General features: G+C 51.2%; 58 protein-coding genes and 1 tRNA gene (2 of these 59 only partly in view). 30 read left to right on the plus strand and 29 right to left on the minus strand.

The features are described from left to right. On the plus strand, positions 1 to 264 hold the 3' portion of the coding sequence (locus tag MUG06_RS11945) for a helix-turn-helix transcriptional regulator (protein WP_243078730.1). It extends 39 nt beyond the left edge of the window; only the last 264 of its 303 coding nucleotides appear in the window; its start codon lies off the left edge, out of view; the stop codon is at positions 262 to 264. Between the two features lie 75 nt (positions 265 to 339). On the opposite strand, the gene murA is transcribed toward MUG06_RS11945, so the two are convergent. From murA to mlaF, 7 genes are all read right to left on the minus strand, one after another. Continuing rightward, positions 340 to 1599 (minus strand): UDP-N-acetylglucosamine 1-carboxyvinyltransferase, encoded by a 1260-nt coding sequence (murA, locus tag MUG06_RS11950; protein ID WP_215847810.1) that lies wholly within the window; start codon positions 1597 to 1599, stop codon positions 340 to 342. A gap of 67 nt (positions 1600 to 1666) precedes the next feature. Continuing rightward, positions 1667 to 1924 (minus strand): BolA family iron metabolism protein IbaG, encoded by a 258-nt coding sequence (ibaG, locus tag MUG06_RS11955; protein ID WP_215847811.1) that lies wholly within the window; start codon positions 1922 to 1924, stop codon positions 1667 to 1669. Positions 1925 to 2037: 113 nt separating this feature from the next. Then, positions 2038 to 2343 (minus strand): lipid asymmetry maintenance protein MlaB, encoded by a 306-nt coding sequence (gene mlaB / locus MUG06_RS11960; RefSeq protein WP_215847812.1) that lies wholly within the window; start codon positions 2341 to 2343, stop codon positions 2038 to 2040. 2 nt (positions 2344 to 2345) lie between these two features. Then, a complete protein-coding gene (gene mlaC / locus MUG06_RS11965; protein ID WP_215847813.1) occupies positions 2346 to 2975 on the minus strand; it encodes a phospholipid-binding protein MlaC in 630 nt (209 codons plus the stop codon). 17 nt (positions 2976 to 2992) lie between these two features. Further along, positions 2993 to 3535, minus strand: a complete 543-nt coding sequence (gene mlaD / locus MUG06_RS11970; protein ID WP_215847814.1) for an outer membrane lipid asymmetry maintenance protein MlaD — start codon at positions 3533 to 3535, stop codon at positions 2993 to 2995. Positions 3536 to 3539: 4 nt separating this feature from the next. Next, positions 3540 to 4322, minus strand: a complete 783-nt coding sequence (gene mlaE / locus MUG06_RS11975; RefSeq protein ID WP_215847815.1) for a lipid asymmetry maintenance ABC transporter permease subunit MlaE — start codon at positions 4320 to 4322, stop codon at positions 3540 to 3542. A gap of 4 nt (positions 4323 to 4326) precedes the next feature. Then, entirely contained in the window at positions 4327 to 5142 is an 816-nt protein-coding gene (mlaF, locus tag MUG06_RS11980; RefSeq protein WP_243078731.1) for a phospholipid ABC transporter ATP-binding protein MlaF, read from the minus strand. 226 nt (positions 5143 to 5368) lie between these two features. Between mlaF and MUG06_RS11985 the strand changes: the two genes are divergently transcribed. The 11 genes from MUG06_RS11985 to npr all read left to right on the plus strand — a co-directional run bounded on the left by MUG06_RS11985 (position 5369) and on the right by npr (position 13353). Beyond that, positions 5369 to 6349 carry a calcium/sodium antiporter gene (locus MUG06_RS11985; protein ID WP_215847817.1) on the plus strand — a complete coding sequence of 327 codons (981 nt, stop codon included), beginning with the start codon at positions 5369 to 5371 and terminating at the stop codon, positions 6347 to 6349. A gap of 16 nt (positions 6350 to 6365) precedes the next feature. Further along, a complete protein-coding gene (gene kdsD, locus MUG06_RS11990; RefSeq protein ID WP_215847818.1) occupies positions 6366 to 7352 on the plus strand; it encodes an arabinose-5-phosphate isomerase KdsD in 987 nt (328 codons plus the stop codon). Positions 7353 to 7365: 13 nt separating this feature from the next. Further along, positions 7366 to 7932, plus strand: coding sequence for a 3-deoxy-manno-octulosonate-8-phosphatase KdsC (gene kdsC, locus MUG06_RS11995; protein WP_215847819.1), 567 nt, complete (start codon positions 7366 to 7368; stop codon positions 7930 to 7932). Beyond that, positions 7929 to 8504: an LPS export ABC transporter periplasmic protein LptC gene (lptC, locus tag MUG06_RS12000; RefSeq protein ID WP_215847820.1), complete on the plus strand. Its 576-nt coding sequence runs from the start codon at positions 7929 to 7931 to the stop codon at positions 8502 to 8504. Before kdsC ends, lptC begins: the two co-directional genes overlap by 4 nt. After that, positions 8473 to 9027, plus strand: a complete 555-nt coding sequence (lptA, locus tag MUG06_RS12005) for a lipopolysaccharide ABC transporter substrate-binding protein LptA (protein WP_243078732.1) — start codon at positions 8473 to 8475, stop codon at positions 9025 to 9027. The genes lptC and lptA overlap by 32 nt, the downstream gene beginning before the upstream one ends. A 5-nt stretch (positions 9028 to 9032) precedes the next feature. After that, the gene (gene lptB / locus MUG06_RS12010) at positions 9033 to 9758 is read left to right on the plus strand and encodes an LPS export ABC transporter ATP-binding protein (protein ID WP_243078733.1); all 726 of its coding nucleotides are present in this window, start codon (positions 9033 to 9035) and stop codon (positions 9756 to 9758) included. Positions 9759 to 9806: 48 nt separating this feature from the next. Next, positions 9807 to 11240, plus strand: a complete 1434-nt coding sequence (gene rpoN / locus MUG06_RS12015; protein WP_243078734.1) for an RNA polymerase factor sigma-54 — start codon at positions 9807 to 9809, stop codon at positions 11238 to 11240. Positions 11241 to 11261: 21 nt separating this feature from the next. Continuing rightward, entirely contained in the window at positions 11262 to 11549 is a 288-nt protein-coding gene (gene hpf, locus MUG06_RS12020) for a ribosome hibernation promoting factor (RefSeq protein ID WP_215847822.1), read from the plus strand. Between the two features lie 153 nt (positions 11550 to 11702). After that, complete coding sequence (ptsN, locus tag MUG06_RS12025; RefSeq protein WP_215848351.1) at positions 11703 to 12182, plus strand: PTS IIA-like nitrogen regulatory protein PtsN; 480 nt, start codon at positions 11703 to 11705, stop codon at positions 12180 to 12182. Between the two features lie 47 nt (positions 12183 to 12229). After that, positions 12230 to 13084 (plus strand): RNase adapter RapZ, encoded by an 855-nt coding sequence (gene rapZ / locus MUG06_RS12030; protein WP_010251920.1) that lies wholly within the window; start codon positions 12230 to 12232, stop codon positions 13082 to 13084. Then, entirely contained in the window at positions 13081 to 13353 is a 273-nt protein-coding gene (npr, locus tag MUG06_RS12035; protein ID WP_243078735.1) for a PTS phosphocarrier protein NPr, read from the plus strand. Before rapZ ends, npr begins: the two co-directional genes overlap by 4 nt. Here npr and mtgA read toward each other — a convergent pair whose 3' ends face one another. Together mtgA and arcB are read right to left on the minus strand one after the other, a co-directional pair. Continuing rightward, complete coding sequence (mtgA, locus tag MUG06_RS12040) at positions 13354 to 14073, minus strand: monofunctional biosynthetic peptidoglycan transglycosylase (RefSeq protein ID WP_243078736.1); 720 nt, start codon at positions 14071 to 14073, stop codon at positions 13354 to 13356. A gap of 869 nt (positions 14074 to 14942) precedes the next feature. Further along, complete coding sequence (gene arcB, locus MUG06_RS12045) at positions 14943 to 17294, minus strand: aerobic respiration two-component sensor histidine kinase ArcB (protein WP_243078737.1); 2352 nt, start codon at positions 17292 to 17294, stop codon at positions 14943 to 14945. A gap of 889 nt (positions 17295 to 18183) precedes the next feature. Here arcB and MUG06_RS12050 point away from each other — a divergent pair. Together MUG06_RS12050 and MUG06_RS12055 are read left to right on the plus strand one after the other, a co-directional pair. Beyond that, positions 18184 to 23715, plus strand: a complete 5532-nt coding sequence (locus MUG06_RS12050) for a glutamate synthase-related protein (RefSeq protein WP_243078738.1) — start codon at positions 18184 to 18186, stop codon at positions 23713 to 23715. A 183-nt stretch (positions 23716 to 23898) separates the two neighbouring features. Then, complete coding sequence (locus MUG06_RS12055; protein ID WP_243078739.1) at positions 23899 to 25656, plus strand: sulfite reductase subunit alpha; 1758 nt, start codon at positions 23899 to 23901, stop codon at positions 25654 to 25656. 131 nt (positions 25657 to 25787) lie between these two features. Here MUG06_RS12055 and sspB read toward each other — a convergent pair whose 3' ends face one another. From sspB to zapE, 5 genes are all read right to left on the minus strand, one after another. After that, positions 25788 to 26273 (minus strand): ClpXP protease specificity-enhancing factor, encoded by a 486-nt coding sequence (gene sspB / locus MUG06_RS12060; protein ID WP_243078740.1) that lies wholly within the window; start codon positions 26271 to 26273, stop codon positions 25788 to 25790. 3 nt (positions 26274 to 26276) lie between these two features. Beyond that, the gene (gene sspA / locus MUG06_RS12065) at positions 26277 to 26918 is read right to left on the minus strand and encodes a stringent starvation protein SspA (RefSeq protein ID WP_215847828.1); all 642 of its coding nucleotides are present in this window, start codon (positions 26916 to 26918) and stop codon (positions 26277 to 26279) included. 331 nt (positions 26919 to 27249) lie between these two features. Beyond that, positions 27250 to 27642, minus strand: a complete 393-nt coding sequence (rpsI, locus tag MUG06_RS12070) for a 30S ribosomal protein S9 (protein WP_215847829.1) — start codon at positions 27640 to 27642, stop codon at positions 27250 to 27252. A gap of 15 nt (positions 27643 to 27657) precedes the next feature. Further along, positions 27658 to 28086: a 50S ribosomal protein L13 gene (rplM, locus tag MUG06_RS12075; RefSeq protein WP_067427471.1), complete on the minus strand. Its 429-nt coding sequence runs from the start codon at positions 28084 to 28086 to the stop codon at positions 27658 to 27660. 228 nt (positions 28087 to 28314) lie between these two features. Next, positions 28315 to 29442, minus strand: coding sequence for a cell division protein ZapE (gene zapE, locus MUG06_RS12080; RefSeq protein ID WP_243078741.1), 1128 nt, complete (start codon positions 29440 to 29442; stop codon positions 28315 to 28317). 177 nt (positions 29443 to 29619) lie between these two features. Between zapE and zapG the strand changes: the two genes are divergently transcribed. The 3 genes from zapG to degS all read left to right on the plus strand — a co-directional run bounded on the left by zapG (position 29620) and on the right by degS (position 32712). Then, positions 29620 to 30021, plus strand: coding sequence for a Z-ring associated protein ZapG (gene zapG, locus MUG06_RS12085; RefSeq protein ID WP_215847830.1), 402 nt, complete (start codon positions 29620 to 29622; stop codon positions 30019 to 30021). A 112-nt stretch (positions 30022 to 30133) separates the two neighbouring features. Beyond that, a complete protein-coding gene (degQ, locus tag MUG06_RS12090; protein ID WP_215847831.1) occupies positions 30134 to 31507 on the plus strand; it encodes a serine endoprotease DegQ in 1374 nt (457 codons plus the stop codon). 143 nt (positions 31508 to 31650) lie between these two features. After that, positions 31651 to 32712 (plus strand): outer membrane-stress sensor serine endopeptidase DegS, encoded by a 1062-nt coding sequence (gene degS / locus MUG06_RS12095; RefSeq protein WP_215847832.1) that lies wholly within the window; start codon positions 31651 to 31653, stop codon positions 32710 to 32712. Positions 32713 to 32860: 148 nt separating this feature from the next. Here the strand turns inward: degS and epmA are convergent, their stop codons facing one another. Then, positions 32861 to 33838, minus strand: coding sequence for an elongation factor P--(R)-beta-lysine ligase (gene epmA, locus MUG06_RS12100; RefSeq protein ID WP_215847833.1), 978 nt, complete (start codon positions 33836 to 33838; stop codon positions 32861 to 32863). Positions 33839 to 33972: 134 nt separating this feature from the next. Between epmA and MUG06_RS12105 the strand changes: the two genes are divergently transcribed. Then, on the plus strand, positions 33973 to 34500 hold the full coding sequence (locus MUG06_RS12105) for a lipocalin family protein (RefSeq protein WP_215847834.1): 528 nt from the start codon (positions 33973 to 33975) through the stop codon (positions 34498 to 34500). 41 nt (positions 34501 to 34541) lie between these two features. On the opposite strand, the gene MUG06_RS12110 is transcribed toward MUG06_RS12105, so the two are convergent. The 3 genes from MUG06_RS12110 to efp form a co-directional block, all read right to left on the minus strand. After that, on the minus strand, positions 34542 to 34676 hold the full coding sequence (locus MUG06_RS12110) for an entericidin A/B family lipoprotein (protein ID WP_215847835.1): 135 nt from the start codon (positions 34674 to 34676) through the stop codon (positions 34542 to 34544). A 104-nt stretch (positions 34677 to 34780) separates the two neighbouring features. Continuing rightward, positions 34781 to 34912 (minus strand): entericidin A/B family lipoprotein, encoded by a 132-nt coding sequence (locus MUG06_RS12115; RefSeq protein WP_193405234.1) that lies wholly within the window; start codon positions 34910 to 34912, stop codon positions 34781 to 34783. Positions 34913 to 34966: 54 nt separating this feature from the next. Beyond that, positions 34967 to 35533 carry an elongation factor P gene (efp, locus tag MUG06_RS12120; protein ID WP_215847836.1) on the minus strand — a complete coding sequence of 189 codons (567 nt, stop codon included), beginning with the start codon at positions 35531 to 35533 and terminating at the stop codon, positions 34967 to 34969. Between the two features lie 43 nt (positions 35534 to 35576). Between efp and epmB the strand changes: the two genes are divergently transcribed. After that, positions 35577 to 36605, plus strand: coding sequence for an EF-P beta-lysylation protein EpmB (gene epmB, locus MUG06_RS12125; RefSeq protein ID WP_243078742.1), 1029 nt, complete (start codon positions 35577 to 35579; stop codon positions 36603 to 36605). A gap of 55 nt (positions 36606 to 36660) precedes the next feature. On the opposite strand, the gene MUG06_RS12130 is transcribed toward epmB, so the two are convergent. From MUG06_RS12130 to MUG06_RS12145, 4 genes are all read right to left on the minus strand, one after another. Further along, positions 36661 to 37014 carry a DUF4156 domain-containing protein gene (locus MUG06_RS12130; RefSeq protein WP_215847837.1) on the minus strand — a complete coding sequence of 118 codons (354 nt, stop codon included), beginning with the start codon at positions 37012 to 37014 and terminating at the stop codon, positions 36661 to 36663. A gap of 193 nt (positions 37015 to 37207) precedes the next feature. After that, positions 37208 to 38857 (minus strand): chaperonin GroEL, encoded by a 1650-nt coding sequence (gene groL / locus MUG06_RS12135; RefSeq protein ID WP_243078743.1) that lies wholly within the window; start codon positions 38855 to 38857, stop codon positions 37208 to 37210. A 49-nt stretch (positions 38858 to 38906) separates the two neighbouring features. Further along, on the minus strand, positions 38907 to 39200 hold the full coding sequence (locus MUG06_RS12140) for a co-chaperone GroES (RefSeq protein WP_052898812.1): 294 nt from the start codon (positions 39198 to 39200) through the stop codon (positions 38907 to 38909). A 245-nt stretch (positions 39201 to 39445) separates the two neighbouring features. Beyond that, positions 39446 to 39907 carry an FxsA family protein gene (locus MUG06_RS12145; protein WP_215848352.1) on the minus strand — a complete coding sequence of 154 codons (462 nt, stop codon included), beginning with the start codon at positions 39905 to 39907 and terminating at the stop codon, positions 39446 to 39448. A gap of 343 nt (positions 39908 to 40250) precedes the next feature. Between MUG06_RS12145 and aspA the strand changes: the two genes are divergently transcribed. The 6 genes from aspA (at position 40251) to MUG06_RS12175 (ending at position 45989) form a co-directional block, all read left to right on the plus strand. Further along, positions 40251 to 41687, plus strand: a complete 1437-nt coding sequence (gene aspA / locus MUG06_RS12150; RefSeq protein WP_243078744.1) for an aspartate ammonia-lyase — start codon at positions 40251 to 40253, stop codon at positions 41685 to 41687. 108 nt (positions 41688 to 41795) lie between these two features. Beyond that, on the plus strand, positions 41796 to 43097 hold the full coding sequence (locus tag MUG06_RS12155; protein ID WP_215847838.1) for an anaerobic C4-dicarboxylate transporter: 1302 nt from the start codon (positions 41796 to 41798) through the stop codon (positions 43095 to 43097). A 75-nt stretch (positions 43098 to 43172) separates the two neighbouring features. Beyond that, on the plus strand, positions 43173 to 43487 hold the full coding sequence (gene cutA, locus MUG06_RS12160) for a divalent cation tolerance protein CutA (RefSeq protein ID WP_215847839.1): 315 nt from the start codon (positions 43173 to 43175) through the stop codon (positions 43485 to 43487). Next, positions 43463 to 45163 (plus strand): protein-disulfide reductase DsbD, encoded by a 1701-nt coding sequence (locus MUG06_RS12165; protein WP_243078745.1) that lies wholly within the window; start codon positions 43463 to 43465, stop codon positions 45161 to 45163. Before cutA ends, MUG06_RS12165 begins: the two co-directional genes overlap by 25 nt. A gap of 64 nt (positions 45164 to 45227) precedes the next feature. After that, positions 45228 to 45806, plus strand: coding sequence for a transcriptional regulator (locus MUG06_RS12170; RefSeq protein WP_215847841.1), 579 nt, complete (start codon positions 45228 to 45230; stop codon positions 45804 to 45806). Between the two features lie 107 nt (positions 45807 to 45913). Next, positions 45914 to 45989 (plus strand) — tRNA-Phe (locus MUG06_RS12175). Between the two features lie 252 nt (positions 45990 to 46241). On the opposite strand, the gene MUG06_RS12180 is transcribed toward MUG06_RS12175, so the two are convergent. The 3 genes from MUG06_RS12180 to MUG06_RS12190 form a co-directional block, all read right to left on the minus strand. Next, entirely contained in the window at positions 46242 to 47411 is a 1170-nt protein-coding gene (locus MUG06_RS12180) for a Gfo/Idh/MocA family oxidoreductase (protein WP_243078746.1), read from the minus strand. A 10-nt stretch (positions 47412 to 47421) separates the two neighbouring features. Beyond that, positions 47422 to 48345 (minus strand): TIM barrel protein, encoded by a 924-nt coding sequence (locus tag MUG06_RS12185; RefSeq protein WP_243078747.1) that lies wholly within the window; start codon positions 48343 to 48345, stop codon positions 47422 to 47424. Between the two features lie 150 nt (positions 48346 to 48495). Further along, the gene (locus MUG06_RS12190; protein WP_243078748.1) at positions 48496 to 49524 is read right to left on the minus strand and encodes a LacI family DNA-binding transcriptional regulator; all 1029 of its coding nucleotides are present in this window, start codon (positions 49522 to 49524) and stop codon (positions 48496 to 48498) included. A 354-nt stretch (positions 49525 to 49878) separates the two neighbouring features. Between MUG06_RS12190 and MUG06_RS12195 the strand changes: the two genes are divergently transcribed. From MUG06_RS12195 to MUG06_RS12210, 4 genes are all read left to right on the plus strand, one after another. Further along, positions 49879 to 50913 carry a Gfo/Idh/MocA family oxidoreductase gene (locus MUG06_RS12195; RefSeq protein ID WP_243078749.1) on the plus strand — a complete coding sequence of 345 codons (1035 nt, stop codon included), beginning with the start codon at positions 49879 to 49881 and terminating at the stop codon, positions 50911 to 50913. Positions 50914 to 50951: 38 nt separating this feature from the next. Then, positions 50952 to 51833: a sugar phosphate isomerase/epimerase gene (locus MUG06_RS12200; protein WP_215847844.1), complete on the plus strand. Its 882-nt coding sequence runs from the start codon at positions 50952 to 50954 to the stop codon at positions 51831 to 51833. 335 nt (positions 51834 to 52168) lie between these two features. Then, a complete protein-coding gene (gene yghU / locus MUG06_RS12205; RefSeq protein ID WP_243078750.1) occupies positions 52169 to 53032 on the plus strand; it encodes a glutathione-dependent disulfide-bond oxidoreductase in 864 nt (287 codons plus the stop codon). Between the two features lie 11 nt (positions 53033 to 53043). Continuing rightward, positions 53044 to 53337, plus strand: coding sequence for a DUF1330 domain-containing protein (locus tag MUG06_RS12210; RefSeq protein WP_215847845.1), 294 nt, complete (start codon positions 53044 to 53046; stop codon positions 53335 to 53337). A gap of 51 nt (positions 53338 to 53388) precedes the next feature. On the opposite strand, the gene MUG06_RS12215 is transcribed toward MUG06_RS12210, so the two are convergent. The 3 genes from MUG06_RS12215 to MUG06_RS12225 form a co-directional block, all read right to left on the minus strand. Continuing rightward, complete coding sequence (locus MUG06_RS12215; RefSeq protein ID WP_243078751.1) at positions 53389 to 54483, minus strand: YncE family protein; 1095 nt, start codon at positions 54481 to 54483, stop codon at positions 53389 to 53391. A 331-nt stretch (positions 54484 to 54814) separates the two neighbouring features. Then, a complete protein-coding gene (locus tag MUG06_RS12220; protein WP_243078752.1) occupies positions 54815 to 55126 on the minus strand; it encodes a hypothetical protein in 312 nt (103 codons plus the stop codon). A gap of 154 nt (positions 55127 to 55280) precedes the next feature. Continuing rightward, positions 55281 to 56237 carry a LysR family transcriptional regulator gene (locus MUG06_RS12225; RefSeq protein ID WP_243078753.1) on the minus strand — a complete coding sequence of 319 codons (957 nt, stop codon included), beginning with the start codon at positions 56235 to 56237 and terminating at the stop codon, positions 55281 to 55283. Positions 56238 to 56322: 85 nt separating this feature from the next. On the opposite strand from MUG06_RS12225, the gene MUG06_RS12230 reads away from it, so the two are divergent. After that, a complete protein-coding gene (locus MUG06_RS12230) occupies positions 56323 to 57393 on the plus strand; it encodes a tartrate dehydrogenase (RefSeq protein ID WP_243078754.1) in 1071 nt (356 codons plus the stop codon). A 15-nt stretch (positions 57394 to 57408) separates the two neighbouring features. Here MUG06_RS12230 and MUG06_RS12235 read toward each other — a convergent pair whose 3' ends face one another. Continuing rightward, a protein-coding gene (locus tag MUG06_RS12235) for a glycoside hydrolase family 28 protein (protein ID WP_243078755.1) crosses the window boundary here: on the minus strand, positions 57409 to 57671 show its 3' end. It continues 1069 nt past the right edge of the window; 263 of the gene's 1332 nt are visible here — the last part of the coding sequence; its start codon lies off the right edge, out of view — the gene reads right to left on this strand; the stop codon is at positions 57409 to 57411.

Here is a 57671-nt window from a genome sequence, read left to right on the forward strand (position 1 = left end):
ATCGCGGCACTACGTAAACGTGGTACGACTTTAGCCGCGCTTTCCCGCGAAGCAGGGTTGAGTTCATCAACGTTGGCAAATGCGTTATCGCGCCCTTGGCCCAAAGGCGAATGGCTGATCGCGGATGCGATCAAGGTCCATCCAGCAGAAATTTGGCCAAGTCGCTATTACGATCCCATCACCCAATGTTTATTGGATCGGAAAAAACGTATCCGGCCCTTGGCCGATAGCGCAGCACTAAAAGCCGAATCGGACTCAGAATAGATTGTTGGGTAGTGCACAAAAAAAACCAGCCGCGGAAACCGAGGCTGGCTTGTTCAACCAAAGCTTTAGGCGTGCTTATTCGCCACTGACGCGCTCAATATCCGCACCCATCGCTTTCAGTTTGTCTTCAATGTGTTCGTAGCCGCGATCGATGTGATAAATACGATCAACAAACGTCGTGCCTTCAGCAATACATCCTGCCAGCACCAGGCTTGCAGAAGCACGCAAATCGGTGGCCATAACCTGCGCACCCGATAACGTCTCTACACCATGACAAATCGCCGTGTTGCTTTCTATCTCGGCATGACCGCCCATACGAATCAATTCTGGGATATGCATAAAGCGGTTTTCAAAAATGGTTTCGGTAATAACACCGGTACCTTCTGCAACCATGTTCAACAACGTGAACTGTGCCTGCATATCGGTTGGGAAACCTGGATGTGGCGCGGTACGCACGTTAACCGCTTTCGGACGGTTGCCATGCATATCGAGACTGATCCAGTCTTCACCGATTTCGATATCGGCACCAGCATCACGCAATTTTGCTAACACCGCATCCAGGGTGTCAGGTTTCGTGTTACGGCACAGTACTTTCCCGCCAGAGATGGCCGCTGCTACCAGGAACGTACCGGTTTCAATACGATCGGGCAGAACACGGTAAACACCGCCACCTAAGCGTTCAACACCTTCGATGGTAATTTTATCACTGCCCGCTCCGCTGATTTTTGCGCCCAGCGTGTTCAGGAAGTTCGCGGTATCGACGATTTCCGGCTCGCGAGCGGCATTTTCAATCACGGTGGTGCCGGTTGCCAATGTTGCAGCACTCATGATTGTCACGGTTGCGCCAACGCTGACTTTATCCATGACAATAAGCGCGCCTTTCAGGCGGCCATTCACGGAGGCTTTAACGTAGCCCTCTTCCAGCTTGATCTCTGCACCCAGTTGCTCAAGACCGGTAATGTGCAAATCAACCGGGCGCGCGCCAATTGCGCAGCCGCCTGGCAGTGAAACCTGTCCTTGACCAAAACGTGCAACCAGTGGGCCAAGCGCCCAGATAGAAGCACGCATGGTTTTAACCAAATCGTAAGGCGCACAGAAAATATCAACTGCACTGGCGTCGACGTGTACGGAACCGTTGCGCTCAACCTTTGCACCCAGCTGGGTCAGCAGCTTCATGGTGGTATCAATGTCCCGCAGCTTTGGCACATTTTGAATTTCAACCGGCTCTTCAGCCAACAACGCGGCAAACAGGATAGGCAGCGCGGCATTCTTCGCCCCAGAGATGGTTACTTCACCACTTAAGCGGGTGGGGCCTTGCACACGAAATTTGTCCATTAACACGGCTCTCAATTAACTAGCTAAAGATTGGGCTCGCCAGTGGCGAGCTCGCCACGCTGACGACTCAGAAACCGTTGAGTTTACGGTCACGTGCCCATTCAGCGGGAGTATAGGTTTTGATGGAGACAGCATGGATGCGATTATCCGCAATATATTCCATCAGCGGCGCGTAGACAGCCTGCTGTTTCTTTACGCGGCTAAGATCGCCAAACAGCTCGCCCACCGCGATAACCTGGAAGTGGCTGCCATCATTGCTCATCACATGGACTTCGTCCAAAGGCAGTGCTTGCATTAGCACAGCCTGAATTTCACTGTTTTCCATTGCTTTTAACTTCACTTGATAATAATAAGGATGACATCTTAGAGGAAAGCGCCTGACTCTTAAATACGCAAAAGCCCCTGTACAAAACAGGGGCTTAGCTTAACAGAAGGAAATCAGGCGTTTTTATCCGCAGAAACAATAATCTGCTGCAGATTGTAAAGGGTAATCAAAGATTGCAGTTTATCGCTGATCCCACTGAAACATGGCGTGATGCCTTGAGCGCGGGCAATTTCTCGTAGATGCACCAACAAAGCTAATCCTGCCGTATCTACGCGCTCCAGCGCGGCAACATTGATGGTTTGAACATCCTTGATCAATGTATCTCGCTGCTGCCACAGGGACAGCAACGTATCGCGATCAAGCTCGCCGCTGAGCAACAGCGTGCTGGCATCACGCTGCCAGCGAAGTGATTCGCCCATTGTTACTGTTTATCCAGCGTGATCGGCTGAGCAGCAGAACGCTTCAGTTGCGCCGTCAGACCGTCAATACCTTTGGTGCGCAGCAGATCGCTCCATTCATTTTGCTTAGTCGTAATCATGCTAACGCCTTCAGCAATCATATCGTAAGCCTGCCAGTTTCCTGTTTGGCTATTTTTACGCCACTGGAAATCCAGGCGAACCGGTGGGCGGCCATTAGGGTCAATTATCGACACACGGATCGCCACGATATTGGTATCGCCAATCGGCTGCTCTGGTTGAATTTGATAGGATTGGCCGTTATACAACGCCAGCGCCTGACCATAAGCCTGCGCCAGATAATCACCAAATGCACTGAAATAGGCTTCACGCTGCGCCGGAGTCGAATCACGATAGTAGCGACCCAGCACTAATGCGCCTGCATATTTAATCTGCACATACGGCAGAAGCTCCTGACGTACGATTTCACGTAAATAATTGGGGTCCTGCTTGATCTTCGGCTGCTCTACTTTCAAGCGCGTAAAGGTTTTCTGCGCCGCCTCATTCATCATTTTATAAGGATTGCTCTGATCGGCGGCATTCGCTGCTAACGGTGTTACCACCAACATGGCAATCATCAGTAAACGTTTAAACATCGTGTGTGACCTCTTTCTTAAGGTTGAACCGGTGCCGCAGCAGCATTGGTACTGCCCTGCGCATCCTTATTATCGTTATTGTCTTTATTATCGCCGCTCTTATACAGGAATTGACCGATCAGGTCCTCCAGCACCAGCGCCGACTTCGTATCGCGTAATGTATCGCCATCTTTCAGCATCGCCGAGCCCAGCTCGGGATCGTCAAACCCTAAATTCAACGACAGAAATTGCTCACCCAACAAGCCTTGCGTACGAATCGCCAGTGAACTGGTATCGGAGATTTTATCCGCGTACTGGTCGCTGATATCCATGGTGACACGCGGCAGCAGCGTTTTCGGTTCAAGAGAAATATCTGTAACGCGACCAATAACCACGCCACCCACTTTGACGGGTGAGCTGACTTTCAAGCCACCAATGTTGTCGAAGGTCGCGAACAGCTTCCATGTGGGATCGGTCCCCATAGATTTAAGATCTGCTACGCGCAGGCAGAGAAATAGCATGGCCAGTAACGCCATGATCATGAATACGCCAACCCAGATTTCGCTTTTTTTGCTTTGCATTGCATCAATTCCCAAACATCAGTGCTGTCAGCACAAAATCCAAACCGAGCACCGCCAGTGAAGCGTGCACTACGGTGCGCGTCGTCGCGCGACTGATTCCTTCAGAAGTCGGAATCGCATCATATCCATTAAATAAGGCAATCCAGGTTACCGTCACGGCAAACACGGCGCTTTTAATGATGCAGTTGACCACGTCGGTACGAAAGTCGACGGCGTTCTGCATCGCAGACCAGAAGAAACCCGGATCGATGCCTTTCCAGCTCACGCCAACCAAGGCACCACCCGCGATTCCCACCGCCGTAAAGATTAGCGCTAACAACGGCATACTGATAAAGCCGGCCCAGAAACGCGGTGAAACCACGCGACGTAACGGGTCTACCGCCATCATTTCCATGCTGGAGAGCTGTTCTGTGGCTTTCATTAACCCGATTTCAGCGGTCAATGCTGAACCCGCACGACCGGCAAAGAGCAACGCGGTAACCACCGGCCCCAGTTCACGCAGCAGCGACAAAGCCACCAGCATGCCGAGGCTGGTTTCTGCACCGTACGTAGTGAGCACCAGATATCCTTGCAGCCCAAGGACCATGCCGATGAATAAACCGGAAACCACGATAATGAGCAATGACAGGACGCCGACGCTATAAAGCTGCTTTATCAGCAGCGGCGCGTGTTTGCGAAACGCTGGCTTACCCACCAGTGCGTGAAACAGCATTAAGCCTGCGCGGCCAAAGCTGGCACAGGTTTCAATTCCCTGACGTCCAAATGACGCCAGTGCCTTCAATAACATCAGCTTAAATTCTCCCTGAGCCGGTTAAATCGGCAAGATAATCGCCGGCCGGAAAACGAAATGGGACAGGTCCATCCGCAATCCCATCAATAAACTGGCGCACGCGTGGGTCGGGATTTGCCCGCAGGTCCGGCGTGCTACCCTGTGCAATAATTTTTTGTCCTGCCACGATATAAGCGTAATCCGCAATACTTAACACTTCTGGCACATCATGCGACACGACGATGCAGGTCAGACCTAAGGCGTGATTCAATTCATCGATCAATTTAACCAGCACGCCCATAGTGATGGGATCCTGGCCGACAAAAGGTTCGTCAAACATGATTAATTCAGGTTCAAGCGCAATTGCACGCGCCAGGGCCACGCGACGTGCCATACCGCCGGAAAGCTCGGCGGGTTTCAGCTGGGCCGCGCCGCTCAAACCCACCGCTTCTAGCTTCATTAGCACCGTGCTGTGTAGCAGAGCCGGCGGCAATTGGGTATGTTCACGCAGCGGCCAGGCCACGTTTTCATAGACGGTAAGATCGGTGAACAACGCGCCAGACTGAAACAACATGCTCATTTTTTTACGCGCTTCGTACAATTTAGCGCGTGAAAGCGTGGGGATATTTTCGCCACGGAACCAGATTTCTCCGCCATCAGGCTGAAGCTGGCCGCCAATCAAGCGTAGCAACGTAGTTTTACCTATCCCCGATGGTCCCATTATCGCCGTCACTTTACCTTTCGGCACCGTGAGCGAAATGTCATCAAAGATTTTGCGATCTCCGCGCGAAAAACTCACGCCACGAACCTCTACCAGATTCGTTTGCTGCTGGATCATTCTTACCTCTTATGCAGATCGGGCGTAAACATGGGGTACGATGGTAGCCTGTTCAACCTTGTTGCACGATAGCTTTACAGAAACTTACCGCTAAGATTTAGCGAAAACGGGCATAAAATTTACTTTTGTCGTTTAGGCGGTCAAAATCAGCGCCTGTTTCAGCACACAGAATCTTAAATCAGTCGGACAAGGCGTGCCGACCCCGATTTACACGCAAGGATTTTTAATGTTCGTAGCTACCGCACTGCTGATTATCGGTCTGCTTTTACTGGCTTATGGTGCCGATCGTCTGGTGTTTAGCGCCTCGATTCTCTGCCGCTCATTTGGCATACCACCGTTGATTATAGGCATGACGGTGGTCGGCATGGGTACGTCGTTGCCAGAAATCATTCTCTCCTTCTCAGCGGCGCAGCATGGTCAAATGGATCTCGCTGTTGGCACCGCGCTGGGCTCGAACATTACTAATATATTGCTGATCTTGGGAGGAGCGGCTTTACTGCACCCGCTGACTGTCCATTCAAATCTGATTCGCCGCGAACTGCCGCTAATGCTGCTGGTCTCATTACTGAGCGGTATTATGCTGTTTGATAATCATCTTAGTCGACTTGATGGTCTGGGATTGATTGCCATTGCCGCCCTCTATTTGATCGTGGTGATCCGCATTGCTCGTAAAGCCGAACTTAATAACAATGACACGTTAACGCGTGAACAATTGGCTGAACTGCCACGCGAAGAGGGCAATAACACGGTAGCCTTTCTCTGGCTGGCCGTTGCGCTGATTATTTTACCGATGTCGACACGTATGGTGATCGATAACGCCACGGTATTTGCAGACTATTTTGGCGTCAGTGAACTCGTCATGGGCTTGACGATAATTGCAGTCGGCACCAGTTTGCCAGAGCTGGCCACTGTCATCGCGGGTGCGCTGAAAGGTGAAGATGATATCGCTATCGGTAATCTGATCGGTGCCAACATTTATAATATTGCCATTGTGCTGGGCCTGCCGGCACTGATGCATCCTGGCAGCGTAGATTATCACGCCTTCGCACGTGATTATTGGGTCATGCTCGGCGTAAGCGCCCTCTTTGCTCTGCTTTGCTTACTGCGCCGCCGCCGTATAGGCCGCACCGCAGGTACACTTTTACTCTGTGGGTTCATCGTCTGGGTTACGCTGCTGTGGTTACAGCCGGCGTTTATAGACGGATAAAAAGGACAGATTTGCCATGTCACATCAGCAATCGATCGGTGATTTTGATTTCCAGCAAGCAGGAAAAGCGGTGCTGCGCATTGAGCGTGAAGGACTGGAACAACTCGACCAATATATCAATGAGGATTTCGCGCGTGCTTGCGCCATGATTTTCGCCTGTAAAGGCAAAGTTGTGGTCATGGGAATGGGCAAATCGGGTCATATCGGTAAAAAGATGGCAGCAACGTTTGCCAGCACCGGCACCCCAGCATTTTTTGTTCATCCTGGCGAAGCCAGTCATGGCGATCTTGGCATGGTGAGCAGTAATGATGTTGTCATTGCCATTTCAAACAGCGGTGAGTCTAACGAAATTCTGGCGTTGATCCCGGTGATCAAGCGTCAAAAAATCAAACTCATTTGCATGACTAGCCGCGCTGAAAGCGCCATGGGACGCGTGGCTGATGTGCATTTATGTATTAAGGTGCCGCAGGAAGCTTGTCCGCTCGGCCTTGCGCCCACCACCAGTACTACCGCCACCCTGGTCATGGGTGATGCATTAGCCGTTGCGCTATTAGAAGCACGCGGTTTCACGCCTGAAGATTTCGCCCTTTCACACCCAGGCGGCGCGTTGGGTCGCAAACTGCTGCTGCACGTCAGTGATATTATGCACAGCGGTGATGAAATGCCGCATGTCACGCACGACGCTTCTCTGCGTGATGCGCTGCTGGAAATTACGCGTAAAAACCTCGGGTTAACCGTTATCGTTAACGATCTGATGAAAATTGAAGGCATCTTTACCGATGGTGATTTACGCCGCATCTTCGACATGGGCATCGATTTCCAGCGGGCAACCATTGCAGAAGTAATGACGCGCGGCGGCATTCGCGTTCGCCCCAATGTCCTGGCGGTGGATGCCTTGAATTTGATGCAAACCAAAAACATCACCGCGCTACTGGTGGCCGATGACGATCGTCTGCTCGGTGTGGTACATATGCATGACATGCTGCGCGCAGGCGTGGTCTGAACAGGAAAAGAGAATGCCGTTAGAAAGTGCCACCGTTGAAACGTGTTACGGACCGGTTAGTGCCGCGGTGATGGCGCGCGCCAGTAAGATTCGTTTGCTGATTTGTGATGTTGATGGCGTGATGTCAGATGGCGTCATTTACATGGGAAATAACGGTGAAGAGCTGAAGGCTTTCAATGTCCGCGACGGTTACGGCATTCGCTGCCTGCTGACCTCCGATGTAGAAGTGGCTATTATAACCGGCCGCAACGCTCGACTGATGGAAGATCGCTGCAAAACCCTCGGCATACGTCATCTTTATCAGGGCCAGTCGGATAAGCTTTTGGCCTATCGTGAACTTCTGGATAAACTGTCTCTTTCTGATGAACAGGTTGCCTACATCGGTGACGATCTCATCGACTGGCCGGTTATGGCCAAAGTAGGTCTGAGTGTTGCTGTTGCAGATGCACATCCTGTTTTACTACCACGCGCCAATTACGTGACGCGTATCGCCGGTGGACGCGGTGCGGTACGTGAATTATGCGATCTGATCTTAATGGCGCAAGATAAATTTGAGGATGCCAAAGGGCAATCGGTATGAGTAAAAGCAGGCGTTGGATAACGCTGATTCTGACTTTGATTGCACTGGTTCTTATCGGCTGGAATCTGACTAATCAGGACGACACTAGCGCGCCCGTTGCTAACGATCAGGCGCCAACTTACACCAGCGCAGACTCCAATACGGTGGTGTATAACCCGCAAGGTGCCCTGACGTACAAGCTGGTTTCAGACAAGGTGACCTACTTTTCAGTCGATGAGTTGAGCTGGTTCGATAATCCAGTGATGACCACTTACGATGAAAACAAAGTGCCAACCTGGTCGGTACGCGCAGATAAAGCAAAGCTGACCAAAGATCGTATGCTTTATCTGTATGGACATGTTGAGCTTACTACGCTGACGCAGGATTCTCAGCTTCAGCGTATCAAAACTGACAACGCTCAAGTGAACCTTGTCAGTCAGGACGTGACGTCTGACGACCAGGTAACGCTCTATGGCCGCAGCTTTAACTCTACCGGCATGAAAATGCGCGGTAATTTACGGACAAAAAACGCCGAGTTAATCGAAAAGGTCAAAACTTCTTATGAAATTCAAAATGAACAAAAACAGCCTTAAGTATTTACTGGCCAGCGTGCTGCTTGCGACCAGTGTTCCAGCGCTGGCCTTGACCGGTGACTCGGATAAACCCGTGAATATCGATTCGCAGAACCAGGCGCTGGATCTGCAAGGCAACGTGGCCACCTTTACCGGCAATGTTATCGTGACGCAAGGCTCGATCAAAATCACTGCGGACAAAGTGGTGGTTACGCGTCCTGGCGGCGACAGCAAGAAAACCATTGTTGATGCTTACGGTAACCCCGCCACTTTCTACCAAATGCAGGACAGCGGCAAACCGGTTCAGGGCCATGCCTCAAAATTGCATTACGAACTGGCCAACGATTTTGTTGAGTTGACTGGCAATGCGTACATCGAACAGCAAGACAGCAACATCAAAGGCGATCGCATAACGTATCTGGTTAAAGAACAAAAAATGCAGGCGTACAGTCAGGGTCAAAGTAAACGAGTGACCACCGTGCTGGTGCCATCGCAGTTGCAAGATAAGCAAGGTTCGTCCAACAGCGGAAAAAAGAGTAACTGATAGCTATGGCCACATTAATCGCAGAAAACCTGGCGAAGGCATATAAAGGCCGTCGCGTGGTAGAAGACGTTAGTCTGCAAGTGAAGTCCGGCGAGATTGTCGGCCTGCTGGGCCCCAATGGTGCGGGCAAGACCACGACTTTTTATATGGTCGTGGGCATTGTGCCGCGCGATGCGGGCCGCATTATCATTGATGATGAAGATATCAGTATCCTGCCGCTGCATGCGCGCGCGCGTCGTGGCATCGGGTATCTTCCTCAGGAAGCGTCCATTTTTCGCCGCCTGAGCGTGTTCGACAATCTCATGGCGGTGTTACAGATCCGTGATGATCTGACTGAAGAGCAACGTCAGGATCGTGCTAACGAGCTGATGGAAGAGTTCCACATCGAACACCTGCGCGACAGCATGGGGCAGGCATTGTCTGGGGGTGAACGTCGTCGCGTCGAAATTGCGCGTGCCCTGGCCGCAAATCCAAAATTTATTCTGTTAGATGAACCGTTTGCCGGTGTTGACCCCATCTCAGTTATCGACATCAAAAAGATCATTGAACACTTGCGTGATAGCGGCCTTGGCGTGCTAATCACCGACCACAACGTTCGTGAAACGCTGGCGGTATGTGAACGCGCCTATATCGTGAGCCAAGGTCACTTGATTGCCCACGGCACGCCTACAGAAATTCTTGCAGATGAGCAAGTTAAGCGGGTTTATTTGGGCGAAGAGTTCAGACTCTGATAAGGTGTCGCTAACACTGACGTTTGCTGAGGAAAATCAATCCTGTCTATGAAGCAAGGTTTACAACTCAGGCTCAGCCAACAGCTGGCGATGACACCACAGCTGCAACAGGCCATTCGTCTGCTGCAGCTTTCAACGCTTGAACTTCAGCAAGAGCTACAACTCGCGCTGGAAAGTAATCCGCTGCTTGAACAAACCGATCTGCACGACGAAGTTGATTCCCGCGAATATCAAGAAGCCGAAGCGCTGGATACACGTGAAGCGTTAGAGCAGAAAGATATGCCGGAAGAGCTGCCGCTTGATGCAACCTGGGACGAGATTTATACCGCAGGCACGCCTTCAGGCACCGGAACCGATTATCAAGATGATGAATTGCCTATTTATCAAGGCGAAACAACACAATCATTGCAAGATTATTTGATGTGGCAGGTGGGATTAACACCTTTTACCGATAACGATCGCGCGATTGCGACCTCCATTGTCGATGCCATCGATGATACCGGTTATCTTACCGTTTCGCTTGAAGAGATCCTCGACAGCATCGGCAATGAAGAGCTTGAGCTTGATGAGGTTGAGGCCGTATTAAAACGTATCCAACGTTTTGATCCCATCGGCGTTGGCGCTCGTGACTTGCGTGATTGCTTACTGGTGCAGCTTTCACAATATGCTCCTGATACGCTGATGCTGGCAGAGGCGCGACTGATCGTTAGCAACCACCTCGACTTATTGGCTAATCACGATTTCCGCAGTCTGATGCGCGTAACGCGTTTAAAAGAAGATGTGTTGAAAGAGGCCATGCAGCTGATCCAATCACTGGATCCGCGTCCTGGCCAATCGGTGAATACCGGCGAACCTGAGTATGTGATTCCCGACGTGCTGGTACGTAAAGTCGGCACACGCTGGACAGTGGATCTCAACGCTGACAGCGTGCCACGTTTAAAGATCAACCAGCAATATGCTGCGATGGGGGGTTCATCGCGCAACGACAGCGATAATCAATTTATTCGTAGTAATTTGCAGGAAGCAAAGTGGCTAATTAAAAGCCTGGAAAGCCGCAACGATACGTTGCTAAAAGTGACTCGTTGTATTGTTGAACAACAACACGCTTTTTTTGAACAAGGCGAAGAGTTTATGCGTCCAATGGTATTGGCAGATATTGCGCAAGCCGTTGAAATGCATGAATCGACAATTTCCCGCGTTACCACGCAAAAATATTTACATAGCCCGCGTGGCATCTTTGAATTGAAGTATTTTTTCTCCAGTCACGTGAATACCGAAGGTGGCGGCGAAGCATCGTCTACTGCGATTCGTGCATTGGTCAAAAAATTAATTTCGGCGGAAAATCCTACCAAGCCCTTGAGCGACAGTAAGCTCACCTCCATGTTATCTGAACAAGGGATCATGGTGGCGCGTCGAACCGTCGCTAAGTACCGCGAGTCTTTATCCATCCCGCCATCGAACCAGCGTAAACAGCTGGTTTGACAGAAATGAGAAGGAAGACCTATGCAGCTGAACCTCACTGGGCAACATGTCGAAATCACCGAACCTCTGCGTGAATTCGTTAACGGTAAGTTTGCCAAACTGGAACACTACTTTGATCGTATCAATCAGGTTTATATTATTCTGAAAGTCGAGAAGGTCAATCAAATTGCCGAGGCGACTTTACACGTCAGCGGTGGCGAACTGCACGCCACGTCGGAAGCGGAAGATATGTATGCGGCTATTGACGGTTTGATTGATAAACTCACCCGTCAACTGACCAAACACAAAGACAAACTGAAAAAACACTAACCTTCACGCTGGTTAAGCGCTTAACGCGCTAGAGCGCACAGGATGGGGCGGATTAACCGCCCCGTTTTGTCATCTAAGCCAGCGCCATCTGACGTCAACATAGCGGTTATATGCGAACGTGAGTGGCTAAGTGAACTCGCAAGTGAAACGATGATGAACAACGATCTGACACTGGAATTGAGCTCCGTACTTTCGCTGGACTGCACCCGCAGCAGCGTACATTGCCAGAGCAAAAAACGGGCGCTGGAAATTATCAGCGAACTGGCCGCCAAGCAGCTCAACCTGCCGCACCAAACGCTTTTCGAAGCAATTCTTACCCGTGAGCGCATGGGAAGCACCGGTATTGGCAATGGAATTGCAATTCCTCACGGCAAGCTGGATGAAGATACATTGCGCGCTGTAGGTGTGTTCATTAGTCTTGAACAGCCCATCGCCTTTGACGCGGTGGATAATCAGCCGGTCGATCTGTTGTTTGCCCTTCTGGTTCCCGCAGATCAATGCAAAACGCACTTGCATACTCTTTCACTGGTGGCGAAAAGACTGGCAGATAAAACCGTCTGTCGTCGCCTGCGAGCGGCGCAAAGTAATGAAGAGCTCTACGCGATTATTACAGAAGGCCAGTCAGAACAGTAAAGCGTCTTTACCGGCCCGGTGCCGGTTTTAAAACGGGAGAGAAGGTCATGGTGCTGATGATCGTTAGCGGTCGGTCAGGCTCAGGAAAATCAGTGGCGTTGCGCGCACTGGAAGACATGGGGTTTTACTGCGTCGATAATCTGCCGGTGGTCTTGCTGCCGGAGTTAGCAAACTCGTTGGCAGAACGCAACATCTCCGCTGCTGTCAGCATTGATGTGCGTAACATGCCAGAATCGCCGGAAATCTTCGAAACCGCTCTGAATAATCTGCCTGATACGTTTTCACCGCAGCTGCTGTTTCTCGACGCTGATCGTAATACGTTGATTCGCCGCTACAGCGATACGCGTCGTTTGCACCCTCTTTCCAGCAAAAACTTGTCGCTGGAAAGTGCCATTGACGAAGAGAGCGATCTGCTGGAGCCGCTACGCTCGCGTGCCGATTTAATTATCGATACGTCAGAAATGTCCGTGCATGAACTGGCTGAAATGCTGCGTACCCGTCTGCTGGGCAAGCGCGAACGCGAACTGACCATGGTATTTGAGTCGTTTGGCTTCAAGCATGGTATTCCGATAGATGCTGATTATGTCTTTGATGTTCGGTTCTTACCGAACCCGCATTGGGATCCCAAATTACGTCCGATGACCGGTCTTGACCGTCCGGTAGCGGCTTTTTTGGATCGCCACACTGAAGTGCACAACTTTATCTATCAGACGCGTAGCTATCTTGAATTGTGGCTACCGATGCTGGAAACCAACAACCGCAGTTACCTAACCGTAGCCATCGGTTGTACCGGGGGAAAACACCGTTCAGTTTATATTGCTGAACAGCTAGCAGATTATTTCCGCTCCCGCGGTAAAAATGTACAGTCTCGTCATCGTACGTTGGAAAAACGCAAATCATGACCGTCAAACAAACTGTAGAAATCAAAAATAAGCTAGGCATGCATGCGCGCCCGGCAATGAAGCTGTTTGAGTTGGTACAAAGTTTTGACGCAGAAGTACTATTACGCAATGAAGCGGGTACTGAAGCCGAAGCCAGTAGCGTTATTGCGTTACTGATGCTGGACTCTGCCAAAGGCGGCCATATCGAAATTGAAGCCAGCGGCCCGGAAGAAATTCAGGCGCTAGCTGCTGTCATTGAGCTGTTTGATGCGGGTTTTGACGAAGACTGATTAATCCAGCTTATTGCGTTGCAGGAATCCCTCGCCGCCCAGCTGGCGCATTTGCCGCATGATCCATTGCTGACGTTGCCGGATATAACCTGAAGGCGCATCGGCACGAAAACGAATAGGATTAGGCAGCACAGCAGCCAGCAGCGCGGCTTCCGACATACTGAGGCGGCTGGCAGGTTTATGAAAGAAACGCTGCGATGCCGCTTCAACGCCAAAGACTCCGTCCCCAAACTCAGCAATATTCAGGTAAACCGTCAGAATGCGGCGTTTGGTCCACACGGTTTCAATTCCCACGGTCAAACCGGCTTCCAGACCTTTACGCACCCAACTGCGTCCATCCCACAGAAACAGATTTTTGGCCGTTTGCTGTGACAGTGTAGATGCACCGCGCATTTTTTCATTGCTGTTATCCAACACAGACTCTATAGCTGCTACATCAAATCCCCAGTGCACCGGAAATTTTTGATCTTCTGATGCAATCACGGCTAATGCCATCCATGGTGAGATTTCGTCGTGCCCTACCCAATCCGAATGCGCCACATAATCGAACCGGCCATTTATCCAGGCGACCAATTGTCGCTCAACCATCACGGCGGAAAAAGGAACCGGCAAAAACGAAAAAAGCACAATGCCTGCTACCCAAATCCCTAACCATGCCAACAGCATGCGGACAACAATGTGCTTAATACGTTGTCCGAGGCTTCCTTTATACTTACTCATGCAATCTTCTCTTACTTGTTTTAGGCATTAATCAATTGCTGTAGAAATCACAGGCTTAAAATGGATTTATCAGGCAATAAAGCCAAACGATACGGGTTATTTTACAGACAGATTACGCAGTAAAATTGCAAATCAGCGTTAACAGATCCAGTTACTTCAAGCACTTCCAGCAAAAAGGAATCGGTTCCATTACCCTGCTTCAGTTAGACTTTTTTCAAAAAAACACTTAACAATTTGTGATATACGCCATCATAAATGTTTCACTACACTTAACTATCGCAAAATGATTAGTTCGTTACTCTTCATTGATTGATCGATAAATTCTAAAGAATGTGCAAATTCCGATCTTTAATCCTTTTACTTTAAACAAAAAAAATTAAAGTTTTCACCTAACGTTAGACGGAAATCAATTGGTAGAACCTTTAACTGGAAATTTCTCTTTAAGGTTTCCAAAACGTTTTGGATAACCCATGCCCGATGAAACATTTAGCTTTATTTTTTATAAACTTAACTAAGAAAATATCCCAATTTGCTGTGTGAGCGTTAAATTGCCGTTTGGCTTTTTCTTTTAAGCTTCTCAAGTGACGCAAAAGCGTGCAAAAAACCACACATCTGGTTAAAAATAAAGCAATGCATCGCAGAAATTAATTCCTTACTTGACTGTGTTGCCAAATTAATGTTTTCTGTATTTAAACGCTGCTCAACATCACACATTTTAATGAATCTTGTCACAAGTTAAGATGAATTTGCTAAGGTGATGACAGTGTTAACCAATACCACGCTGTTGCGCTCAAATACTCTAAGCATAGCAGCAGCGCCTTTTTCCCTGGTGTTGGCGCAGTATTCGCGCACCCCGGCCTCGGCTGGGGTCATTTTTTTCTAGCGATCTGCTTTTCTTTCTCAGCTACCCATTCGCGTAGCACCTGTACATCATGACGCCATTCATGTTTCAGCTCTTCAATCCACTCAGCCACGTTATCCCACCATGCAGGAAGCTCAGGGCTTTGAATCTGCTTCGCCAGCATCTGTAAATGCTGTAAACCCACCGAACCCGCCGCACCTTTAATTTTATGCCCTTCTTCAGCAATACCTTTCTGGTCGCGCGCCATCAAATTGGACTCTAAAATATCTACATATCCCGGCATCATTTTTTCGAACATGTCGAGGCTTTGCGTGATCAAGCTTGGGCCAACCAGCTCGATATATTGCTCAAGCATCGGCACATCAAGCAGCGTAAGCGTTGTCTCTTGCGCGGATTCGGTTTCTTCTTCATCAGTCTCGGCTTGATAATCCCAGAACTTTTTGATGATTGCCGTTAACGCGGGTACGGCCAACGGTTTGCTCAGCACATCATCCATACCGGCATCGAAATATTCTTTCTTGTCTTTGAGCACATTGGCGGTGAGCGCGACCAGCGGCGGCAGGTCGCTATTTTGATAACGCTGATGAATGGCGCGTGAAACGTCCAGGCCGGTCATGTCAGGTAGTTGGATATCCAGCAGGACTAAATCAAATTCCAGTGGATCAAACATGGCCAGCGCCTCGCCGCCCGTCATGGCTACTTCAACGCTACAGCCTAATTTCTCAAGGACCGAACGCGCGACAATTACGTTGAGCTCAATATCCTCAACCAGCAATACGTGTAACGCAGGCAGCGGCATGTTGTCATCAATGCCATCATCTTCCACCTCTTCAGCGACACGCGGCGCTTTGATCTTCACGGTAAAGCAAGAACCTTGGCCTGGTGCGCTGCTAACGGTGATATCCCCGCCCATTGCCTGTGCCAGCCGACGTGAAACGGCCAGACCAATACCGGTACCGGTTGCAGGTTTACCGCCATGCTGATCTTTCACCTGATAATACATCGCAAAAATCTTGTCCTGCTCTTCCTGGCGAATACCTAAGCCAGAATCCTGAACCTCAAAGCGCAACGTTTCATCCTGCTCGTAAGCAACGCGCACGACAATTTCACCTTGTTGGGTAAACTTCACGGCATTACCAATAAGGTTCCAAAGAATTTGGCGCAGACGCGTGCCATCAGTGGCGATTTTATGCGGTAAAGGCAACTGCGGCGCCATGACAAACTTCAGCCCCTTTGGCTGAGCCAGCAAGCCAGAAAGATTTTCTAAATCGGCAAGGAAACTGGTGAAGTCGATCGGCTGATTATCAAGTTGTACTTTGCGCCGCTCAATTTTGTCGACTTCAATAACATCGTTGAAGATATTGCCGAGCGTGATGGCGGAAACATGGATGGTTTTGAGGTATTTGAGCTGTTCTTGATTGAGATCGGTATCCAGCAAAATGCGGCTGAGACCGACAATGCCATTAAGCGGCGTGCGCAGCTCGTGGCTGATCGTAGAGATAAAGGTCGTCTTCTCCCGGCTGGCGTTCTCTAAAGCGTCCTGGTAGCGCTTACGCTCAGTTATATCGCGTCCAAAACCCATTAGCCCACTACGCTTACCCACGCGGTCATAATAAGGCACTTTTCGAATTTCAAAACAGGCCTTGCGACCATCAGGATATTGCAGCCATTGTTCGTAAGTCAGAGAAACATTATGACGGAAGACCTTCTCATCGGTTTCCAGCACTTTTGTCGCCGCATCGTCATCATAAATATCGCGTGGCGTCAGACCAATCAGCTGCTTCTCGCTTTTTCCGGTTAACAATTCCATTGCCCGATTACAGCCAGAAAATTGTTTATCAATATTGCGGTAAAAAACCAAATCGGGAGAGGCATCCAGGAAAGAACGCAGGAAGGAGGATTGTTGCTCAAGCTCAATTTGTGCCTGCTCACGTCGCGCCACTTCTTCACGCAGCTTATCCATGACCTGCTCGCGCGCCAGTTCAGCTTTTTTACGGTCAGCGATCTCTTGATTCAGCTGTGAAATGGTCTCTTTCATCTGCTGATTGAGTTCAAGATCGCGGGTACGCATCTCTTCCAGTTTATCAACCAGCCGTGCCAGTCGCTGCCGGGATTCTTCCAGTTGATCGACCACCACCGATAAGAAATAGACCGCCCAAGGTGTAATGAGCAGGCCAAAAAATACCGATCGCACCATGTCGATACTTTCGACATGCCCACGCAGCACCATCGTGACTGCCATTTGGACAATCATCGCCAATACCACCAGCGCTGAGGCCAAAAGCAGCGAAAAGCGTATCAAGCCAAGCTTAACCATCAAATCAACGTAATATTGCGCCAGCAGGCGAATTTGTTTCATAAAGACTCCCTGGAAGAGAAACAGGCACATGATAGCGTAATTACGCTTCTGGCGGCGTCATGCATCAGCGGGTTAAAGACGTGATTGCTCTATTTTGGTGCATCAGCCGCATCAATCGCCGACGTTTATGACATTAAGCTTAAAACCCTTGACTAATTGTGCTAACTGAATAATCTGTAGGGCCGCCTGAACGATGGCGACCGATTAGCATTCCCCTTTTTCAATATCCTGGCAGCGTTCTGTTGCACAGGCTTACTTATCTATTTGCATACTCATTCATCTTAAGCACTGTTTTAAGCATATTCGGCTTAATTAATTTTACTTATAACATCGCCATATTTCATTCAAATATACCCATATAAGAAAAACAGATACATCCTGTGCATGAAATGGCCGTAACAGCATTTCATGCTGTTAAAGACCCTATCACCAGCATGGTGCAGAGATTTGATCGCTGCACCACAGTGAGACAGTTCACATTTATGGGCCATTAACGTACCGGCTAACAGCGATAAATTTAGCTGTTTAATACTTTAAAATCATGTATTTAATGATGAAAAGACTCAAATAACCCTGACAAGTATCGTTATTTGACCTGTTTCCGCTTTCCCGATAAGTTGGAAATCCGCTGAAAGCTTTCCTGACGGGCCAGTGTCTCGGCATATCTATGCAATCAGAAGACTCCCGCGTGGTGTAAGTCATCTCCTTTAAGAGACCGGAAATCTAAGAGCAGCTCAATCAAGGACGTTTTAAACCTGTCTGGAGTGAACTGCTCGGAGCAATAATGCCCGCTCGACAGCGTGTGGCAATGAAAATGAAACTGCGCTCATTGGCGCTTAGTGTTTGAAATAATGCAGGTAATGTCTAAAGCAGTTTAAGGAGACCCTCAATGTCCAATAAAAAACCTAATCCCTATGGCTTGTATGACCCAGCAGCAGGGAGTGATAGCTGTGGTGTAGGTTTCATTACGCGTAAGGACGGCGAGCAGACCCATGAGATCCTGCAGATGGCGCACAGCGCCCTTTGTACTGTACCTCACCGCGGGGGCATGTCGGCTGAAGGCGTCGGTGACGGTGCTGGGGTAAACGTTGACCTTTCATTGCACTTCTTCCGTAAGATTACGGGCCAGGCGCTGGAAGCGGGCCGTTTTGGCGTCGGTAACTTCTTTGTGCCAAAAGATGCCGAGCTGCGTGCAAATGCTGAACGTCTGGTAGAAGAAGCGTTGAACAGCTTTGGCCTGTCTATCATCATGAAACGTGACATGCCGCTAGACAGCAGCGTGACGCGTCCGGCCGCTGTGCAATTCCAGTTACCGATTGTGCAGTGGATTTTCACTGCACCGCAGGATGTCGTCGATCAAAACGACTTTGAACAACGCATCTATCGCGCCCTGCTGGCTATCGAAGCGCGTGCCTTTACTGAAAGCGAGTTTGGTGGGCTTTATCCCCTTTCGCTCTCATCACGGACGCAGGTATTCAAGGCGCGTCTGAACTCAAACGAAGTGATTCCTTACTTCAAAGACCTGACCGATCCCGATCATCAGGTACGTGGATTATTCTTCCATACCCGTTTCTCTACCAATACCGATCCGCATACCACCATGGCGCAGCCGTTCCGCCTGATGGCGCATAACGGCGAGTTAAACACCGACCGTAAAAACCGCATTGCGGAGTCGGCTCTGGCGCTGGCGCGGGGTAAGAAGATTGTGCGTCCAAAAGGCCAATCCGACAGCTCGCGTCTCGACCAAAGTATTCACAGCCGCTTGATGGAAGACAGCCTCGATCTGATCACCGCCGTTGTTTCCATGATGCCGCCAGCCTGGGAAAACGACACCTCCTTATCCAATGAGGTGCGTGATATGCTGGAGTACTTCTCGCTGTATGAAGAGAAGAACGATGGCCCGGCTGCGTTGATTTTTGGTAATGGTGAAGTCATCGGTGCACGCCTCGACCGTCTTGGCCTGCGTCCCCTGCGTTCTGTTGAAACAGTAGATTATATTGGCGCGATGTCCGAAGCGGGACAAATTGCTTTCCCACCGGAAAGTGTTCTGCGTCGCGGCCGTATCGAAGCAGGCGGTATGCTCTATTTCGATCATCGCGAAAAACGCAGCTACACCACGCATCAGGCGCTGGAAAAACTGGCAGCTGAAAAAGATTATTCTGCCCTGCTGGCTACAGCCCGTGTCGATCTGCAAGATCTGCCGGTGATCCCAGCAGAGCAGCAAGGCTCGCCGCTGCGCTATCGTGGCGACCTGAAAGCCTATCAACGCTTCGTGGCGTACTATTACAACCAGGAAAGCTTCAAATTCATGATGGATCCCATGCTGGCAACCGGCGCAGAGAAAATCTCCGCGATGGGTTACGGCAACGCCATTAACGGCTTATCCGATCATGAAGGTGGGATGGCGCACTACTTCTCTCAACGTTTTGCGCAGGTTACTAACCCGCCGCTGGACTCGATCCGTGAAGTAGATGGCATGACGCTGCGCGTAGCACTGGGTGCGAAACCGCATCTGGGCCGCAGCAAAGGCCGTCAAATCATCGTGCCAACGCCGATTCTTAGCCATCTCGATATGCTGCAGTTGCGTGAGCAAGACGTTGCACCTTACGCACGCTTTGAGATGCTGTACGAGCCAGTCGTTGGCAAAGATCTGCTGAGCCGCACAGCAAATGCCAATGCGCTAGAAAAAGCCATCGACGATTTGGCACAACAGGTCGTTGATTTTGCCCGCACCCAAGGCGGCATCGCGGTGCTTACCGATCGCCACATTTCTTCAACTCAAGCTGCGATTCCAATGCTGCTGCTGGTTTCTGCTATCAATCAGCGTCTGGTGCAGGAAGGTTTGCGTCTTGATGTTTCGCTGGTGGTTGAAAGTGGCCAGAGCATCTCTTCACACCATATCGCGGCAGCCTTGGGCTTTGGTGCTTCCGCTATTTATCCGCTTGGCGTGCAGATGCGTGCCGAAGAGAAATATGGCGAAGGTGAAGAAGGCAATAAAGCGTTTAAACGCTATGCCAAAGCGGCCGAAAAAGCGCTGATGAAAACCATGGGTAAAGTTGGCCTGTGCACCGTAGAAAGTTACAGCTGCGGTGAGTTCTTTGAGCCGAACTTCCTTAATACTGACGATCCAGTACTGAAAAAATATTTTCCAAATATCCGCACCCCGGTCGGTGGCGCAGGTTTTGCCACTATCGCGCAGATGGCGGTTGACTGGCATCAGAGCGCCCTGAAAATTCAGGGCGAGTCCGAAGTGCCGTTGCTTGGCCTGTTTAAAGAGCGTGCTGAAGGTGCCGGTCACTCTTATGGCACCATCGCTGTTCGCACCTTTATCGACATGACTGAAGAGCCTATTCGCTTTGCCGACAAAGCGCGTGAAGAAGATAACTTCATCCGTTTGATGACGCTGGCCAAGCTGGATAACGCGTTTGGAATCAAAGCGGAATCCTTTAAGGACAGCAGCTTTGAGCGTATCCCAAATGAAGTGATCAACAACTTCGCCATCACTTCAGATTATCGTCAGTTCTCTAGTCTGATGTATGAAGAACGTAAGCGTCGTCCAGCTGCACTGCGCGATATTCTGGCCTTTCCGGCGGATTTGACGCACATCGACAGTGAAGCAGAATTCCGTCGTAAGCTGGGACGTTACTCGTTGACCAACAACGGTTTTGCTATACGTGGTTTGGTCTGTGAAGCCGTTGACGGCAGCCTTAACCACTTTACGCTGCGTTTAACGGATGCGATCAACGGCCTGAAGCCGGAAAGCGAACGCCTCGCAGCGCTATCACGTGCGTTGAAATCACGCTTCAATGATGAAATTGAAAGCACCGAAGTGGTGAGCAATGGCTTGAATGTCACCGCTTATGGCAAGGCCGCAGATTATCTGTCACGGATTTTCACCACGCTGCCTTCACTGCCACTGAACGAAATCCAGCCAGCCTGTGAAATCACCCGCACCTTTGCTTCCGGTGCGATGAGCCATGGCGCGCTGGTCGCCCCGGCCCATGAAGCGGTTGCACACGGCACCAATATGGTTGGCGGCATGAGCAACTGCGGTGAAGGTGGTGAACACTATTCACGTCATGGCACCATCCGTGCATCACGTATCAAACAGTTGGCCTCGGGCCGTTTCGGCGTATGGGCGGCTTATTTAGCTGACCCGATGCTGGAAGAGCTGGAGATCAAAATTGGCCAAGGTGCGAAGCCAGGCGAAGGGGGTCAGTTACCTGCGCCTAAAGTCACCGTGGAAATCGCAGCAGCCCGTGGCGGTACGCCGGGTGTCGAGCTGGTTTCACCGCCACCTCACCACGACACCTATTCTATCGAGGATTTAGCGCAGCTGATCCACGACTGTAAAGCCGCTCGCGTTCGCGTCATCGTTAAACTGGTTTCATCGGAAGGCATCGGTACGATTGCGGTTGGCGTAGCGAAAGCAGGCGCAGACGTTATCAACGTTGCAGGGAATACTGGCGGCACCGGCGCAGCTTCCGTTACCAGTCTGAAATACACTGGACGCGTGGCGGAAATCGGCATCGCGGAAGTACATCAGGCGCTCTGTGCTAACGGCCTGCGTGAGAAAGTCTTGCTGCGTTGCTCTGGCGCACAGCAGACCGGCAGCGATGTCGTAAAATCGGCGCTGCTGGGTGGCGACAGCTTTGAATTTGGTACCACCGCACTGATGATGTTGAAATGTGTGATGGCGAAAAACTGTAACGTTAAGTGCCCGGCAGGTTTAACCACTAATGCCGAAGCCTTTGATGGCGATCCCCGTCAGCTGGCACAGTATTTCATGAACGTTGCGCATGAGGTGCGTGAAATCCTGGCGCGCATGGGCCTGCATTCGCTGCGTGAAGCACGTGGACGCTCTGATCTGCTGCACTTAATGGATCACCCACTGGAAGTCGGTAAACTCGATTTCCGCGCCATGTTAACCGTGGTGCCCGAGCTGAAAATCGATCGTCCCGTGTATCTGGAAAAAGATTTCGAACTGGATGATGCCTGGGTTGAGCAGCTGAACACTGAACTGGTCACGCAAGGCAAAAATGACATTTCGCTGGGCAATAACATCACGTTGAACAACCGCAACAAGAGTGTCGGCGGCCAGCTAGCGATTGATATTGAACGCAAGCTCAATCATCAACTAACGGCTGAGCAATTGAGCGCAATGCCAGCGGTGTTGCAGGATGATCGTGGTCGTCGCTATCTGGCACCTGAAACGGTGAAGATCAGCACTTCTGGCTCTGCGGGCCAATCTTTCGGTGCTTTCTGCAATGACGGTATGCAAATAAAGCATTACGGCACCTGTAATGATGGTGTTGGTAAAGGTCAATGTGGTGGCGAGCTGGTGGTAATGTCTCCGGGCGGCGGCGCACAAGACAGCGATGGCAACGTGCTGATCGGTAACTTTGCGCTGTTTGGCGCAACGGGTGGACGCCTGTTTGTTCAAGGTCAGGCGGGTGACCGTTTTGCCGTACGTAATTCAGGGGCAACCGCAGTAGTTGAAGGTGTGGGTGACTTCTGTTGCGAATACATGACTAATGGCGCAATCCTGAACCTGGGTACATTTGGTACAGGCTTCGGCAACGGCATGAGCGGCGGTTTTGCTTACCAGTATGACCCGTATGGATCACTCGCCAGCCATGCCGCAGGTGACTCAGTACTGTTCGGTTCTATCGCCGATCAGGACGAGATGGCGCAAACGCACAAGCAAGCGGTGCTGACGATGCTGAACTGGCATTTGGAAGCGACCCAGTCACCACGCGCTGCCTGGCTGTTAGAGAATTGGGAAACGGAGTGTCACCACTTTGTTTACGTGATGCCGCGCTCACTGCTGCTGTATCAAGATGGTGGCGAAATCCTGAAGGCGAAATCACGTAAAGATTTGCTGGAAGAGTTATCAACTGCGCTGGCTGGACATCAGGTTGCTAAGTTCAAATCAGCCTGGCGTGAAGGCAAAACTATCGCTAATGGCGCGGTGCCGGCTTATGGCGCAACCGATACGCTGGAAATGTTCGTACTGCTGAACAACTACACCGTGTTGAGCTTTGCACAACAGCTGGCGCTGGGTAAATTACCTAAAGGCACTTCTGTGGAAGATCCTGCGGTAGAGAAAGCGGTACGTAACCTGTTGATGACTGAAGACTTCTCGTTGATCAGCAAACTTCAACGCCACGCACGTGCGGCGATTGAGAGCTACACCGACGATGAGCTGGCTAGCCTGATCGGCACTAAACGTATGACGGATTACAAGGCTGCGCTGACGCAACGCAACATTCGCTCAATGGACAGCCTGGCAACCTATGGCTGGATCATGTATCAGGACGCCTGCAACCGTGAGGTGTTAGGTCATCTGCCTGATTTCGAAGAGCTGTTCGCACGCGCTGCTTTGCCAGAAATTGCTGCTGCTGTCGGGAAACTGTCCTAACAGCAACACTGACGAAAACGAATATGAACATTAATAATTGCCTTAAATAGTTTGTGTTACAGGCAGTTGGCTAACGACGAATCCCCAGCAACAGCAATCATGTTGTAACTGGGGAAACGACGCAGCCCACACCTCTGCAACACGAAATAGGATGGGTAAGAACGGGATTGAGTAAAAGTATCCATGAAAATTCCTTACATTCCTGAAGATGCGCCATTTAATGGCGACCAGAAGTATTGGCTGGCGGGCTTTCTCGCCGGTCTCCACTCCCGTCTGTTAGTGTTAGAAGATAAACAGCAGGTCGCAGCGGGTACTGGTGCAGCCGCGACAACTCAGCTGCATGTTCTGTACGGTTCCCAAACCGGTAATGCAGAAGCGCTGGCACAAACTGCAGCTAAATCTGCACGCGCTAAAGGTTTGGTGCCGGTGGTTCAGGCATTGGGTGAAGTCGATCTCGATGTGTTCGCGACAATGCGTCACGTGCTGATTGTTACCTCCACTTATGGTGAAGGTGAGATGCCAGATAACGCACAGCTGTTTTGGAATGCAATTTCTGCCAGCACCGCGCCGCGTCTGGAGCAGATGCATTTTGCCGTGTTGGCCATTGGCGATACTGGCTACGATGGTTTCTGCCAGGCCGGTAAATTTATTGATATGCGTCTTGAGCAGCTGGGTGCGAAGCGTGTCTATGATCGTATTGATTGTGACATCGACTACGAAGAGCCCTCTAACGCGTGGTTAAACAGCTCAATGCCGCAGTTTGCGTCAAGTGCTGGCAGCAGCGGTACCGTGCTGGATAGCGCACCAGAAGCACCGGTCATTCCAGGTAGCAATAAATCCAACCCGTATGCCGCCGCGCTGGTTACCAATAAGCGTCTGTCAGGCGAACAATCCGCTAAGGACATCCGTCACTTCGAGTTTGATTTGACCGACAGCGGCCTGAAATATGAAGCGGGCGATGCGCTGGGTGTGATTCCTGTAAACGAACCTTCACTGGTTAGCCTGCTGTTAACGCAGTTAAATGCGGATTACCAAACGCCTGTTTCCGGCTTCGACAGAAGCTTGGGCGATCTGCTGACTTATCAATTTGAGATTTCAGAGCCGTCGCGCAAACTCATTGAGTGGGTAGGACAAAATACCACTAACCAGGAACTGCGCCACGTACTGCAACATGATGACAAAGATGCGCTGGGCGTTTGGTTGTGGGGCAAGGACACATTGGATCTGCTGCAACTTGAACTGACACGTTCGCTGTCAGTATCAGAATTTGTTGCCTTGCTGCGCCCTTTACAGCATCGCGCCTATTCCATCTCCTCCAGCTCCAAAGCGCATCCGAATCAGGTGCACTTAACGATAGCTTCTGTGCGTTATCACAGCGGTGGACGTAATCGCAGCGGTGTTTGCTCAACCTACCTGGCCGAACGCGTCCGTCGTGGTGAAAAGCCAGCTATCTTCATTTCGCCTAACAAAGCGTTTCGCGTACCGTCGAATACTAATGCGCCGCTGATCATGGTGGGTCCAGGTACCGGTATCGCGCCGTTCCGTGCTTTCCTGCAGGAACGTCAGGTTGCCGGTGCGCAGGGTAAAAACTGGTTATTCTTCGGCGATCAGCATCAGGAACATGACTTTATTTATCGTGAAGAGCTGACGGCATGGCAGGAAAGCGGCTTACTGACTCGTCTTGATCTGGCGTTTTCACGCGATCAAGACAAAAAAGTCTATGTGCAAAGCCGTATGTTAGAGCAAGGTGCAGAGTTATACGCCTGGCTGCAGGAAGGTGCTTACTTCTACGTATGTGGCGATGCTTCGCGCATGGCCAAAGATGTGGACAGTGCGCTGTATGAAATCGTTCGTCAATATGGCGGACTTTCCAGCGAGCGTGCCGCTGATTACATCGATCAGTTGAAGAAAGAGAAGCGCTATCTGCGTGACGTTTATTAATCGTCACCGCGATGACTAGCGAATAAAAAATCCGGGTAACGTGTGCGTTCCCGGATTTTTTTTGCCGTTATTATCTTTAGCGCAAAAAAAAGCCCATCAGCGAGTGACAGGCATTTATCATATTGCTTTGCTTACTTCACTACACGCAGTGAAGGTCTACCACCACGCGGCGGCGGCTCATCATCAGGCGGCGTTTCATTATCGTTGGCATCATCAGGACGATCACCATCAATCACTGACATCACAGTCTCTTCCTGCGCTTCTGACGCTTCCGGTGCGGAATGTTCGTAAGCGGGTTCAGGTTCGAACATGGTGCCTGCGCCGTTTTCACGGGCATAAATTGCCAGAATTGCCACCATTGGCACGTTTACCTGACGTGGAACGCCACCAAAACGTGCATTAAATGACACCTGATCATTGGCCAGATCCAAGTTACCGACTGCACGCGGCGCGATGTTCAAGACAATCTGTCCATCACGCGCATACTCTAACGGAACCTGCACACCGGGCAAATTGATGTCGACCACCAAATGCGGCGTTAACTGGTTATCGAGCAACCAATCATAGAAAGCACGTAACAGATAGGGACGACGTGCAGTGAGTTGCGACATTTCCATAAATTAGCCCCGGACTTGCAGGCGCATTTCACGTTCGGCTTCAGTCAATGAAGCAAGGAAAGAGTCACGCTCAAATACGCGATTCATGTAGCCTTTCAGATCTTTAGAACCTGAACCAATCAGATCGATACCCATTGAAGGTAAACGCCACAGCAAAGGAGCCAGGTAGCAATCAACCAGGCTGAACTCCTCGCTCATGAAGAACGGCGTACGACCAAACAACGGTGCAATGGCCAGCAACTCTTCACGCAACTGCTTACGTGCTGCTTCAGCTTCCTGACCGCTGCTGTTCTCAACCTTTCTCATCAGGCTGTACCAGTCCTGCTCGATGCGATGCATCATCAGGCGGCTTTCACCACGCGCAACCGGATAAACCGGCATCAACGGTGGATGTGGAAAACGCTCATCAAGATATTCCATGATGATACGTGATTCATAAAGCGTCAGTTCACGATCTACCAGCGTCGGCACGGTGCGATACGGGTTGAGGTCAATCAGATCCTGCGGCAGGTTATCCATTTCGACCTGCTCGATCTCTACGCTGACACCCTTCTCCGCCAGGACAATACGTACCTGATGGCTGAAAATGTCAGTAGGACCAGAAAACAGCGTCATTACCGAACGTTTGTTGGCAGCGACAGCCATGAAAACCTCCAAGTTTGTTCACAAAAAGTTACTGCGAATAGCCAACCACTCGGCGACTCACCTGCTTATAGATCTCGCACGCAGCCCGCGTTAGCAGCGTCGACTGACGTCCCGACCGAGGGGAAAGCGCATAACGCGCCGGCTCAGCGGGCGCAAAGTGACACAGAGTTTACCAGATTTTAGGCAGCTTGTGGGCGAGGAATGAATTTTTGAGGGTATTTTGCGAGCAGCGTGGGCGTTTTAGACACTATTTGATGAAAAAAGCCCAAAAATAAAAAACCCGCCGAAGCGGGTTTTTTGAGCCAATTGACGTTGCCGAAGCAACAAACAATTAACGCTTGGAGAACTGTGGACGACGGCGTGCTTTACGCAGACCGACTTTCTTACGTTCAACCTGACGCGCATCACGGGTAACAAAGCCCGCTTTACGCAGTTCAGCACGCAGAGAATCGTCGTATTCCATCAGAGCGCGGGTGATACCATGACGGATCGCACCTGCCTGACCAGAAATACCACCACCTTTAACAGTGATGTACAGATCGAATTTACCAACCATATCAACCAGCTCCAGCGGCTGACGCACAACCATGCGTGCAGTTTCGCGGCCGAAGTATTGCTCCAAAGAGCGTTGGTTAATTACGATGTTACCGCTACCCGGCTTGATGAAGACGCGTGCGGATGAGCTTTTGCGGCGACCAGTGCCGTAGTTTTGAGTTTCAGCCATTGCCTTTAATCCCGATTAAATGTCAAGAACTTGCGGTTGCTGTGCCGCATGGTTGTGCTCGTTGCCTGCGTAAACTTTCAGTTTACGGTACATAGCACGACCCAACGGGCCCTTCGGCAGCATGCCTTTAACCGCGATCTCAATCACACGCTCAGGACGGCGAGCAATCATCTCTTCAAAGGTCGCCTGTTTGATACCACCGATGTGACCAGTGTGGTGATAGTAGATCTTGTCAGAACGCTTGTTGCCGGTTACAGCAACTTTTTCTGCGTTCAGAACAATGATGTAATCACCGGTATCAACGTGCGGAGTGTATTCCGCTTTATGCTTACCACGTAGACGGCTGGCCAGTTCAGTCGCCAGGCGACCCAAAGTTTTGCCAGTTGCGTCAACAACATACCAGTCACGTTGGACGGTTTCTGGTTTAGCTGTAAAAGTTTTCATCGAAAAGCTTACCCAAATTAAGTTACACGTTGGTGAAATCCCAAACGCTTAAGTAAACGATTGAGGCTCACACGACCATTTTGACCAGCAAGCCACCCCTTCGGATAGAGTTACTGGAACACAGAGGATTTGGGAAAAAAATCCTTTGCTGTAACGTGGGGTCGCAAGATTATAGAGAAGTCGATTACAAAAATCGAACCCTATTTCACCATTTCCCCACTTTATTGCTCAAGGCAGATGCTTAAGGCGAAGATATTCCTCGCTCTGCATTTCCTGCAATCGCGACAGGCAACGCTGATACTCAAACTTCAGACGTGAACCTTGGTAGATTTCAAACAGCGAGGCTTCTGCCGCAACCACTAATTTGACATGGCGCTCATAAAATTCATCGACCAGCGCCAGAAAGCGGCGCGCCTGATCTTCGGTTTTATAGATCATCACCGGCACATCATACAGCAACACACTGTGAAAACGGCGCGACAACTCAATGTAGTCATGTTGGCTACGCCCTTCGCCACATAGCGTCAGGAAATCGATAGCTAATACGCCTTCGCTAACGCCCAACGTTGCCATACTGCGATGGTTGATTTCCAAGACCGGCGCCGCTTCCCGTTTGCTGCCCGACAACGCCAGGAACATCTGTTCCATCTCTTTGTGGGTTTGGTCATTCAAGGGGAACTTCCACAAATGCGCAGACGTTAAGGTGCGCAAGCGATAATCGATACCCGCATCCACATTCATCACGTCGCAATGCTTTTTGATCTGCTCAATAGCGGGCAGGAAACGGGCACGTTGCAGGCCATTACGATACAGATTGTCAGGCGGGATGTTAGAGGTGGCAACCAATGCAATGCCGCGCTCAAACAGCGCTTCCATCAACGTACCCAGCAGCATGGCATCGGTAATATCGGAAACAAAAAACTCGTCGAAGCAGAGGATATCGGTTTCAGCTTTGAAACGATCGGCGATGATAAGTAACGGATCGCTCTGACCTTGCAGGGCCGTTAATTCTTCATGTACCCGCAACATAAATCGGTGGAAGTGCAAACGCAGTTTGCGATCGCCAGGAATAGACTGAAAAAACAAATCCATGACCCAGGTTTTACCGCGCCCCACGCCGCCCCACATATACAGACCTCGTACCGGCGGTTGCACTTCACTTTTCTCTTTACCTATCAGTTTTGACAGGCGGCCAAACAGGCCCTGAGCAGATGGCGCAGCGCTATTCTTACGAGCTATTAATCCTTGCTGGAGCACGTCTAATCGGGTGATAGCGTCGCGTTGGACATCATCGGGCTTAAACTCGCCTTGCGATAACGCTTGCTCATAGCGTGCAAGCGGAGATGAAGTTTGCATTGTTCTCTCACAGTCCCTGAAATTTGTCTTATTCACACAGCAGTTGTCGAAAAAAAGGCCACTCTACACTAAGCGATGCCGCTCCAGAGTTCCACATCCATAAGATTAACGGGTATAGTGACTATTATGGAAAGGTGCAATGCCCTACGGAACAACGGAAATTACACGGGAGTCATTATGACCTGGGAATACGGGCTAATTGGTTTAGTGGTAGGCATTATTGTCGGCGCGGTTGCAATGCGTTTTGGCAACAAAAAATTGCGTGAGCAACGCAGCATGCAGTACGAACTGGAAAAGACCAAAGCGGAGCTTTCGGACTACCGCGAAGAGCTAACCAACCACTTCGCTCAAAGCGCGGAGTTACTGGATAATATGGCGCGCGATTACCGCCAGCTGTATCAACATATGGCAAAAGGCTCCAATGACCTGCTGCCAAATCTGCCAGGCGAGAAAAACCCTTTTGCTTATCAGCTGACTGAAGCGGAAGCCGATAATGATCAAGCGCCTGTTCAGATGCCGCGTGATTATTCGGAAGGTGCTTCCGGCCTGTTGCGTGGCGAACGAGCAGCACGCGATTAATCATTTTGGGGCGCAGCGAGTCTGCGCCCTTTGTTTTTACGAACCCTGGCCTCAAACGACTGTCACACTCTTTTATTCCCCCCCCACTTTTTGCAGCGAGAGCGTTGTAGCAATGAAAAAACAAGCACGACTGTTTAGCGCATTAGCCTTGAGTATTGGGATGAGTCTTGCCGCCGCGCCTGGCGCGATGGCGACGCTGCCAGCACAAATCCAAGGTCAGCCGCTTCCAAGCCTGGCCCCAATGCTGGAAAAAGTGTTGCCTGCTGTGGTTAGCGTTCATGTTGAAGGCACTGAATCTGCTGCACAAACGCAGGAGATTCCCGAACCGTTAAAACGTTTCTTTGGCCAGATGCCGGGTGGCAATAATCAGCCGCAGCCGTTTGAAGGACTGGGTTCGGGTGTGATTATTGATGCCGCAAAAGGCTACGTGCTAACGAACAATCACGTGGTGAATGGCGCAGACAAAATCAATGTCCAACTGGGCGATGGCAGCGAATATGACGCCAAGCTGATCGGCCATGATGAGCAGACTGATATTGCACTCATCCAGATCGAAGGCGCAAAAAATCTGACGCAGGTGAAAATTGCCGACTCAGATCAGCTCAAAGTGGGTGATTTTGCCGTGGCCATTGGCAACCCGTTTGGCCTTGGTCAAACCGCAACCTCCGGGATTATTTCTGCGCTGGGCCGTAGCGGCTTAAACCTTGAAGGGCTGGAGAACTTTATCCAAACCGATGCAGCCATTAACCGCGGCAACTCTGGCGGCGCGCTGGTCAATCTCAATGGTGAACTGATCGGTATCAACACCGCTATTTTGGCATCAAGCGGTGGCAATATCGGTATTGGTTTCGCGATTCCAAGCGACATGGCGATGAATCTGGCGCAGCAGCTGATCAAATTCGGTGAAGTGAAGCGCGGCCAGTTAGGCATCAAAGGCACGGAAATGACCGCCGATATGGCGAAAGCATTTAACGTTGATGCACAACGCGGTGCCTTTGTTTCTGAAGTGCTGCCGCAGTCAGCAGCGCAGAAAGCGGGGCTTAAATCTGGGGATATCATCACTTCAGTGAATGATAAACCGATTACCAGCTTCGCTGAATTGCGCGTCAAAATTGGCACCACTGCACCGGGCGAACAGGTGAAGTTAGGACTGCTGCGTGAAGGCAAGCCAATTACGGTTAACGTAACGCTTGAGCAAAGCGCGCAGAGTACCGCCAGCGCACAACTGATGTCGCCAGCCTTACAAGGCGCTACGTTGAGCGACGGCCAGACCAAAACCGGTGATAAAGGCGTTAAAGTCGATACCATCGAAAAAGGTACGCCTGCCGAGCAGGTTGGCCTGCAGAAAGAGGATGTGATTGTTGGCGTTAACCGCAATCGCACGCAATCTATCGCAGAAATGCGCAAGGTACTGGAAGGTAAACCGCCAGTACTGGCTCTGAATGTGGTACGTGGCGATGAAAATATCTATCTGCTTTTAAGATAAGCGGCTTTTAAGGTAAGTCGCTTTTAAGACAAACCGGCCTGTCGAGATAGATAAACCCTCTACTGCGGCGGACACAAGCACGTGTGTGTCCGCCGCACTCATGTTATTCTCCCCAGCGATCTCCCCTGGCGTGATTTAACACCATGTTTCTTAAACTTTTGCGTTCGGTTGTGTTGGGCCTGATTGTTGCGGGTATTTTACTTGCGGCCTTGCCTGCACTGCGCATGGGCAGCGAAGCCCTGCACATCCAAGATAACAGCAATGACGAAACACCCTTTAGTTTCAATCAAGGGGTGCGCCGCGCCGTGCCTGCGGTAGTGAATGTTTATAACCGCAGCGCGCACGGTAATAACAATCGTGGCATTACTACGCTGGGTTCTGGCGTAATCATGAACGCAAAAGGCTACATCCTCACCAATAAACACGTTATCAATAACGCGGATCAAATTATTGTCGCGTTACAGGATGGCCGTTTTTTCGAAGCCACCTTGGTAGGTTCCGATGCAATGACCGATTTAGCGGTGCTAAAAATTACCGCTTCCGGCCTGCCGGTAATTCCAATTAATTCGCAACGTATTGCGCACATTGGCGACGTGGTGATGGCGATTGGTAACCCCTACAATCTCGGTCAAACCGTGACCCAAGGCATTATCAGCGCAACCGGACGCGTGGGCTTGAGTTCATCCGGGCGGCAAAACTTTCTGCAAACGGATGCCTCAATCAACCAAGGTAACTCCGGCGGCGCACTGATTAATTCGCTGGGCGAGTTAATGGGCATCAACACCTTAACGTTCGACAAAAGTAACGATGGTGAAACGCCGGAAGGGATTGGTTTCGCCATTCCCACCGCGTTGGCGTCAAAAATCATGGATAAACTGATCCGCGATGGTCGTGTGATTCGTGGTTATATCGGGATTACAGGCCGTGAATTGCCGCCGCTACATGGTCAGGGCAGTAATCTGGATCGCGTACAAGGCATTATTGTCAGCGTGGTGACGCCAGATGGGCCGGCAGACAAAGGCGGCATTCAGGTCAATGATGTGTTGTTGAGTGTGAATAATAAACCGGCCATTTCCGCACAGGAAACCATGGATCAGGTGGCGGAGATTCGCCCGGGTTCAGTAATAGACGTGCAGGTTTTACGTAACGATCAGAAATTAACGCTGCCGGTGACCATTCAGGAATTCCCAGACAACAGCCAGTAACGTTGTTATCTGTCGCTCCCAATTCAATGATAAGTCAGGGATGACATATCAAATCACCTACATCCTTGTAGGAGCCGCGTTTTTACCTGCCTTTTTCAGTGCGCATCGCATCAGGAACAGCTGCGCACTGCCGCATGAGATAAAGCCTTTAGCAACGATCGACTGGAAAAGCGATCACTTCATTCAGCGACTGCGCTTTCAGAGCCAGCATAATTAATCGATCAACACCCAGTGCAACGCCAGAGCAAGCAGGCATACCATGCGCCAACGCGTCTAACAAATTGGTATCGATAGGATGTTGCGGTAAGCCTCGCGCGGCACGGCGGCGGTTATCTTGTTCGAAGCGCTGACGCTGCTCACGGCTGTCGGTCAGCTCACGGAAACCGTTCGCCAGCTCAATGCCTTTGTAATAAACCTCGAAGCGCTCTGCTACACGGTGATCTTCCGTGCTGATTTCTGCTAATGCTGCCTGGCTGGCAGGGAAGTGATAAACAAAGCAGGGTTTATCCTGTCCGATTTTTGGCTCAACGCCCAGCATAAACAGCAGCATCAGCAGCGTATCGCGATCGTCTTCTGCACGCGCTAATTCGCCCTCGCCCAGCTTCTCTGCAACTTCACGCAGTTGCGCTTTATCGGCTGAAAGCGGATCGATTTCAAGATGACGAATAAACGCCTGCTGATAAGAAAGTGATTCAGCGCTGTCGCACTCCAGCACTTGCTGCATCAGGTCGTCAACTTCATTCATCAGCCGGTACATATCATAGTGTGGGCGATACCACTCCAGCATGGTGAATTCTGGATTGTGATGGCGTCCCGCTTCTTCATTACGAAAGCTGCGGCTCATTTGGTAGATCGGACCGCTTCCCGCTGCCAGCAGGCGTTTCATATGATATTCCGGGCTGGTCATCAACCAAAGATCGCGCCCTTGCGCCGCGCCGGGCCCGACAAATCGTGTCTGGAAAGGCACCAGATGGATATCGGTAATCGTAGCTTGGCTCATGGCAGGCGTATCAACTTCTAATACGCCGCGATCGGCAAAGAAACGCCGTATTTCCGCTAAGATAGCGGCGCGTTTCAACAAATTGGCAATGGATGCGCTAGGTTGCCAGCTTGCCGTTTCGCTCATGGTGATGACTCCTGATACAAATAAGGGAGGGAAGTCTACCCGCATTGCCTGCGGCAAACAATCTCATGCCGAAGCGGGAAAAAATATCGGCAGCTCTTCTATACTTAAGCAGTTAAATCACAAAGGAATCGCACATGTCACCATGGAAAACTCTCGTCGCCAGCCTCAGCGCTTTTCTCTCTGTAGCCTGCAGCACCACGCCGCCGAAGAATGTTACCGTTATCGAAAACTTTGATAGTCAGCGTTATCTCGGTAAATGGTATGAGATCGCCAGATTAGATCATCGGTTCGAGCGTGGGCTTGAGCAGGTCACAGCAAACTACAGCCCGCGAGAAGATGGCGGCTTGAAGGTCGTAAACCGCGGCTTTAACGCCCAGAAACAGCGCTGGCAGGAAAGTGTAGGTAAAGCCTACTTTACTGGCGACAAGCAGCGAGCCGCGCTGAAAGTCTCTTTCTTTGGCCCGTTCTATGGCGGATATAACGTTATCGCGCTTGACCCGGAATACCGTTATGCGCTGATATGCGGCCCGAATCGTCACTATTTATGGATTTTGTCTCGAACGCCTCAGCTTGAGCCAGCCGTTAAACAGAAATTGGTTGAGCAGGCGCGTCAGGCCGGTTTCCCGGTAGAGGAATTGATCTGGGTGAAACAAGGTAGCTAAGAAAATCCGGTACGAAACGCGCTGTTTCGCACCGGTTAGAATTACTTCGTGCTGTTTTGAATAGCCTGGCCGCCTGCTTCTACATCTTCACCAACGCCACGCGTGGTATTGCATGCCGAAAGCAATGAAGAGAGCAGCAATACAGAGAAGATTGTGACAATACTTTTCTTTAACATACTAATTTCCTTTTTTTGGTTGCAGTAAAAGTACAGCGATTTAAGCATAGCCGGAATTCAGCGCGTTGCTGCTGTCAGTACCACAAAAGAAAACAGTCGGGAAATTAGTTTGCTGCGCGCGAAATCGCTCCGCCTAAATGGGAAACGTCTTCACCAAAACCGTGGAAAGTGTTGCAGGCGCTCAGCGCAGAGGAGACCAGCAACGCGAATGCGATAAATTTTGCCAGCTTTTTCATTTTCTCAACTCACACAAGAAAAAGGCGCATCGATGGATGCGCCTGATTATGTACTTATTTAACGCGTGACACGTATTCGCCAGAGCGGGTGTCAACTTTAACCACTTCACCTTCTTGAACGAACAATGGCACTTTCACCACTGCGCCAGTAGAAAGCTTAGCTGGCTTGCCGCCGGTACCTGCGGTGTCACCTTTCAGGCCCGGATCGGTTTCGATAACTTCTGCTTCGATAAAGTTCGGCGGCTGAACAGCGATCGGACGACCGTTCCACAGCGTAACGATACATTCAGCATTGTCTTGCAGCCATTTCGCTGCTTCAGCAACGGTCTTCTCTTCAACCTGGAACTGCTCAAAGCTTTCCGGGTGCATGAAGTGATAAAATTCACCGTCGTTGTACAAATAGTTCAGGTTGGTATCCACTACGTCTGCGCCTTCAGCGGAGTCGGTGGATTTGAAAGTTTTCTCAACGCGAGAACCCGTCAGCAGGCGACGCATTTTAACGCGTGCGAATGCCTGACCTTTACCCGGTTTAACGAACTCACTGGATTCGATGGCATACGGCTCGCCTTCGAACATGATTTTAAGACCGGGACGGAAATCGTTGCTAGAATAAGTCGCCATGAAGGCCCTCTACGAAAATTGATACTGGTACTTAGCCAAAAAAATGGCACACATTGTAACCCTAAATACACCTTCCAGAGAAGATTGGTTGCAGCAACTTGCTGATGTTGTCACTGAACCTAATGAATTACTGCAAATTTTAGCCCTGGATCAGCATGCAGAGCTGGCGCAAGGTGCAGATGCACGTCGCCTCTTCGCCCTGCGCGTGCCCCGCGCGTTCATTGCCCGTATGAAAAAAGGCGATGAACAGGATCCGCTGCTGTTGCAGGTACTGACCAGTCGTCAGGAATTCATTGATGCGCCAGGTTATAGCACCGATCCGCTGGATGAACAAAATAACGTTGTGCCCGGTTTACTGCATAAGTATAAAAACCGCGCACTTTTATTGGTAAAAGGCGGCTGCGCAGTCAACTGTCGCTACTGCTTTCGCCGTCATTTTCCCTATCAGGATAACCAAGGCAACAAGCGCAACTGGCAAGCGGCGCTGGAGTATATCGCGGACCACCCGGAACTGGATGAAATCATTTTCTCCGGCGGCGATCCGTTGATGGCAAAAGATCATGAATTGGCATGGCTCATTGCCGAGCTGGAAAAAATTCCGCATCTCAGACGCTTGCGTATTCACAGCCGCTTGCCGGTGGTGATTCCGGCGCGCATCACTGACGTATTATGCCAGCTGCTGGGCGAAACACGGTTACAGGTGCTGCTGGTAACGCACATCAACCATGCGCAGGAAATTGACGATGCGCTGCGTGATGCGATGCACAAGCTGAAGCGCGCAGGCGTCACGCTGTTGAATCAGAGCGTGTTACTGCGCGGCGTGAATGACAACGCGCAAACGCTGGCAACCTTAAGCAATGCGCTGTTCGACGCCGGTATTCTGCCCTATTACCTGCACGTACTGGACAAAGTACAGGGCGCGGCGCATTTCTTCGTTTCTGATGAAGAAGCGCGTGCGCTGGTGCGCAATCTCTTACCGTTGGTATCGGGGTATTTGGTGCCGAAGCTGGCACGTGAAATCGGTGGCGAGCCGAGCAAAACGCCGCTGGATCTGCAACTCAAGCAGGAATAAAAATGGCCGGAGTCAAATCCGGCCAGTAGAAAAATCTTTTCGCATCAAACGCGGTTTAGCTTTGCGAGCACTTATAGACTTGACCACTCATTTTGCTGTCGAGCGGTGCAAAGGCAGACAAGATATTTTGTGTTGGGCTGGTTGCACCGTAAATAACGTTGCCACCCATTTCTGCTGCGCGATTACGCAAATCATTGGCTGCTCCACGCAGTGCGCTGGTTTCGCCACCCGCACCGGTCAGCCAGTTGCTTTGTGAGCCGGTAAGGTTACCCAGAAGCTGACACTCGTTGCCGGGCTGCTGATCGGTAAATGTTACACGTTGGCCGCCAGAAGAGAGTTGAGTTGAGCTGCTGCAGCCCGCCAGCAGTAACGCGCCAGCCGCCAGTCCGAGCAAGAGGTTAATCCGCATTGTAATCCCCATTTATTATCATCAGAGTCGGGTGGCAGCGTAGCAGAAAAGCGCACTTTTTTTCTGAACATTCATTGCCCTAATCCCGTTAAGCCCAACTATTGCGCCACTACTTATACTATTTTCCATACAAAAAGAAAAACCCCCGACCGTTTCCGATCGGGGGCTTCGTGACTTAAGCAGTCAACGGCAATTACATCATGCCGCCCATACCGCCCATGCCACCCATACCGCCAGCGCCACCACCTAAATCAGGGGTATCGCCTTTAGGCGCATCAGTGATCATACATTCGGTGGTGATCATCAGGCCCGCAACAGAAGCCGCGTACTGCAGAGCAGAACGGGTTACTTTGGTTGGGTCCAGGATACCGAAGTCGATCATGTTGCCATATTCTTCAGTCTGCGCGTTGTAACCGTAGTTACCGTCGCCTGCTTTAACGTTGTTAGCGACAACAGAAGGCTCTTCACCGGCGTTAGAAACGATCTGACGCAGTGGAGATTCCATTGCGCGCAGCGCAACTTTGATACCTACGTTCTGGTCTTCGTTCTGACCACGCAGATCAGCCAGCTGTGCTGCAACGCGAACCAGCGCTACACCACCACCAGCAACCACGCCTTCTTCTACCGCAGCACGGGTTGCATGCAGGGCATCTTCAACGCGCGCTTTCTTCTCTTTCATTTCAACTTCAGTCGCTGCGCCCACTTTCAGTACGGCCACGCCGCCTGCCAGTTTCGCTACGCGCTCCTGCAGTTTTTCTTTGTCGTAGTCAGACGTTGCTTCTTCGATCTGCTGACGAATCTGAGTTACGCGGTTCTGAATGGTCGCTTCTTCACCCACGCCATCGATGATGGTGGTGGTGTCTTTGTTGATCACAACACGTTTTGCCTGACCCAGATCTTCCAGAGCTGTTTTTTCCAGCTCCATGCCGATCTCTTCAGAAATCACGGTGCCGCCGGTCAGGATAGCAATATCCTGCAGCATGGCTTTACGACGATCGCCGAAGCCAGGTGCTTTAACCGCAGCCACTTTAACGATGCCGCGCATGGTGTTCACCACCAGCGTTGCCAATGCTTCACCTTCAACATCTTCAGCGATGATCAGCAGTGGTTTGCCTGCTTTCGCAACGGCTTCCAGCACAGGCAGCATTTCGCGGATGTTAGAGATTTTCTTATCAGCCAACAGGATGAACGGGGTTTCCAGCTCAATGGCGCCTGTTTCTGGCTTGTTGATGAAGTACGGAGAGAGGTAACCGCGGTCAAACTGCATACCTTCAACCACGTCCAGCTCGTCTTGCAGACCGGTGCCTTCTTCAACGGTGATAACGCCTTCTTTACCCACTTTTTCCATCGCCTGAGCGATCAGGGTGCCAACGGTTTCATCAGAGTTAGCAGAAATGGTACCAACCTGTGCGATAGCTTTTGAATCAGAGCAAGGAACAGACAGTTCTTTCAGCTTCTCAACTGCAGCGATAACCGCTTTGTCGATGCCGCGCTTCAGATCCATTGGGTTCATGCCCGCAGCCACAGCTTTCAAGCCTTCGTTAACGATAGACTGAGCCAGAACGGTTGCGGTGGTGGTGCCGTCGCCTGCAGCGTCGTTCGCTTTAGAGGCCACTTCTTTCACCATCTGCGCGCCCATGTTTTCGAACTTGTCTTCCAGTTCGATTTCACGTGCGACAGAAACACCATCTTTAGTGATGGTAGGTGCACCAAAAGATTTATCCAGAACTACGTTACGGCCTTTTGGACCCAAGGTAACTTTTACTGCATCTGCCAGTACGTTTACGCCACGCAGCATTTTTACGCGTGCGTCATTACCGAATTTTACGTCTTTAGCTGCCATTTCAAATATCCCTTAAATTCGTTTCGTTCAGTGAATTACGCGTAAAAAATTACGCTTCAACAATTGCCAGAATGTCGCTTTCAGAAATGATTAGCACTTCTTCATTGTCGATTTTTTCCGTTTTCGCGCCGTAACCTTCGCTGAAGATCACTACATCGCCAACTTTCACGTCCAGCGGCTTAACGTCGCCACTTTCAAGGATGCGGCCGTTGCCGACAGCCAGCACTTCACCACGGGTGGATTTAGCGGCTGCAGAACCGGTCAGCACGATGCCGCCAGCTGATTTGGATTCAACTTCTTTACGCTTGACGATAACGCGATCGTGCAATGGACGAATTTTCATTTGATAGCTCTCCTTTGAGAAGTCCAATCATTCATTTTTGGGTTGAACGCCGGTCTGTTTGGCTTCCGGCCTCGTGACCAGAGAAGTAGGGGCGGGCTCTTGTGCTTTCAAGGGGCTGGACAACAATTTTTTTACTTGAATGTGATAACCGACCACTTTTTGACCGATCAATGCGTCTTTAAAGCAGGAATGTGAACGGATAAATAAAAAACGCGACTTTCGTCGCGTTTTATCAGCTGCTTATATTAACGATCCTTGGGATCGTCTTTATGCTCAATGCGATCGCCCTCTTTGCGTTCGAATTCACCATCCATCGTGTAACCGCTGTCTGGGCCTGCTCCCGGCCCACGCCAGACGCGCAGATGCGGCATCAACTTCAATGTCAGATGTTTTTGCACCGGTGGCAACAGCAGCAGCAAACCGAGGAAGTCGGTGAAAAAACCCGGCAGCAGCAGCAAAAAACCGGCGATAATCAACGAAACGCTTTTGATCATTTCGTTAGCCGGACTTTCATTACGTGCGAGTTTTTCCTGCATCGCCATGAAGTTTTTCATGCCCTGATTTTTCACCAGCGACACACCAATACATGAGGTAAAGATCACCAACAACATGGTGAACAGCACGCCGATGACGTGCGCAACCTGGATGAAGAGGGAAATCTCAATCCAGGCCAATACAAAAAAGATCACTAACGGTAACCAGCGCACCGAATACTCCTGTGAGTTGTGGCTGCCCGGCGTCATGCCAAACAGCAGAAAGCGTTCATCAGAGTGATGATATGAAAAGAGATGGGCTCCCGCCGCCGCGATTTCAACCGATCCTGCCAAATTTTTACTTTGGGGTTAATTTTGTAACCAACTTCACATATCGTTAACCCGGCGACATCGGTAAGGTGATCTGCATTCATGCTTTTTAGATGCATCAGAATATGATCGTGCTCGCCCGTTCGAAGATGGATAAAATGACGGTGCTGGCTCTTCAAGACAAAATAAAACAGATCATCTGTGATGGATAGCGGCATTTCAAAGCGGCAACAACAAGAAGGTTACCATGGCGAACAACATTCGTATCGAAGAAGACCTGTTAGGTATGCGCGAGGTTCCGGCGGATGCCTATTATGGCGTTCATACTCTGCGTGCGATTGAAAATTTTTACATTAGCAGCAGCAAAATCAGCGACATTCCCGAATTCGTTCGCGGCATGGTGATGGTAAAAAAAGCCGCTGCAATGGCAAACAAAGAGCTACAAACCATTCCACGCAATATTGCTAACACCATCATTCAGGCTTGTGATGAAGTCTTAAATAATGGTCGCTGCATGGATCAGTTCCCGGTGGATGTTTACCAAGGCGGCGCAGGCACTTCGGTTAACATGAACACCAACGAAGTGCTGGCGAATATCGGGCTGGAGTTGATGGGGCATCAGAAAGGTGAATACCAGTATCTGAACCCCAACGATCACGTCAATAAATGCCAGTCGACCAATGACGCTTATCCAACCGGTTTTCGCATTGCGGTTTACAGCTCAATCCTGAAACTGCTCGACGGCATTCATCAGCTTAGCGAAGGCTTTCAGCGCAAATCTGACGAATTCCAAACCATCCTGAAAATGGGGCGTACACAGCTGCAAGATGCGGTGCCAATGACGCTGGGCCAGGAATTCCACGCCTTTAGCGTCCTGCTGAATGAAGAAACCAAAAGCATTCTCCGCACGGCGGAATTGCTGCTGGAAGTTAACCTTGGCGCGACGGCCATCGGCACGCGCCTGAACACGCCAGACGGTTATCAACATTTGGCGGTACAGCGCCTGGCGGAAGTCAGCAACCTGCCGGTTATCCCGGCTGAAGATTTGATTGAGGCGACGTCAGACTGCGGCGCCTACGTCATGGTGCACTCTTCATTGAAGCGTCTGGCGGTGAAGCTTTCCAAAATCTGTAACGATTTGCGCCTGCTCTCTTCAGGTCCGCGTGCCGGGCTGAACGAAATCAACCTGCCAGAATTACAGGCCGGCTCTTCAATCATGCCAGCCAAAGTGAACCCGGTGGTGCCTGAAGTGGTGAACCAGGTTTGCTTCAAGGTCATCGGCAATGACATTACCGTGACGATGGCCTCTGAATCGGGTCAGTTGCAGCTGAACGTAATGGAACCGGTGATTGGTCAGGCGATGTTTGAATCGATCAGCATCCTGACCAATGCCTGTTACAACCTGCTGGAAAAATGCGTTAACGGCATTACCGCCAACCGAGCAGTATGTGAAGCCTATGTCTTCAACTCTATCGGCATCGTGACCTATCTCAACCCCTACATTGGTCATCATAATGGTGACATTGTCGGTAAGATCTGTGCCGAAACCGGTAAGAGCGTGCGTGAAGTGGTGCTGGAGCGCGGTCTGCTGACGGAAAGCGAATTGGACGATATTTTCTCGGTGCAGAACCTGATGTATCCGGTATATAAAGCAAAACGCTATACCGATGAAAGCGAGCAGTAAAACTTAAATTAACTCTTTTCTTAAAGGCACGCCGCGATCAACGCGATGTGCCTTTTTTTTTGCCAAGCTACACGCCATTTTTCGCAGGTCAATTTTTGGAGTGGCAGGATGGTATTCGTTGAGCTGGCAATTGTCTTATTGGCGATCTGGTTAGGTGCACGCCTCGGCGGCATTGGTATTGGTTTCGCCGGCGGTTTAGGCGTACTGGTTCTGACGCTGTTCTGCGGCCTGAAGCCCGGCGTGATCCCCTTCGACGTGATTGAAATCATCATGGCGGTGATCGCCGCGATTGCTGCCATGCAGGTGGCAGGTGGCATGGATTATCTGGTCAGCCTGGCCGAACGCCTGCTGCGACGGCATCCACGCTACGTCACCTTTCTCGCCCCGCTGGTCACCTACGTGATGACCTTGCTGGCAGGAACCGGCCACACCGCTTTCTCAACGCTGCCGGTGATTGCCGAAGTTGCCAAAGAGCAAGGCGTGCGCCCTTCTCGTCCACTTTCCATCGCCGTGGTGGCTTCACAAATTGCGATTACTGCTTCACCTATTTCTGCTGCGGTGGTGTTTTTTGCCACACTGCTGGAACCGCGCGGCGTCAGCTATATTACCCTGCTGGCTATCGCCATTCCGGCAACAATGGTCGGGATTTTCCTTGCCGCGCTGGTGACCAATTTCCTTGGCAAAGAGTTAAAAGATGATGAGGTTTACCAAGCGCGATTAGCCAAAGGTGAAGTGGTGCTGCGCGGCGCGACGCATTTTGTGGCTAAACCCGGCGCGAAAAAATCCGTTTGGCTGTTCTTAATCGCCATTGTCGCGGTGGTGCTGTATGCCACCGCAACCAGTGAAAGTGTCGGGCTGATCGCCAATCCGGTGCTGCCACGTAACGAAGCGATTGTGGTGTTTATGCTTACCATCGCGACCTTGATCTGTTTGACCTGCAAGATCGATACCGGGGAAATTCTCAGCGCCAGCACGTTTAAATCGGGCATGAGCGCCTGTATCTGCGTGATGGGTGTTGCCTGGTTGGGCGACACCTTTGTCAAAGCGCACCTTAGCGATATTCAAACGCTGGCGGGCGATACGCTGCAAACTTACCCGTGGATGCTGGCTTTGGTGCTGTTCTTTGCCGCGACGCTGCTTTATTCACAAGCGGCCACCACCAAAGCGCTAATGCCCGCCGCGCTGCTGCTGGGCGTCTCTCCACTGACCGCAATTGCTTCGTTTGCTGCTGTTTCAGCACTGTTTGTTTTGCCTACCTATCCTACTTTGCTGGCGGCGGTTGAAATGGATGACACCGGATCCACCCGCATTGGCAAGTTTGTCTTTAATCACTCGTTTATCATTCCAGGCGTGCTGGCGATTACGCTGTCGGTTTTGTTCGGCTTTGTCTTTGGTGGATTGGTGTTATAGCGCGGTTACAACCTGTAAACGTTGTTGCCCCTGGAGCGTGCTATCATCGGCGCTCTTTTACTCAGGAGCCGCGCGATGAATGCCGCCATTATCCTTTGCACCGCACCCGATCAAGCTTGTGCTCAACAGCTAGCCAAAGTGGCGTTAGAAGCGAAACTGGCTGCCTGCGTGACCTTGCTGCCTGGCGCAACCTCTTATTACGTCTGGCAAGGCAAGCTCGAACAGGCTAACGAGGTGCAGATGCTGTTGAAATGCGACAGCGATCATCAGCAAGCGTTAATGGATCTGCTTAAAGGTGCACATCCTTATGATGTGCCCGAACTGCTGGCGTTGCCGGTTCAACATGGAGACAGTGAATACTTGTCATGGCTGCACGCATCTCTCGCCTAATCACGCTATTTTTTGCGCTGTTTATCTGCCTGCAGGCGCAGGCGTCGCTTTTTTCTCCCAACAACAGCAGCCGCTTTGTGCCGGTCGATCAGGCGTTTACTTTTGATTTCAATCAGCAAGGTTCACAACTCCAGCTCAGCTGGAAGGTGAAATCGGGTTATTACCTTTATCGGCAGCAGATTCATGTCACACCGCAAAATGCGCAGATCGCTCCGCTCAATCTCCCGGCTGGCCAGCCGCATGAAGATGAGTTCTACGGCAAAAGCGAAATCTATCCGCAAGATTTGACGATCCCCGTGACGCTGCAACAGGCCGCGAAAGGGGCGACGATCAGCGTCACTTACCAAGGTTGTGCTGCAGCCGGTTTCTGTTATCCACCTGAAACACGCACCGTTCCTTTAAGTGCGGTTGCGGCTAACAGCACGCCGCCTGTCGCCCATGCGCAACCCGCACCCACCGATTCGCTGCCTTTCTCGCCGCTTTGGGCGCTGTTAATTGGCATTGGCGTCGCGTTTACGCCTTGCGTACTGCCGATGTACCCGCTGATTTCGGGCATTATTCTTGGCGGTCAGCGTAACTATTCGTTGGGTCGATTATTTGCTCTGGCGATGGTTTACGTACAGGGCATGGCGCTGACTTACACGCTGTTAGGCGTGATCGTGGCGGCGGCGGGATTACGTTTTCAGGCCGCGCTCCAGCATCCTTACGTATTAATCGGTTTATCCGCCCTGTTTATTATTCTGGCCTTGTCGATGTTTGGGCTGTTCTCCTTGCAGCTGCCCTCGACGCTACAAACACGCCTGACACTCTGGAGCAATCGCCAACAAAGCGGCTCGTTAATTGGCGTATTCCTGATGGGCGCACTGGCCGGATTGATCTGCTCGCCCTGTACCACCGCGCCACTCAGCGCCATTCTTCTCTATATTGCTCAAAGCGGAAATCTCTGGGCCGGCGCTGGCACATTGTGGCTCTATGCGCTAGGAATGGGGCTACCGCTGGTTGTTGTCACGATGTTTGGCAATAAGCTGCTGCCGAAAAGCGGGCCGTGGATGCAAATGGTCAAAGAAGGCTTTGGCTTTGTCATTCTTGCCTTGCCGGTGTTTTTGCTGGAGCGGATTTTAGGTGACATCTGGGGATTACGGCTTTGGAGTTTGCTTGGCGTGGCCTTCTTCGCGTGGGCGTTCAGCGCTAGCCTGCGTGCCCACAGCGGCAAATGGCGTGTGGCGCAAATCATTATGCTCGCCGCCGCGTTGATCAGTGCGCGCCCATTACAAGACTGGGCCTTCGGTAACAACGTGGCGCAACAAAGCGTGGCTCATCTGCCCTTCTCATCGATTGCGTCTGCCTCACAGCTCGACAATGCTTTACAGCAGGCGCAAGGGCGTATCACTATGGTCGACCTGTATGCCGATTGGTGTGTCGCCTGCAAAGAGTTCGAAAAATATACTTTTAGCGACCCCTTAGTTCGCGATCAGCTGAGTAAAGTGCAGTTACTTCAGGCCAACGTTACCGCCAATAGCGCCAGCGATAATGCACTGTTAAAACGTCTTAATGTACTGGGCTTGCCCACCATTTTGTTCTTTGACGCTACAGGCACAGAAATTCCTGATTCGCGGGTCACCGGCTTCCTCAATGCCGCTGATTTCCGCGCGCATTTGCAGAAACTGGGCCAGTAAACAAAACTGGAGTCAGGACACCGCCCGCGCGTATCAGCGGGTTCGCATACCAGAGGAGAGTCACTTGCAACGTGAACAAATACTCGAGCATGCGTTGAATGTGCTTGAACAGAACGGCCTTGCCGCCACCACATCGCTGCAACAGTTGGCAGGCGAGAGTCAATTTCCGATTGAACAATTGCAGCGTTTTTGGCCCGACCGTGATGCCTTGCTGTACGATGCCCTGCGTTATCATGCTCAGCAAATTGATACCTGGCGCCGACAGATTTTGCTGGATGAGACGCTCAGCCATGAACAGAAGCTGATGGCGCGTTATCAAGTACTCAGCCAACAAGTCAGCATTGGACGCTTTCCTGGTTGCCTGTTTATTGCGGCTTGTAGCTTCTATCCACAACCCGATCAGCCGATACATCAGCTGGCAGAGCAGCAAAAGCGTGCTTCATGGCAATTTACCCACGACATTTTAGTCGCGCTAGCGTTAGATAATCCGTCCATGGTTGCCGATCAGATTGAACTGATACTTGAAGGTTGTCTGAGCAAACTGCTGGTTAAGCGGAATGTGCAGGATGTCACGACAGCGAAAAGCCTGGCCGAAGATGTTCTGGGTATCGCGTTGTGCCGCAAAAATGGCGCATTAGCCTGATATTTCACCGCCTTTGCCTGAAATTCAGGCAATCAGTCACGTTTCCCACGGTTTTTTCATGAAAGCCGTTGACGGGCCGAAGCCTTTACGGTTTAATGCGCCCCGTTGCCCGAATAGCTCAGTCGGTAGAGCAGGGGATTGAAAATCCCCGTGTCCCTGGTTCGATTCCGGGTTCGGGCACCATATTTAAAGAACCCGCCTCTGGCGGGTTTTTGCGTTTTTACGGGTCGAACCCGTTCATCGAACGTTCGATGATCTCGCCACATCCCTGTGGCTCGCCCTACGGGCCATCGCGCAGGCGCGCTGAGCAAAAATGCTCCCGGCATTTTTGTCCGGGTTCGGGCACCCTATTTAAAGAACCCGCCTCTGGCGGGTTTTTGCGTTTCTGCGTTTCTACGTTTTTGTGTTCGAATCTATTTTCGACCATTCTTTATGTCAAAAATCTACCCATACCGCGCCGGCATCTGCTGATTTCACGCACTGCTCCACCCAGCGCACGCCCATCAAACCAGCATGGACATCGGGATACCAAAAATCTTGCAGAAAAGCACTGTCGCCACGGTCGGTGGCATCAATGGCCTGCGCGAAACGATGATAGAGATTTGACCAGGCTTCAAATAACCCTTCAGGATGCCCCCCACCAATGCGGTCGTCAGCAAGCGCACGCTCATTGAGATACCCCATCCCACGCTCCATGATGCGCACCGGCTCACCCTGAATCTCATAGCGCAGCTGGTTAGGTTGCTCATCCCACCACTCCAGGCTGGCTTTTGCGCCCACGACGCGGATTTTCTGGCCATGCATCGAACCGGCATTCACCGCTGAAGCCCACATGGTGCCCACCGCGCCGTTATCGTATTCCATCATCACAAAGGCGTTATCTTCCAGCGGCGCACGCGTAGCAACAAAACTTTGCCGTGAACAGAGCAGCCGCTTCACCTGTAAGTTTGGCACCATGGTTTCGGCAATAAACAGCGGATGCGTCGCCAAATCGCCCAGCACGTAACTCGGCCCGACAAAACGCGGATCCACGCGCCATTTCGTGCTCTCACTCTGCAACTCAACCGCTTCATTGTGGAAACCGTGGGCAAATTGCATGTTGATGATGCGGATCTCACCCAACAACCCAGCGGCGATCATCTCACGCGCCTGATGAATCAGTTGATGCCCGGCATAGCCGTAGGTAACGCCGATGATTTTGTTCTTCTCTGCACACAAGCGCTCCAGCTCATCCGCTTCGGCGGTAGTGAAACAGAGCGGCTTTTCACACACCACATGCAGCCCAGCGTTGATGGCAGCGCAGCAAATTGCAAAGTGCGTATTGTTTGGGGTAGCAATCGAGACCACTTCAATGCCATCTTCACGTGCTGCTTCCGCCGCGAACAGCGTTTCATAATCGGGATAGCAGCGCTCCGCCGCCACGCCGAGCGCAACCCCGAAATCTCGGCCACGCTGCGCATCAAGATCAAATGCGCCCGCTAACAGTGAAAAGTTACCATCACGCAACGCTGCCGAGCGGTGAATATAACCAATTTGGCTGGTTCCGCCGCCGCCTACCATGCCCCAGCGTAGTGAACGGCCAATCGCTTTTTTACCATTGATCATAGTGTTGCCCCTAAAATCCGACCGACTGGAGATAATGCAGACTGGCGGTCACATCACGCAGGCTGGTATCCGCATTACGCGGATCGCGCTCCTGCTCGATGGTGATCCAACCTTGATAGTTGCGCTCCGCCAGAAAGGCGCGCACCGCAGGATAATCAATCGCCCCTTTGCCAATCGGACACATCACGCCTTCGGCACAGGCGGTAAAGAAATCGAGTCCGCGCGCAATGGCATCACGCCACACCGCATCGTTAATATCCTTAAAATGCAGGTAATCGATCCGCTCCCAATAGCGTTGCAGATAGGTAATGGGATCCATGCCGGAGTAGTAAAGATGCCCGGTATCGAGACACAAACCCGCTACCTCGTGAGGAATGTCGTTTACCAGCTGCGCCAGCTCATCTGCATATTCAATGCAGCCACCCGCATGCGGATGAATCACCGGCCTTACGCCATATTCGCGCCAGGCGATGTCACTCAACATGGTGATGTGCTGCATCATACGCTGCCACTCTTCGGTAGAAAGGCGCGGCGCTTTGTCAGATTGTCCGGCATATTTAGCGCGTTCAGGATTACCAAAGTCGATAATCACCAGATAAGGTGCCGGCGCATTCTTGCCATGGACTTTTTCTGCGGTGGGCACGTTGGAGAGATTGCGACAGATATTGTGCGTTAACTCCACTATTGCCGGGAAATGAGCTTCACTGACTAAATCGTCAAATATCGTTCCCGCGACCAACGACAACGAAAAGTTGTTCAACTGTTTAGTGAGTTCGGCGGGTTCAGCAGGCAGATAAGCCCACGGGCCCAGTTCAATACTCTTGTATCCAGCCAGAGCCGCTTCGCTCAGGACCTTCTGCCACGGCGGTAAAAAGGGATTTTTGGGATTATCCACGCCCCAACTACAAGGCGCATTGGCAATATGAATTGTCATGATATCTGTCCATGCTATGAGAGTTGCCGACAGTATCAAACGAAAATTTCATATCAGACAACAATGGAAGTTTCGTTTTTTGATAACGATCGCATTGTTTTATTTCATTTTTTGATAGCTTACTATCATTGATAAGATAACCGATTAAAACTAAAAGTTTTCTCGCGTCACCACGTCAAATGGCAATGTCACCTGGGAAAAATGCCCACTGTTTTCAGCCTGCGCATTCACACAGGTGTTAATGACCACTTTAGCCATCTCTTCAATACGATGCCTTAGCATCAGCGTAATTGTGCCATCAATCAGCGCCAGTTCATCATCCTGAATCGGGCCGTGACACAGCAGCGCAATCCCTTTCCGTTGGCTTTGTCGTAATGCCCGCACCACGCCTTCGATCCCCCCGCAGGGCGCATAGATCATCGCCAAATCATCATGATCTTTTAGCAGTTGCTGAGCGGCCAAATATCCGCCCTCAATCGATTCGTGCGTTTTTAAGGGTTCAAGCACCCGCTGGGTGACGCCCGCTTCACGTAGGTAAGAACGAAAGCTGATTTCGCAACGCTCCTGACAGATGAATCGATGGTCGCCAAGCAACACGCCTACGCAGCCTGGCTTTTTCAGCAAATGCTGTGCCATCCACGCCGCCGTGCGGCCCGCTTTTTGGTTATCAAGGCCAATAAAACCCGCATGACCGCAGGGTGAAAAATCAGAAAACAGCGCATAAACATGTACGCCCTTGCGCGATACATCCTGAATAGCGTGACGGATTAACGGATGATCCAGCGCAACGATACCGATGACATCAACGCGCTGTGCCAAATTGCGCAGCGACGTTGCTACCGCTTCCACTTCGTTGATGTCATGCCAGCAAAATTCAGCTTCGCTACCCGGCGGCTGGAAAGGTTCCGCCTGTTCACGTAACGCATCACTGAGCGGCTGATAAAAGGAGTATCTTGCCGACAGCAGAATAAAGCCCATGCGCAACGCAATGGCAGCGGCAGGCTGGTTCGGATGTAAAATGCGTGACTGCTCCAGCCGGTAGCCCAGCCGATTTGCCGCCGCTAACACTTTCTGTTCGGTTACGCCGCGTACCGGTGCTCGTCGGTTAAGCACGCGATCCACTGTGGCCACGCCAACTCCTGCTTCATGCGCAATCGCGGTCATGGTGACTTTCGACATCACTCTCTCCAGACATTTTATTCACTCTCATCAGCATTTTGATAAACGTCGGCGACGATCTTTCCGCCTGTCACGTTGTATCTCATTTATACCCTGACTTTATTATCCCATTACGGGCCAATTTCCTATCATAATTTTGATAGGAAACACCTCATAAAGTTGATCCTCTTCGCAAAATGAAACATTCATTTCTTTTTGGGTTCATTCCAGAACACGCATTTGCTAAAAAGAGATGAATCTATCGATGTGCGACAGCTAAAGGGTGAAAACGGTGTCGTACGTTCTGAAATGAAAGGCTGTTGAACGTATCGGCCTGCGAGTGACCCAACGCGAACACCTGTAAATGGAGATGTTATGTTCCCTTCAACGCTGCCTGTTCCACGTTTGCCCGATGCCAAACAGATTCCGGTGCTGCGCTGGGGCATTGTCGGCCCCGGCTGGATCGCCGATCACTTTGCCCATGCGCTGCGCAATCATACCGATCAGCAATTGGTTGCCGTTTCATCACGTAGCCGTGACAAAGCGCAGCGCTTTGCCGACAAATGGTCAATTGCCCACGCCTGCGGCGGCATTGATGAATTACTGGCGCGTAACGACGTTGATGCGATCTATATCGCTACGCCGCACAACCATCATTTCCCGGACGGCCTGCGGGTGATTGAAGCGGGCAAAAATGTCTTGATTGAAAAGCCATTGGCGCTGAATGCCGGCCAGGCTAAGCAGCTGAAACAAGCGGCTGCGGCGCGTAACGTCTTGTGTATGGAAGCCATGTGGTGCGATTTTGCGCCTAAATATGATGTCATTCGCCAGTTGCTCGATGATGGTGCCCTCGGCGATGTTCATACCTTGATTGCCGATCATGGCGAATTTTTCACGCCGGATCACCGCATCTTTAACCAAGAGCTGGCAGGCGGCCCAATGCTGGATCTTGGCAGCTATCTGGTGGGCTTCAGCGTATTTGTCGGCGGCGCACCCACCAGCATCGTGGCAAAAGGTCAGGATGCTGGTGGCGGCGTCAATGGACAAACGTCAATGCTCTTTACCCACGCGCAAGGCATGCATTCGGTATTGCATACCACGCTGTTCAGCAATACGCCCGGCACTGCCGTCATTGCGGGTCGCGGTGCCAGCATTGTCATGGATGGCCAGTTTTATGCCCCAGGCCATTTCCGCCTCACGTCCAGTGACGGCAGTCGTACGCTGCATTGGGAAGAACCGAATAACCGTTATGACCAGCTGTGCCATGAAATTAACCATTTTGCCTGGTGCATTGGTCAAAACCGGATTGATTCACCGCGCCACTCTCTCGACACCGCGATTCTCACCTTGAGCGCGATGGACGAAGTCAGAAAGCAGATCGGCATTGTTTTTAACGAAGAGTTGCTTTAACGAAGAACTGCAACCTTAAACGCCCCCGGAGTAGACAGATGAAAATCGCTTTTGATGTGGATGTGATTAGAGATATGGGCATCACCCGCATGGTTAATCAGGTAGCCGATTGGGGATATAAATACATCGAACAGTCGCCGCATCCGCAGATTAACCCGTTTTATAAGCATCCCAAAGCCAGCCGCGAAATCATGACGGAGTACAAGAACGCCTTGCGCTCGACCGGCCTTGAAATCTCCTCTTTTATTGTGGTGTATCGCTGGTCTGGTCCAGATGAACTGCGTCGTCAGGCGGCGGTGAAAAACTGGAAACGCATGATCGAGATCGCAGTCGAAATGGGCGTTCAGGTAATCAACACCGAATTATCAGGGACGCCAAACGAACCGGAAATCTGTGAAGAGATGTTCTATCGCTCAATGGAAGAGTTGCTGCCGATTATCGAACGTGAAGGCATCCGCGTCGAAATCCAGTCACATCCGTGGGATTTTTGCGAAGAGAACAACGAAACCTCCGATATCGTGAAGTCTTTTCGCAGTGAGAACGTCAAATACGTTTACAGCGTGCCGCACACCTTCTTCTACGACAAAGGCAAAGGCGACGTGAAAAGCATGCTGCAATATGCCGGAGACGATCTTTCGCACGTACTCATCGCCGATACAATGAACCACACCAAACATTGCCGCTACATTGTTAACCCGCCTGGTGTGGATGCCACCATTCACCAACACGTGGGCGTGGGCGAAGGTGAAGTCGACTTCCCGACGCTGTTCCAGACGCTGCGCGATATGGACTTTGCTAACCGCAGCTACAAAGTGGGCGGCGAATCGATCATCGCCTCTTCGCTGTTTGGTTATCCGGAAAAAATGAAAGTGCAGGCAGTTGAAACGCGCGAGCTGATTGAGCGCGAACTGCTGGGTTAAAATAGAGAGATAAACACTAAAAAGGCAGCTCATCCGCTGCCTTTTTGCGTTCAGCAATGCGCCTGACATTGCCAACCAGCCCGCACCGGTAATCCATCCCGCAAAGTCGGTAACTCTTTAGCCTGAACAGGCAACACCCCGCAGGCGGGTATAGAGCCTGCTTTTGCAACGGCTGAAAAAGGGAATCCCCTTTTGTTCCTATGTCGAAGGCAGCGTCGACTTTATGCTTTATCCCAGCCATACATCCATCGTTCACCGCCAGCAGGGTTAAACCGGCTTTTAGCCACCTGCTACACTCGAAAGAAAACTCAATCACAACAAGGCGAACCTTTACCATGTCAGAAAATACGTATCAGCCCGCGAAAGTCTGGACCTGGGATCCCGAAGCCAAAGGCAACGGCGCAAAAACTAACCGCCCTTTCGCTGGCCCTACGCACGAAAAAAGTCTGCCGGTTGGCAAACATCCGCTTCAGCTCTATTCACTGGGCACACCAAACGGCCAGAAAGTCACTATTCTGCTGGAAGAGCTGCTGGCGCTGAACGTCAATGACGCTGAATATGACGCGTGGTTGATTCGCATTGGCGAAGGCGATCAGTTCTCCAGCGGCTTTGTTGATGTTAACCCTAACTCAAAAATTCCCGCGCTCAGCGATCACTCGGCAACGCCACCGATCCGTGTGTTTGAATCGGGCAATATCCTGCTCTATTTGGCAGAAAAATTTGGTCACTTCCTGCCGAAAGATATCGCTAAGCGCACTGAAACGCTGAACTGGTTGTTCTGGCTACAAGGTTCTGCGCCCTATCTTGGCGGCGGCTTGGGTCACTTTTACCATTACGCGCCAGAAAAAATTGAATACGCCATCAACCGCTTCACGTTAGAAGCCAAGCGTCAGCTTGACGTGTTGGATCGCCAGCTTGCCGAGAACCGCTATCTTGCCGGTGACGATTACACTATCGCCGACATCGCCACCTGGCCTTGGTACGGCAATCTTGTGCTTAACGATCTGTACGGTGCTGCTGAATATTTGGATCTTCAATCCTATAAAAACGTGCAGCGTTGGGCGAAAGAGATTGCGCAACGTCCTGCGGTGATTCGTGGCCGCAAAGTGAACCGCGTGATGGGTGAACTTGCCGATCAGCTGCATGAGCGTCATGATGCTGCCGATTTTGATACCAACACCGAAGATAAAAAAGCTTAAGGAGAATTCTGTTGAGCGCTTACGTTGTATTTATTCGTGATGAAACCCTGAATGACGCCGAAATGGCAACCTACGCCGAGAAAGCGGGCAAAGCTCGCGGCGATCATCCCATTAATGCCCTCGCCTTTTACGGCGCGCTGGAAACGCTGGAAGGCCCGGAAGCAGAAGGCGTGGTGGTACTGGAGTTTCCCAGTGTGGAAGCGGCTCACGCATGGTATGACAGCCCGGAATATCAGGCGGCTAAAGAGCATCGCCTGAAAGGTGCCCACTATCGTGTGGTGCTGGTTCAGGGCGTAGAAAAATAAAAAAGGACGCCGCAGCGTCCTTGTCATCAGGCGGCAGCGATGCCGCCTTTTTTATTTCAGTGCGATACGCGCCACGCTGTCAGGACCTTTGGTGCTGTGGTCCTTGTTAAACTCTTGCTTCACAGTAACGTAAAGCGTCTGTCCATCCGGCGACACGAACAGGCTGTTTGGATGGCTGTCGAATGACCAGCTGTTTTTCACCGCGTAAGTGGTGGCATCCAGTTGCAGCACTTTCTTCGATTCACGCTGGCTGATGTAGATCTCATTGCGCTTAGCATTGAACTTAATGCCCAACGAATCACCGAGATCCAGGCGCTTGATCACTTTACCGCTGCGCTCATCAAACACCAGTGTGTTCTTCGCTTTAGAGTTGTCCGTCACGAACAGACGGCCGGTAGCCGGATCTTCTGCCATGTTCAGGAACAGATACTCTTTGCCATCGCCTGCGGTCAGACGTTTTTCAATTTTGTGGCTGCGCGGATTGATCACCAGGATTTCGCCGCCGCCGTTCGCTGCGTAAATACGATCAGTAACGGATGAGTAGATGATACCAGTGACCCATTTGCCGGCATTTTTGATGCGGGTTTTCAGCTTCATGGTTTTGGCATCAACCACCCAAATCACACCCGGATCGCCTACCCCGCCGATATAGAGCTGGCCTTCGTGCCAGAAGATTTCACGCGCGCCAAACGGGAAGCCCTTGTCGTTTCTCTCGCTGAACATCAGACGCTTCAGCACTTTGCCGTTTTCTGGATCGATTTTAGAGATGCCACCATCCAGCGAGTTGGTCGCGTACAATGCGCTGCCGTCTGGATCGATCAACATGCCGAAGTTTTTCAGATCGGTATGCGCTTCGCCGGTGGTTTTCAGCGTAGTTGCATCCAGACGATAAATCATGCCGCCGCTGACATCTTTGAAGCCCTGCGCGCTGGCAACGTAAAGCGCGTTTTTCGCTGGCAGATAGGCCATTTCATACAAACCATCGCCCAGCTCGCGCTGTGTCAGGTTGGTATCGGCTGGTGCTTGTGCGGCTGCTGCTACCGGTTCTTCGGCTTTTTTCGCAGGCGTCTGGCAAGCAGTCAGGCTAAAAGTCGCGGCAACGGCCAGCGCGAGCGCGGCTTTATGCGAGCTGAACAAAGATTTCATTCTTAACTCCATCAATGGACGAACGGCTCCCGTCAGGCCGCAGCGCGGCGGGAAATATAAAAAGAATGAGAATCATACGCATTAGTAAAAAATATGTAAACGCAACGCGTTAGCCTTACGTGCCTGATCTACCCGGCTTTTCCACAGCGGAACAGCAAAATCACGCACTTGCGAATCCGCATGCGCAGTAGTCAGCGAGAGTGCACAGCAAGGGTCAATATCACGGATGCAGATAAGCAGAAAAATATCGGCGAGGGTTAAAAGGTGAGGAATGATGCGTGGGATAGATACAGCGGGTCACAGGTTATTATGACCCTGTCCAGTGCGTTGCTTAACGTCGCTTACCGCGATCAACAGAGGCTGACCAACTGAAATCGTTGACTTCACTGGCTGCCATTGAAGAGGGTTTCTTTCTGCGGGCCGGTTTTTTGGCGGTGCGTTCGGCTTTCTCTTTTTCGCGTGCCAACTTAGCGGTCATCACCACTTCGCGTGCTTCTGCGCTGAGCTCTTTCTCTTTTTTGCTGTCCGGCTCTTTGCCTGACTTAGCGCGATATTTTTGCATTAGCGCCTGCAATGCTTCGTCAACTTCAACACGTTCCGCTGTGTTGAACTGATCGATAGAAATCATTTTCTTGTCGTTCATAAGATCCACTCCGTTATGATGCGTGCTCCCAGTGTAGAGGAAAGCGCCACTATTAACGGCTTAATTCGTCGCAGAACACTAAAAAGCTGCAAGCTATGATTACCAACAATTCACTACGTAGAACGTGAGGCGATCGCACCATTGCGCCAGCACCTCATCTAACAGGATGATTCTGCGCCTCCTGCTGTTGTCCCTGAAGATCCGCTGCTAGCCTGAGCTGCATAAAATCCACAAATGCATGAATACGCGCCGGAAGCTGGCGCTGCGCCTGCCAGACAGCAAAAATATCGCCATCGGGCGCGTGCCATTCAGGCAGCACATGCAGCAAGTCTCCGCGATGGATGCTGTGTTGCGCATCCCACCATGAACGCAGCAAAATCCCGTGACCATCCAGCGCCATGCGCATCGCCACTTCGCCATCATTGGTGATCAAGCTTCCGCGTACTTTTTGATTCAGGCTCTGTTCACCCGAGACAAAACGCCACAAGGCAAAATCACTCTCATACTGACGCAGCAAGATGCAGTTGTGTTGGGCGAGTTCGCTAATCGATTGCGGTAAACCCTGTTTTTGGGCGTAAGCGGGTGAGCAGCACAACACGCGCGGATTGGTATGCAGTTTACGCGCTACCAGCCGCGAATCGGGCGGTTCGCCGACGCGAATATCCACATCCACCTGCGCATCCAAAAAGTTAAGCGGCTGGCTACTCAGTTGCAGCGACAGTGACAAATGCGGATGCAGGGCAGCAAATGCCGAGACGCAAGGCGCAACGTAGCGACGTCCAAAGCCGAAAGAGGCGTTGATGTTGAGCGTGCCGCGTAACTGTTCGGTTTCGCCGCTTACTGCTTCTTCCAGCGCCATGAGTTGATCTAACAGCGGACGCGCACCGTCGAAATAACGCCTGCCTTCCACTGTCAGCTCCAGCCGCCTCGTGGTGCGACGCAATAACTGCACGCCTAGCCGTTGTTCAAGCAGGCTAAGACGTTTGCTGACTGCCGCCAGCGATAAACCCAATTCGCGTGCCGCTGCCGTCAAACTGCCCAAACTGGCAATACGAATAAAAAAGGCTAAATCGTCGGTCGATGTACGGGATTCTCTACTTTGATTCAACATTGGCTTAATTTTCAGGCTAATTATTTCCTCAAGATGCACAGTTATACTGTGGCTATAACTCAAACAGCAAATCCAAAGGTACCCTATGTCAGACAAAATCCATCGTATTGCGGTTATTCCCGGAGACGGCATCGGTAAAGAGGTGATGCCAGAAGGCATTCGCGTTATGAACGTGGCGGCAGAGAAATTTAATATTCCGCTGCGCTGGGAGTGGTTTGACTACGCCAGCGCCGAGTATTGGCAGCAGCACGGAAAAATGTTGCCGGATGACTGGTTTCCGCATCTCAAAACCTTTGATGCCATCTACTTTGGCGCAGTGGGTTGGCCGGACGTTGTTCCCGATCACGTGTCGTTGTGGGGTTCGCTGTTGCAGTTCCGCCGGGAATTTGATCAATACGTTAACCTGCGTCCTGTGCGCCTGATGCCCGGAGTGAAAGCGCCGTTGGCGAATCGCGAACCGGGTGATATCGACTTTTATGTAGTACGTGAAAATACCGAAGGCGAATACTCCAGCGTAGGCGGCACCATGTTCCCTGGTACCGATCGCGAAGTGGTGATTCAGGAAACGGTGATGACGCGGGTCGGCGTCGATCGCATTCTGAAATTTGCTTACGAACTGGCACAGCGTCGTCCGAAGAAGCATCTCACTTCCGCCACCAAATCGAACGGTATTGCGATCACCATGCCCTATTGGGACAGCCGCGTTGAAGCAATGAGCGAGCATTACCCTGAAGTCAACGTCGACAAGTATCACATCGATATTTTGACCGCTAACTTTGTGCTGCATCCTGACTGGTTTGATGTGGTGGTTGCCAGCAACCTGTTTGGCGACATCCTGTCAGATCTTGGTCCCGCCTGCACCGGCACCATTGGCATTGCGCCTTCCGCCAATATCAACCCTGAAGGCAAATTTCCCAGCCTGTTCGAGCCGGTTCATGGTTCTGCCCCTGACATTGCCGGCAAAGGCGTTGCCAACCCGATTGGACAGATTTGGTGTGGCGCAATGATGCTGGAACACCTTGGCTATAAAGAGGCGGGCGACGCCGTGCTCAACGCGATTGAGCGTACGCTGGCTGCGGGGAAAAACCTGACACGCGACCTTGGTGGCAGCGCCAGCACCGAAGAACTGGGTGCTGCTATCGCCGCCGCGCTCTAAGCTGCTCTGTCACGGTTATTCCGTTAACACCCGCACGCTATCGGGATGCCAGCCTGGCGGTAACGGTGAAGGCCGTTCAATCGCCAGGTTATGCAACTGAAGATTCTCTACACCACGCGCATACAGTCCTGGTAAACCGCCGGGATAACGCTCTACGCCAAATGCTTCACCGGTCTCTGGGTTGAGCTTGTAGGCGTTATCCAGTCCCATGCCTGTCGGTGAAACGGGGTTACAGGGTGGACGCACGTCATAATAGCCTTGCTCAACCTGCGCCACGG

Source organism: Pantoea sp. MQR6 (assembly GCF_022761075.1).
Lineage (GTDB): Bacteria > Pseudomonadota > Gammaproteobacteria > Enterobacterales > Enterobacteriaceae > Pantoea > Pantoea phytostimulans.

Coding starts and splice junctions, on each gene's coding strand:
- murA (WP_215847810.1), bottom strand. CDS start 1,599: ATGGACAAATTTCGTGTGCAAGGCCCCACCCGCTTAAGTGGTGAAGTA.
- ibaG (WP_215847811.1), bottom strand. CDS start 1,924: ATGGAAAACAGTGAAATTCAGGCTGTGCTAATGCAAGCACTGCCTTTG.
- mlaB (WP_215847812.1), bottom strand. CDS start 2,343: ATGGGCGAATCACTTCGCTGGCAGCGTGATGCCAGCACGCTGTTGCTC.
- mlaC (WP_215847813.1), bottom strand. CDS start 2,975: ATGTTTAAACGTTTACTGATGATTGCCATGTTGGTGGTAACACCGTTA.
- mlaD (WP_215847814.1), bottom strand. CDS start 3,535: ATGCAAAGCAAAAAAAGCGAAATCTGGGTTGGCGTATTCATGATCATG.
- mlaE (WP_215847815.1), bottom strand. CDS start 4,322: ATGTTATTGAAGGCACTGGCGTCATTTGGACGTCAGGGAATTGAAACC.
- mlaF (WP_243078731.1), bottom strand. CDS start 5,142: ATGATCCAGCAGCAAACGAATCTGGTAGAGGTTCGTGGCGTGAGTTTT.
- MUG06_RS11985 (WP_215847817.1), top strand. CDS start 5,369: ATGTTCGTAGCTACCGCACTGCTGATTATCGGTCTGCTTTTACTGGCT.
- kdsD (WP_215847818.1), top strand. CDS start 6,366: ATGTCACATCAGCAATCGATCGGTGATTTTGATTTCCAGCAAGCAGGA.
- kdsC (WP_215847819.1), top strand. CDS start 7,366: ATGCCGTTAGAAAGTGCCACCGTTGAAACGTGTTACGGACCGGTTAGT.
- lptC (WP_215847820.1), top strand. CDS start 7,929: ATGAGTAAAAGCAGGCGTTGGATAACGCTGATTCTGACTTTGATTGCA.
- lptA (WP_243078732.1), top strand. CDS start 8,473: ATGAAATTCAAAATGAACAAAAACAGCCTTAAGTATTTACTGGCCAGC.
- lptB (WP_243078733.1), top strand. CDS start 9,033: ATGGCCACATTAATCGCAGAAAACCTGGCGAAGGCATATAAAGGCCGT.
- rpoN (WP_243078734.1), top strand. CDS start 9,807: ATGAAGCAAGGTTTACAACTCAGGCTCAGCCAACAGCTGGCGATGACA.
- hpf (WP_215847822.1), top strand. CDS start 11,262: ATGCAGCTGAACCTCACTGGGCAACATGTCGAAATCACCGAACCTCTG.
- ptsN (WP_215848351.1), top strand. CDS start 11,703: ATGAACAACGATCTGACACTGGAATTGAGCTCCGTACTTTCGCTGGAC.
- rapZ (WP_010251920.1), top strand. CDS start 12,230: ATGGTGCTGATGATCGTTAGCGGTCGGTCAGGCTCAGGAAAATCAGTG.
- npr (WP_243078735.1), top strand. CDS start 13,081: ATGACCGTCAAACAAACTGTAGAAATCAAAAATAAGCTAGGCATGCAT.
- mtgA (WP_243078736.1), bottom strand. CDS start 14,073: ATGAGTAAGTATAAAGGAAGCCTCGGACAACGTATTAAGCACATTGTT.
- arcB (WP_243078737.1), bottom strand. CDS start 17,294: ATGAAACAAATTCGCCTGCTGGCGCAATATTACGTTGATTTGATGGTT.
- MUG06_RS12050 (WP_243078738.1), top strand. CDS start 18,184: ATGTCCAATAAAAAACCTAATCCCTATGGCTTGTATGACCCAGCAGCA.
- MUG06_RS12055 (WP_243078739.1), top strand. CDS start 23,899: ATGAAAATTCCTTACATTCCTGAAGATGCGCCATTTAATGGCGACCAG.
- sspB (WP_243078740.1), bottom strand. CDS start 26,273: ATGGAAATGTCGCAACTCACTGCACGTCGTCCCTATCTGTTACGTGCT.
- sspA (WP_215847828.1), bottom strand. CDS start 26,918: ATGGCTGTCGCTGCCAACAAACGTTCGGTAATGACGCTGTTTTCTGGT.
- rpsI (WP_215847829.1), bottom strand. CDS start 27,642: ATGGCTGAAACTCAAAACTACGGCACTGGTCGCCGCAAAAGCTCATCC.
- rplM (WP_067427471.1), bottom strand. CDS start 28,086: ATGAAAACTTTTACAGCTAAACCAGAAACCGTCCAACGTGACTGGTAT.
- zapE (WP_243078741.1), bottom strand. CDS start 29,442: ATGCAAACTTCATCTCCGCTTGCACGCTATGAGCAAGCGTTATCGCAA.
- zapG (WP_215847830.1), top strand. CDS start 29,620: ATGACCTGGGAATACGGGCTAATTGGTTTAGTGGTAGGCATTATTGTC.
- degQ (WP_215847831.1), top strand. CDS start 30,134: ATGAAAAAACAAGCACGACTGTTTAGCGCATTAGCCTTGAGTATTGGG.
- degS (WP_215847832.1), top strand. CDS start 31,651: ATGTTTCTTAAACTTTTGCGTTCGGTTGTGTTGGGCCTGATTGTTGCG.
- epmA (WP_215847833.1), bottom strand. CDS start 33,838: ATGAGCGAAACGGCAAGCTGGCAACCTAGCGCATCCATTGCCAATTTG.
- MUG06_RS12105 (WP_215847834.1), top strand. CDS start 33,973: ATGTCACCATGGAAAACTCTCGTCGCCAGCCTCAGCGCTTTTCTCTCT.
- MUG06_RS12110 (WP_215847835.1), bottom strand. CDS start 34,676: ATGTTAAAGAAAAGTATTGTCACAATCTTCTCTGTATTGCTGCTCTCT.
- MUG06_RS12115 (WP_193405234.1), bottom strand. CDS start 34,912: ATGAAAAAGCTGGCAAAATTTATCGCATTCGCGTTGCTGGTCTCCTCT.
- efp (WP_215847836.1), bottom strand. CDS start 35,533: ATGGCGACTTATTCTAGCAACGATTTCCGTCCCGGTCTTAAAATCATG.
- epmB (WP_243078742.1), top strand. CDS start 35,577: ATGGCACACATTGTAACCCTAAATACACCTTCCAGAGAAGATTGGTTG.
- MUG06_RS12130 (WP_215847837.1), bottom strand. CDS start 37,014: ATGCGGATTAACCTCTTGCTCGGACTGGCGGCTGGCGCGTTACTGCTG.
- groL (WP_243078743.1), bottom strand. CDS start 38,857: ATGGCAGCTAAAGACGTAAAATTCGGTAATGACGCACGCGTAAAAATG.
- MUG06_RS12140 (WP_052898812.1), bottom strand. CDS start 39,200: ATGAAAATTCGTCCATTGCACGATCGCGTTATCGTCAAGCGTAAAGAA.
- aspA (WP_243078744.1), top strand. CDS start 40,251: ATGGCGAACAACATTCGTATCGAAGAAGACCTGTTAGGTATGCGCGAG.
- MUG06_RS12155 (WP_215847838.1), top strand. CDS start 41,796: ATGGTATTCGTTGAGCTGGCAATTGTCTTATTGGCGATCTGGTTAGGT.
- cutA (WP_215847839.1), top strand. CDS start 43,173: ATGAATGCCGCCATTATCCTTTGCACCGCACCCGATCAAGCTTGTGCT.
- MUG06_RS12165 (WP_243078745.1), top strand. CDS start 43,463: ATGGCTGCACGCATCTCTCGCCTAATCACGCTATTTTTTGCGCTGTTT.
- MUG06_RS12180 (WP_243078746.1), bottom strand. CDS start 47,411: ATGATCAATGGTAAAAAAGCGATTGGCCGTTCACTACGCTGGGGCATG.
- MUG06_RS12185 (WP_243078747.1), bottom strand. CDS start 48,345: ATGACAATTCATATTGCCAATGCGCCTTGTAGTTGGGGCGTGGATAAT.
- MUG06_RS12190 (WP_243078748.1), bottom strand. CDS start 49,524: ATGTCGAAAGTCACCATGACCGCGATTGCGCATGAAGCAGGAGTTGGC.
- MUG06_RS12195 (WP_243078749.1), top strand. CDS start 49,879: ATGTTCCCTTCAACGCTGCCTGTTCCACGTTTGCCCGATGCCAAACAG.
- MUG06_RS12200 (WP_215847844.1), top strand. CDS start 50,952: ATGAAAATCGCTTTTGATGTGGATGTGATTAGAGATATGGGCATCACC.
- yghU (WP_243078750.1), top strand. CDS start 52,169: ATGTCAGAAAATACGTATCAGCCCGCGAAAGTCTGGACCTGGGATCCC.
- MUG06_RS12215 (WP_243078751.1), bottom strand. CDS start 54,483: ATGAAATCTTTGTTCAGCTCGCATAAAGCCGCGCTCGCGCTGGCCGTT.
- MUG06_RS12220 (WP_243078752.1), bottom strand. CDS start 55,126: ATGAACGACAAGAAAATGATTTCTATCGATCAGTTCAACACAGCGGAA.
- MUG06_RS12225 (WP_243078753.1), bottom strand. CDS start 56,237: ATGTTGAATCAAAGTAGAGAATCCCGTACATCGACCGACGATTTAGCC.
- MUG06_RS12230 (WP_243078754.1), top strand. CDS start 56,323: ATGTCAGACAAAATCCATCGTATTGCGGTTATTCCCGGAGACGGCATC.